This is a genomic window from Trichocoleus sp. ST-U1 (assembly GCF_039961835.1).
Lineage (GTDB): Bacteria > Cyanobacteriota > Cyanobacteriia > Cyanobacteriales > FACHB-T130 > FACHB-T130.
This window is the reverse complement of sequence record NZ_JAMPJZ010000013.1, coordinates 57,672-99,066: the sequence shown is the minus strand read 5'-3', so window position 1 is coordinate 99,066 and position 41,395 is coordinate 57,672. Positions and strand designations below refer to the sequence as shown.

Below are 41,395 nucleotides of genomic sequence, written 5' to 3'. Positions count from 1 at the left end.
AACAAGTCTTTGAGCCGCTCCCATTGGTCATCGCGCAGGGCATACCGTCGTGTCATTGCTCAGCCTTTTCTTCTCTCTCTTGCTCTAGCTTATCTAATTGATGACACGCCCTAGCAAATCGGCTGATTCGCAAAAGTTTCGGTTAAGCTTTTTTGCAGTTTAGGCGGTTTGATTGCCATGATGTTCGCAAATCATCCAAGCTGAGGCAGGGCTGCTAGGAGGCTGTTACCTCATTTTGGATTTTGGATGGTGGAGACGAGATTAATCGCGTTTCTACGAAGGGGACGTTGTCAGAAGTTTAAACCAGGCACCAAGGAGCGCAAAAAAGGATTACAGACCTAATAGTAGTCTCTAGAAGTGTGACTGGGATGAAGGAATTAGCGCTTCAAATCAAAACTTTGGCATCTATTTAGCCAAGAGGCTCTACGAGAATGGGTCGAACGGCTAATTTTTTGAATAATCTTAAGCGCATTCTGTCATCAGCCTTTATGCTGATCCTTTAGGCTGATAATAAAGTAGACTGAGGGCGATCGCTGGTTTTTAGTCCATCAATCTCACAAATACTGGCTGAGAAATTCTTGACGCTGCCAGTATTTGTGAAGCTGATATAAAAAAGAGATATGCTGCACAAGCCGCCTCTGCCCTTTTCACAAAAACCTCAACTTAATATCAAAGCGGGATGAATTCAGTTTGCAGACCTAGGCTGATATGGCCCCTGAAAGGCGCTCTTCTAGAGTAACGATGAAAAAAATTTTGCTCGTTGATGATGATAGAACCCTGCGAACTGTCTTGACACGCTACCTGCAAAACCAGGGGTATCTGGTTCAGGATGTAAGTTCTGGTATGGAGGCACTAAGCGCTTTTGAACAAGCTCCACCGGATTTGGTGGTCAGCGATGTGATGATGCCGGAGATGGACGGTTTGGAATTCTGCCGACGCCTGCGAGCAACTCCTATCGGGCAATTGGTACCGTTTATCTTTTTGTCAGGTAAAGGAGAGCTAGAAGACCGAATTCAAGGTCATACGATTGGGGCAGATGATTATCTGACTAAACCCTTCGATCCCAGGGAATTAGTCGCAAAAATTGAAGCTCAGCTAGAGCGATCGCGCCGCATCCATGCGGAAATGGTACGGTTGATGCAGCAGATGGCAACCAGTTCCACCGCAGCGACAGCAACTCTGGGAGCGTTGGGTTCTGCCACCTGCGAGCCACTTCCGTTAACACCCGCAGAGCAAAGAGTTTTTTGGGAGGTGATTCAGGGATTTACCAATAAACAAATTAGCGATCGCTTGTTTATCAGTCCGCGCACCGTTCAGACCCATCTTAGTAACATCCTCAGTAAGCTGGAACTAGAGAATCGCTCTCAACTAGTTCGATTTGCTTTTGAACACGGATACCGACCTCCCACCCATGAAGAGCCGTGAGAGATGAGGCAGTCATTGGTAGCAGTCATTGGTAATTGGTATCAATTTTTAAGTTGTAGAGACAAGGGTTGATCGCCTCTGAATTTTAAATTAAAAATTTTCTGATAACTCAAAACTCAAAACTTATCGCTCAAAACTCTCATTACCCATGATTTCAGGCGTTTATACACTAAATGAATTAAGTCAAGCGATCGCGGCAGATCCTAGCCGATGGCGACCGCTAGTATTTACTAACGGGTGCTTTGATTTACTCCATACAGGTCATGTTCGATATTTACAAGTAGCAAAGTCCTTGGGGCGATCGCTCGTCGTGGGGTTAAATAGTGATCAGTCCGTCCGTGCAATCAAGCCCCATCAGCAGGGATTGCCTCCCCGACCTATCGTGCCTGAGCAGCAGCGGGCTGAAGTTCTCGCCGCCCTTAAGCCCGTGGATGGAGTGGTAATCTTCGACTCATTGACAGCCACTGGCTTAATTGAAACACTCAAGCCCGATATCTATGTCAAAGGAGGCGACTACAGCTTGGAAACCCTGCCTGAAACACCTGCCGTTCAGGCATACGGAGGTCAGATTGAATTGGTCAAAGTGGAAATTCCCACCTCGACCACAGCGATGATTGACCGCATCCTGCACTCGAATGATTAGCGCATTTGTCAAAAGTCATTAGTCATTGGTCATTAGTCATTGGCTACGGACTAAAGACTAGAGACTAATGACTAATGACTAATAACTAACAGCAACCTGAAATGACTTGCTTCATGACAGACCAAACGACTGCCGACCTACCATACACCACCCAAGACCTCACCGACCTACGCTGCAAGTTTGAGTCGGGTTCTGAAAAAACGCAACTACAACTCCTCCCAGAACTTCTAAAAGCGGGTAATGCCGGTTTGGAGGTACTGATGGAATTTTTACGTAACAATCAGTCAACTCCTACCAATTTAGTTACAGCTAAAGCCTACCAGACCCTCTACAACGCCAATTTGCCAGCTGCAACTGAATTTCTTCAAACCCATTTCCCTTCCGGCATTATCCCCTTACACTCAGAACGCGGCATCGACTACAGTTCCCTGCAACACCTGCTCTTGCAACAAGACTTTCTTGCCGCTGACCGCCTAACCTTGCAAAAGCTGTGTGAATTGGCAGGTGCTCAGGCTGTACAGAGAAAATGGTTGTACTTTACAGAGGTAGAAAACTTCCCCATTCCTGATTTACAAACCATCAATAGCCTGTGGTTCCTACACTCGGAGGGCAAATTCGGTTTTTCCGTGCAACGGGAAATCTGGCTGAGTCTCGGCAAAGACTTCTTAAAGTTCTGGCCCAAAATTGGCTGGAAGAGCGGCAACAACTGGACTCGATATCCCAACGAGTTTACCTGGGATCTCAGTGCCCCTAGGGGTCATCTGCCTCTGTCAAATCAGCTGCGGGGTGTACGGGTGATTGCCGCCTTGTTATCTCATCCCGCCTGGTCAAGTTGAAAACTTCAAGGCTCAGGACTCAGGACTCAGCAAACAAGAGTGATGAGTGAATGAAGCAAGAAAGCCTCTTGCCAGCAGAAATGATTCTACTTTTCACTCTTGTTTTTCATCCTGGCTCCTCAATCGAATCACCGTCACTGAAGACTTGTCGGCTGGGTTGAGCCGAGTGCTAAACTCAACGCCTCCCTTGATTTTTGTTGCTTTCTCCTCCCTTGAAGGCTAAAGCCTTACGGCATGAACGCGCCTGCGCGACCTCAAACACCACGTCGCCAGGGCGGGAGAACCCCCGCTATTCTTGTCGTTCAACCTACGATAGAAGTCAATTTTGTTTAAACTCAGTGTCATTTACCCTTAGTCCTTTTTAACCGAAAAGCAAAACTCTCTGCTCAACGTGTTTGTTAGAGGCCTTCTTCGGGAACGCTAAGTGTAGCGGGATATTAAATTAAGTCATACAAGCAAAGCGTATGGGAGTAGGGATGGTAATGGCAGCCCCAGAAAGCAGACTTTTTTGTCGTTTGGATGGTTTGACACCGGCAGTACGAGAACAACAAAGGTTCGCTGCTTTGGGAGAATTGGGTCTACTTGAAGCAGAGATGGTTCCAGTGTTCGAGGAAGCTACTCAAACAGCAGCCCGATTTTTGGAAGCGCCGATTTGCATTTTAAGTTTAATGGCTCAAGACAAGCAGCGGATCAAAGCAGCTGTGGGTTTATCACGATTAGGGTTGATGAACGATCTCGCCACGTCCCGGCAGCTCCCACGCCATCAATCTTTGTGTACTTATGTGGTCGATAGTCATCAAGTTTTGATTGCTGGCGATACGCTAACAAATCGAGCGTTTGCTGAAACTGCTCTTGTGCAGCACTACGGCATCCGTGCCTATCTAGGGACACCGCTGCTATCATCTAGTGGAATCTGCCTGGGCACCCTGGCAGTGATGGACTTAGTGCCTCGTAACTTTACTAGCAAAGATATTGACTTTTTGGAACTTATGGCTCGCTGGAGTCTGAGTGAATTTGAGAGAAACCGTCTATTTTTAGAAACGCGACAATTGGGGTCTTTAGAGCGTACCAACTCCAGCTATTGGTTTGCCAAGCCGTCGCCTAACGGGCAACCAGAAACGGGTAAAGACCTGGGATACAATGCCGCCTCGAACAACAGCAGTATGGGCAGCAATGCGGGTGAAGTGTTGTCCCTGACCCGTTCAACCCCTAGCCCCTCTGCAACTAGCTCCGTTAAAGTCAAACTGCTATCCCAGCTGTCACAGGAACTGCGGACTCCGTTGACTTCAATTATGGGGATGGCAAGTGTTTTGGGACGCGAAGTTTATGGGCCATTAACGACCAAGCAGAAGGAATACCTGGAGATTATCCACAACAGCGGTCAGCACTTAGTGTCGCTAGTTGATGAAATTTTGTCTCTGGGAGGGTTGGATGAGGTTAGCCAAAAACTCGATTTCACCTCTGTGGACATCGAAATGCTGTGTCAACAGGCGATTAATAACCTGCAACAGATTGCGTCTGGGCGGCAGCAACAGATTCGTCTATCTGTAGAGCCTGGAAAGCGCATCTGGTTGCTTGACAAGGATAAAGTGCGGCAAATTCTTTACTACCTGATTTTTAATCTAATTAACTCAGGGAGTGCAGGAGGTGTGGTTCGCATTCATGTCTCTCGCAAAATCGAAAAGCTGAACATTGCGGTGTGGGTTTCTCATCCCTGGCTAGGAGATGGTCTACCGCAGATTGAGTTTTATGCCCAGTCCGATATGTCGCCAAATCATCACTTAGAACCAGCTCTCTCAGAAGCCAGTGTTGCTTACATTCAAGAGCCGTACTCCGTGCCGTCCCTCACATCAATGAATCAATTGTTGCTGAATGACTCTCGTGCCGCTGATTCTGCCGTCTCAGAAGGGCTGTCCCATTTATCAGTCGGCAATGGTTCTCGTGAAAGTTTGGGGTTGTTGCTGAGCTGTTTATTGGCAGAAATTCATGGTGGGCACATTTCTGTTCAAGGCTCTCCAGAAGCGGGATATCGCTATGTAGTCAGCTTGCCACAGGTGGATGCGGTGGAAACAATTGGTGATGATTGACGGACTAGAGACTATAAACTATGTACTTGGGTAATTGGTAATCGTCATAGGGAATGGCTAATTGTTCATTGACCAATGACTAATGTGATCAATACCAATCACCCATAATCACTTCCCCCTGACCTATCACATGAGTGTTTGGCAACAATTTACCTTGTCCAGTTTGCCGCTGTATCAGTGGCAAAGTGCAAGCTATTTGCATCGGTTGGTCGGTAGCTTGCGAAGCTGGCGGCAGAGTAGCGTCTGCGTGCAGTGGGCTGAGCCGTTGGGAGCCTTGTTTGTGGCTTTAGTGTTTGCGTTGGCTCCTTTCGTGACAACGGCCCTGGTTGGCGTGTTGTTAGCTGCCGGTGCTGGCTTTTGGATACTGCTGACTCTGTCAGATGAGGCGGGTTATGTACCGGGCGAAGCGCCTAAAGTTACTCCAATTCACTGGTTGGTGTTACTGTACTGGGGCATTGCCACTGTAGCAACGGCTCTGTCGCCAGTGAAGATAGCTGCTTTGAAGGGCTGGGGCAAGCTAACGCTGTATTTGCTATTTTTTGCGCTCATGGCGCGAGTGCTGCGATCGCCCCGCCTGCGTTCTATCCTGATCGCGGTCTATCTCCACATTGCGCTGATTGTTAGTGTCTACGGGCTGCGACAATGGTTTTTTGGGGCGGCGGCACTGGCAACTTGGACAGATCCAACGTCTCCTCTATCTAAAACGACGCGAGTTTATAGCTATTTAGGTAATCCCAATTTACTCGCTGCTTATCTTTTGCCTGCGATCGCTTTCTCTCTGGCTGCTATTTTTGCTTGGCGCGGGTGGAGTCGTAAAGCGCTAGCGCTGACGATGTTTTCCGTTAATACTGCGTGTTTGATTCTCACGTTCAGTCGCGGCGGCTGGATTGGCTTTATATTTTTGCTTTTAGTATTTTCGCTGATGCTGCTTTACTGGATCGGCGAACATCTGCCACCTTTCTGGCGGACTTGGTCGCTGCCGATTCTGTTAGGAAGTTTGGCGCTAGTGCTAGCGGTGGCGATCCTATTTGTGGAACCAGTGCGCGATCGCGTTTTTAGTATTTTTGCAAGTCGCAAGGATAGCAGTAACAATTTCCGGGTCAACGTTTGGGAAGCGGTGATTGAGATGATCCGCGATCGCCCGATTTTAGGGATAGGCCCTGGCAACGAGGCTTTTAACAAAGTTTATCCCCTTTATCAGCGCCCCCGCTATACTGCCTTAAGTGCTTATTCCGTTTTCCTGGAATTGGCTGTAGAAACTGGCTTAATTGGTTTTTGCTGCTTTATGTGGTTGCTGATTGTCACCTTTAACCAAGGATGGCTACAGCTAAATCGTTTGCGGCAACTGGGCAGGCGTGAGGGGTTTTGGCTGATAGCGGCGATTGCCACGATATTTGGTCTATTAGGACATGGTTTGGTAGATACAGTTTGGTATAGACCGGAAGTAAATACGCTTTGGTGGATGATGGTGGCGTTGATTGCTAGTTATTACACTTTCTCACCGAGTAGCGATCGCACTCCCCACACGCTAACGGAACACAGTTAATTCGATTTCCCTGTTTGATTATTCATTAGTTTTTAGACTTTTTTCGGCACCCACTCCGTCCAAAGGCGAGCGAAAAAACAAAAACTCGCAAACTCTTGTCCAAACAGCACTCCTAGAGTGGATGGAGTTGTACCCATGACTAAAGACTAAAGACTCTGACTTTTGATTTATTTGGAATCCAAACAAGTTTAGAAAATTTCAAAAGCAAAAAGGCAAAGAAAAGATTTCCTCTTCTTTCTTTTGCCTTTTGCCTTTTTTAGTGCCGTTAATTTCCCTATAAGCCACCCGTTTTTTTACTCTCTGTAGCCGGTACGACTTACTGGATCGGGGTCGCGGTAACGGGTTGGCTCTTCATGCTTACGACCCGCCAAGCCTGCTAAACCAAGCAGTCCCAGCAAGCCCAACCAGCCCCAATCAAAATTGCGATCGCTTTCAACGGTTCTAACGTCTTGGCGAGGATCGGTGTTTGTAGTTGTATTTGTATCAGTATTCGTTTGAGCAGAAGCAGGCACAGTCAAAGGCAGAACCGCCATACTTAAGGAGAGAACGCCAGCTCCAATAAATTTTGATAAATCAGATCGTTTCATAAATAAAGCTCCTTGTCCGCTCTTCACTCACAAACTTATAGATTTCCCTCCAAATCAGAATCAATCTACAGCTATAGATTAAAAACTTCTAGACTCTAACTATAGAGATAGAAAATGTCTTTTCTTTCCACCATTTCCTCCCTCTTTATAATTAGGTAATTTTCAGGGTATAAACCAAATTTAACTTTTTAAGACTGGGGATCAATAATAAGCTTGCGAATTCATGTGAGTTTGGCTTAAGCAGCAGGTAGTAAATGGTAGTCAATGGTGATAGAGGGCTGCTTGGTTTGGTGGCTCTTGCAATCAATCCGCACACCAGGTTGACCAGAAAGTTGCCCGACTGCGGTGAGGGAGCAGCCCATTTCTGCAAAAAGGCGCATGGAATTCTCTTCTAAACAGACTAAACCTGCAAGACAAGGGTTCTAAAGTCCCCGTACCGTCTGAACTCTGTTTGATAAAAGCTCTCACAACTTCTGCCCTCTTCATCTCAAGGAGATAGAAGTTGCCAGGATTTACTTTTCTCCAGAGATAATGGCACCCATCAGGGTGTCTCCCTGAGGTGATGAGAATGCTCGCTCCGAGAAATGTTCTTCAACTGGTCAACTTCAACTGGTCAATCAGTGTCTCAATCATCGACCGCTTCCGCAACACCGTAAACGAGAACGTTTACGGTGTTGCAGCCTATCAGCGAAGCAATTGTGGCTGCGGACAGGGTTTTCAAACCTTTAGAACCAGTTATCGACACCGTAGAACTTTTCTTTTTATCTGAGCATGGGACAAGCAGATGGATGGAGAATTCAGCAGTTTCGGCCTATCTGTTATGGCTGTTCTTTATCCCGAACTCACGGTTACGTAATCTGCGTAGGCTGTCAGCATTGTGCGTATTACCAGTTCCCGCTCGTGTTTTAACCTGACTCTGGAAATTTCCCCATTCTTGAGAATACTGAATTTTTATGGATAGCGCTGTCAAATAAAAAGCGCTATCCGCAAAATCCCTGAAAAGCTTTCAGAATATTTACCGATGTGCTTCAAAAAAAGAGTTTTGAGGCTGAGGAAAATACTGCTTTAAGTTCAAAACTAATTAGTAGCTTTGTAAGTGTATTTAAGGGTTTTACGTAAATATTCAATACTATGAAGAAGCCAAAAAGAATTAGAAAAGCTGTAGACAAAGAATTATGATTTCAGTTATTAATAAACAAGGAAAAGAAAACACACGTCTGCACCGGGCTTCTAAAGTAAAAATAAACTCAATTATTTTGGATGTATTTGCCGGTTGGATGGGGTGAAGTCGTTCATCGCCTTGGTAGAGGTACTCAAATGAAAATCAAACTAATTACTAGTCTGCTCGCCGCTGCTGCTGCCCTGACCGGCGTCATCTCTGCAACTGCACCGGCATCGGCTGAGATTAACTGGGGTTCTGTAAATACTGCACCCACAAAGAATGCATTGAGCCAATCTGATGATTTTTCAAACATCAGCACGCTTATCGATAGCTTAAACACGCAGATAAATAAGTCTCAAGAAAAATACGCATTTCCAGACTTGAGCCTTTTAGGCGGTAAATCATTTGATTTAAGCAAATTAACGTTGCAAAACGATACTGATGTTCGTGCTTACTTCGTCAATGAAGGGGCGGATTATAACAATCAGCTAGGTTATCAAGCACTTGACAGTAACGGCGACATTGTCAAAGATGGAATGGCTTTCTGGGAACTCAACAGCACAGAAAGTATTAGGGAAAACCAAACTAGCTTTACTAATCTAAAGCAAGGAGATTGGGTCAACTTAGGCAACTTCAGTAAAGGTACAACCCTGAATTTCCAGTTGAACGCCAATAGCTTATACGGCACCAGCAACTCCTACGGCATTTACAATTCTGCTTTTAATGCTCCTAACCCTGATGGGCTACAGCACGCCAGAGGATATCTCTTTAACTCCCGTTACCTGGTGATCGGTTTTGAAGATTTGTACGGAGATGGAAGCGAGACTGGCGTGACTCCAGCCTCTGACCGGGATTTCAACGACACAGTTTTCATCGTCGATATCGGCAACCAAAGTCTGCAAAGCGTACCTGAACCATCTGCAACGTTGGCACTGGTAGCTGCAAGTACGTTAGGGATGTTTGGCCTGCGTCGCCGCCGCAACAGCCAAATCAATGGCTAATCCCCTGGCCTATCGCTGATAATCTTTGCAAGTTCAATTAGTCAATAACCCCTGTTTCTAGCCTGCATCCTGCGGGCTTTTTTATTGGAAGCTTATGTAGCAGCTGCTTCGCTGTAAGCTTAGCCAGTGAAGCAGCGCATAGATTAGGATATTTCCCCTAGGGGTAGTTAAAATCATTCAGGCTGAGCCGTGGGATGAGATATCTAACAGCTTGTTCGCCTGAAGCGAGCAATCTGAGGCATTGTAAAGAATATCTGCTCTCTGGCGCTAGCTAAAATAAGGCTATGTCTCAATCTACCTCTGCCTCCAACCCCTCTCACTCCGCTGCTAGCTCATCTGATATGCGGCCTGTCTTCATCCTGGTGGATGGTCACTCGTTAGCCTTCCGCGCCTACTTTGCCTTTGCTAAAGGGCGGGATGGAGGCTTAAAAACAAAGACTGGGATTCCTACCAGTGTTTGTTTTGGCTTCCTCAAGTCGTTACTGGAAGTAATAGCATCCCAGCAACCTCAGGCGATGGCGATCGCATTCGACCTCGGCTTACCCACTTTCCGCCACGAAGCCGACGATACCTATAAAGCTGACCGCGCTGAGACGCCAGAAGACTTTATCATCGACCTGAAAAATCTTCACGACCTTTTAGATGCCTTCAATCTGCCAATTGTGACGGCACCGGGGTATGAGGCAGATGATGTCTTGGGAACGCTGTCACAAAAGGCGAGTGCGGCTGGGTATCGGGTAAAGATTGTTACGGGCGATAGAGATTTATTTCAACTGGTTGACACTGCAAAGGAAATTAGCGTTCTTTATCTCGGTCAAACCTTCTGGCAACGTGGCAGCAATACAGGACCAGTAGAATTTGGGCCAGAGGAAGTTAAAGAGAAACTAAAGGGCATTACACCAGAGCAGGTTGTCGATTACAAAGCTTTGTGTGGCGACGCCTCCGACAATATCCCCGGTGTCAAGGGAATTGGCGACAAAACAGCCGTGAAGTTGCTTACAGAATACGGCTCCCTGGATGGGATTTATGCTTCCTTGGATGAGATTAAAGGAGCCGTCAAGCAGAAGCTGGAAGCCGGGAAACAAGAGGCATACCGTTCCCAGCACTTGGCAAGGATAGTTCTTGATGTCCCCCTAGACGTTAGTTTAGAAGACTGCCCGCTGAAGGGATTTGATAACGCCGAGCTAGAACCGCTGCTAGAAAAGTTAGAGTTTAGGACTTATTTGAGCCGAATCAAGCAGTTGCAGCAGGCATTTGGCGGTGTGGCAGAGGAAGCTAAACCCGTTGAATCTAAAGAAGAACTTGAAGAAATCGGTTTTGATGATGGCGACTGGTTTTTCAGTGCCGCTGACACCGAAGCTGCTAGCAAGGCACACACAAATGGTGCTAATAAAATTAGCGCCCAAATTATTGATACTCCAGAAAAACTGACAGAACTGATAAAGCATCTGCAACGTTGCACTGACTCTGACAAACCCGTAGCTTGGGATACGGAAACGGATTCCCTGGAGCCACGAGACGCCCAACTTGTGGGGATTGGCTGCTGCTGGGGAATTGCTCCATCTGAAGTTGCTTATATTCCCACAGGTCACAAAACTGGTGAAAATCTGGATAAAACGTCTGTATTAGAAGCGTTGCGTCCGATTTTGGAAAGTGCCGAATATCCCAAGACGTTGCAAAATGCCAAGTTTGACCGGCTGGTGTTTCGCTGTCAGGGAATTAACTTGGCTGGGGTGGTGTTAGATACGATGCTTGCCAGTTACGTCCTGAATCCAGACAACAGCCACAATCTCGGTGACTTAGTCCTACGCCATCTAGAGCTAAGTATCAGTAATTATACGGATGTAGTACCGAAAGGCAAAACGATTGCCGATCTGGATATCCAGACTGCTGCCTACTACTGCGGGATGCAAGTCTATGCCACATTCCAGTTGGTGCCAAAGCTACGAGAAAAATTAGAGGAAGTCCCAGCTCTTCACCGGCTGTTACGGGAAGTAGAACAACCCTTAGAGCCAGTTTTAGCCCAGATGGAATATGTGGGCATCCGCATCGATCCAGCCTATCTCCTGACACTATCGCAAGAACTGGAAAAGGATTTAGCAGGAATTGAGCAAAAAGCTTATCAGGAAGCTGGAGAAAAATTTAGCTTGGGTTCACCGAAACAACTGAGCCAAATTTTATTTGACAAGCTCAAGTTAGATACTAAAAAGTCTCGGAAAATTCAGTCGGGTTATTCTACAGATGCCGCAACCCTAGAAAAACTGCAAGGCGATCATCCACTGGTCGATGCCGTTTTAGAGTACCGCACCCTTTCCAAGTTGAAGTCTACTTATGTGGACGCTTTACCCTTGCTGATAAGACCCGATACTCAGCGGGTGCATACAAATTTTAATCAGACAGGGACGACGACAGGGCGATTGTCTTCTTCTAATCCCAACTTACAAAATATTCCTATCCGCACAGCGTTTAGTCGGCGAATTCGCAAAGGATTTGTACCGGAACCTGGTTGGTTACTGGTTGCAGCTGACTATTCACAAATTGAGTTGCGGATTTTGGCTCACTTGAGCCAAGAGCCGGTGCTGATTGAGGCATACCAGCAAAATGAAGATATTCACAGTGTCACCGCTCGGCTGTTGTTGGAGAAGGATACGGTGACATCTGAGGAACGCCGATTGGGGAAAATTATCAATTTCGGCGTAATTTACGGAATGGGGGCGCAGCGATTTGCGCGGGAAGCTGGGGTGAAGGCGACAGAAGGCAGATTGTTTATCGATCGGTTTAACGAGCGCTACCGTAAGGTTTTTGAATATTTGGAGCGGGTGAAGCGGGAAGCGATCGCTCACGGTTATGTCGAGACTATTCTAGGACGCCGCCGTTACTTTAACTTTGAGGGCGGCAGTCTCCGCAAGCTCCAAGGTAGCAATCCCGATGAAATTAACCTTGACAAACTCCGTAATTTGGGACAAGCTGACGCCGGTTCGCTACGCGCCGCCGCTAATGCTCCCATCCAAGGTTCTAGCGCCGATATCATCAAGATTGCAATGGATAAACTGCACAAAGTTTTGCAGAATTATCAGGCGCGTTTGCTATTGCAAGTTCACGATGAATTAGTGCTTGAAGTTCCTCCCTCTGAATGGGAAGAATTACAGCTTAAAATTCGTTCCACAATGGAAAATGCGGTTTCTTTGAGTGTGCCATTAGTCGTTGATGTGCGTGCAGGGCAGAATTGGATGGAAACGAAGTAAAAAATCGTAACTTCAACAAACGCGGATGATTGACCATGACCGCTTATTTAAGGAACTCCTCACAACCTTTTTTGGGGAGTTCATAGAGTTATTTTTGCCAGAAGTAGCAACTTATCTAGAACGCGACTCCATAGAGTTTTTAGACAAAGAAGTCTTTACAGATGTTACTGCTGGCGAGCGTTATGAAGCTGATTTAATCGTCAAGGCTGAATTTCGAGCTCAGGAATCTTTTTTTCTAATTCATGTAGAAAACCAAGCTCAACATCCGCCTGCCAAAGTCAGGCGGATGTTCCGCTATTTCTCCCGCTTGTCTGAAAAATTCGATCTGCCTGTGTATCCTGTGGTGGTGTTTTCTTATAACAGTCCCAAAACTCCAGAACCGAACGTTTATCAGGTGGCTTTTCCCAATAAAGTCGTTTTGCAGTTCAACTATGATGTCATTCAGCTAAATCAGCTTAATTGGCGGGATTTTGTGCAGCAACCCAATCCAGTTGCTAGTGCCCTAATGGCGAAAATGAATATAGAGCCAAGCGATCGCCGCCGCGTAAAATTTGAATGTTTGCGTCTTTTGGCTACTTTGAGGCTAGATCCCGCCAAGATGCAATTAATTTCTGGATTTATTGACACTTACCTGCGCTTAAGTACAGAACAGGAAAGGCTTTTAAGAGCTGACATTGCTAGGATGGAGCCAACTGAGCAGGAGGTCATTATGCGAATTGTCACTAGCTGGATGGAAGAAGGTATTGAACAGGGAAAGCAACAAGAGGCACTGTCACTGGTTATGCGCCTATTGCCTCGGCGAATTGGCGCAGTTGCCCCTGAGTTACAACAGCGCATTCAGCAGCTATCTCAGACTCAGTTAGAGGATTTAGCAGAAGCGCTTTTGGATTTTTCATCGGCGGCAGATTTGGAGGATTGGTTACACCAGTTTGCAACTGAGTAAAGTGACTGGCAATAAATGCGTGTTAAACTAAGCGTCGATTAGAAGCGCGATCGCATCTCCCTTCACGACTCCCACTACGAAAAGCCCGTAACAAGCGTCCGAAACTATTGGACAATGGAAACGTCTGTCCAGATGGACTTTTCCTTTGTAGTAAATATTTATAATGACCGGCACTCGCAAACTCATCCAAAACTCTCTCATCTGGACTGGTGCAGTTATTCTTATCCTTGGCTTGGTGGGGTGTGAAGCCATTTTTGGTCCACCCACTTACTCGGTTAAACGAGTCAGCGATGGGGATACTCTCGCCGTGACGGATCGCAGTGGGAAAAATATTAACGTGCGCTTTGCTTGTGTGGATGCTCCGGAAGTTCCGCATTCCAGCAAGGAAAAGGCAAGCAAAAAAGCAGCAGATCAAAACCAATTTAAGTGGGGAATTAAAACCCAACAACGATTGCAAGAATTGGTACAACAAGGAGGCGATCGCGTTCGCTTAACTGTGACTGATACTGATAGGTATGGGCGTAAAGTTAGCGAGGTGCGCCTGCCTGATGGCACTTTTGTTCAGGAAGTGTTGGCAAAAGAGGGACTGGTACTGGTGTATCGTCAATATCTAAAAGATTGCCCTAGCGCTGCTATCGTTGAGCAAGCAGAAGCTGAGGCGAAAAAGACTCGGCGCGGCATTTGGCGTGACTTCAAATTTCTGCCGCCGTGGGAGTATCGCAGTGAGAGTAAGTAGCAAAGGCTGATAGTTAATTGCAATGGACAATAACCATCAAAAGTCTTCGTCAGCATACTCACTGGCATCTTCTGATTGAGACTGATTACTGGAAGGCGATCCCCAAACAATGGGCACGATTGCACTCCCAATCGCCCCCGCGCCAGCACTAAACGCTAGCACGACGCCTACTGGCATCCGGATCGACTGGAAAGTTAGAAATTTCACCGATACCGGCGTGATGTTTTGAATGGACAACAGAGCGATCGCTGCGACGGAACTAGCTAAAATCAGCGAGGTAAGCAGGTTGGTAAGGGCTTTCATATTGATAATGGCGACTGAGTAAGTTCCTGCTACCAAGTAGGAGCAAGAGCAATGCCCTTGCTCCTACCGATCATTTAGACTGTGACGGGTTCCAGTTTGTTAATGGTTTGTTCCATTTGCTGGGCAATTTGAGTCATTTTTTCTGGAGTATTCGTTTCCAGATAAACCCGCATTAGCGGTTCTGTTCCGGAAGGACGCAGGAGTATCCAACTGCCTTCTTCTAAGTAGAGTTTAATCCCGTCTTTGCGCCCTACTTCTTTCACTTTAATTCCTGCCACTTCTGCTGGGGGATTTTTAGTGAAATCATCGATGACAGCGGCTTTGTGGGCGTCATTTAAGTGCAAATCGAGACGTTTGTTGTACAGAGGGCCATCGGCTTCTGCGATTACTTCTTCTACTAGCTGGCTTAAAGGCTTACCTTCGTAAGCGATCGCTTCTGCCACCAGCATATCGGCTAAAATACCGTCTTTTTCGGGAATATGTCCGATAATGCTCAATCCGCCCGATTCTTCGCCGCCGATCAATACCTGCGTCTCGCGCATTTTCTCGCCGATGTATTTAAAGCCTACTGCTGTTTCGTAGATTTCCAAGCCGTACTTAGCAGCGAGGTTATCCAGCAGGTGGGTGGTGGCAACGGTGCGGACAATTGCACCAGTTTTGCCTTTGTTTTTGACTAAGTGACGCGCCAGCAGCAGCAGCACCGTGTTCGGTGTCAGCACGTTTCCTTGTTCGTCAACAATGCCGAAGCGATCGCTATCTCCATCCGTCGCCAAACCTAAATCTGCCCCGTCTTTTTTCACCGCTTCGACGAGTCCAATCAATTCCTCTCCCTTCGGTTCTGGCATTCCACCGCCAAAGAGAACATCGCGATAGGTGTGGAATGCCTCTGTATCGCAACCACACCGCTCCAAGACAGTATCCAGGTAGCCTCGAGAAGTGGAGTAGAGGGCGTCGTACTTCACCTTTAGCCCTGCGCTCTTAATTCGCTCTACATCCAGCAGGGTGTAAATAAACTGGAGATAATCTGGCTTGGGATCAAAGGTAGAAATCTTGTTGGCATTGTTGCCACTCGGCGGCTCATCCGTAGCGTCTTCAATATTTGCTACAATTGTATCCGTAATTTCCGGTGTAGCCGGACCAGCGTAATCGGGGATGTATTTGATGCCGCAATAGGGAGCTGGGTTATGACTGGCGGTGAACATCAGTGCCCCAGCAGAGTTGAGAAGCTTAGCGTTGTAGGCAATAACTGGCGTCGGGCAATCTCGATCGACAATTTTCACCGTCCACCCAGCGTCTGCCAAAACTTCGGCGGCAGTCCGGGCGAATTGGTCGGCTAAAAAACGGGTATCGTAAGCTACTAAGACGGGACGGTCTTTGGAATAGGCGTTTTCGAGATAACTCGCGATCGCCCGCGTTACTTTACACACATTGGCGAAGGTAAAGTCATCGGCGATAATCCCCCGCCATCCATCGGTACCAAATTTGATCTTGTTTGAACTGCTGGCTGCGCTCATCTTAACCACTTCCTCTTGATTCCACCTAAATACTACAAGACGCCTATCGCTTCAATCTCGCTACCGGATGACAAATGGTTTGTATAAACTGAACAATTTGTTCGCACCGGCAGAAAATCTAGCTGAATCTGAGGATACGATAGACCCAACCCTTAATTGCAAACAAGGGTAGCAATCAGGTGTTAATTGCCGTTGCAAATGGTAAATTAGCTGCAAAAGCAATATGAGCCATCCGCTATCGCCTCGCGCCTGCCATTAGGAAAATCATCTCAAAGGAGCCGTAAGCCATTGTGAGCCAGACAGACACGCCAAACCTACAAACGCTTCAATCTGACGCAACTCGCCTGCGCGAAGAGTTGCAGATGCGAGATCAACTGGTTCAGCAGTTGTCTCAAGAACTATTCCGGCTGGTTAAGGGCAATGCTAATTTTATGCCCAGACCGGAAGTTTCTGAGCGGCACATGGCTCAGATGAGAGCGCTGCGAGAACAACTGCAAGAGGTCGAGCAGCAGGTAACGTTCTACCAGGAACAGATTACAACCCGCGACACCGAGATTTATCAATTGCGGCAGTCTGTACAGGAATTGACCGACCGCAGCCGGATGCTAGAACAAGTGGTGCAGGAGTTGCCACAGATTTATCGCCAGAAATTTGCCGAACGCATGGCACCCGTGCGGGAGAAAGTGGCGATGCTACAACGGGAAAACCGTCAACTCCATGCCGAGTTGCAAAGTGTCAGCTACCGTCTAGCTGTCAGAACCCGTCGCACGACGACCGGACTCGATCTGCCCAGTTTCCCGCGTACGGGTGTTCGTAATAGCCCGATTCCAACCTTTGGTCATGCGTAAAGTTCTGATTGTGGTTGATGCTGCTGATGAACTTCCGGTATCGCCCACAATAGCCGAAATTGTTTCTGCCCTCAAGCAAAGCGCGCTCAATTCCCCAGTACCGACAACGATACAAATTGTAGAGACGCAATTTATTGCCTCAGTCTGGGCGGACTTGCAAAACCAAGCAGAAATTCTTTGGTGTCCTTTAACGCTGAATTTGCCAGAAAGCTTGGAATTTCCAGCCCAATCCCTTTATCAGGCTTGCCGCGATGTGACTGGTTTACGCCAGTTGGTGGAGCAATTAGGATCGACGACGGGTGTCGGTGATTTCTGGTTGCCAATCGTTCTTACGGCAAAGGGGCCGCTCTACGGCGAGGTAATTGGTAGGGTTGAGGATGATGAAAGTAGGCGCTTAGAACCGACTTTGAAAGGTTATCGTCAGCCGGTGCATCTATCGGATATCTGGCGTCAGCCACTGTACCAACTGGGGCATCGATTGCTGCAATTTTTATCAGCGCCACCAGCTGTTTATTTATTACAGTTCGGCTTTCAAGAGCAAGGGATTTTTTTTGACCGACTTTTGCCGTTTCCAGGGGAACCAGCGATCGCTAGCATTAACGTCCAAAAGCCAGATTTATTTACCTGTCACTGGCACTGCTTGACGGGTCAAGCAATTTACGATCTCCAAATCAACGCTTTTCACGACTAAGAAGTCGCGGCTAGGCACTTGTAGGGACTCCGATTTATCGGGTTTCCCTATCTGGGCTATCGATCCCTTGAACTGGGCATAAATTCCGTGAAGCTCGATCCAACAAAATACGGCTTAGCACTACATACCAGCAGTCCTGAACTAGGTCTAGCACTCAATAACTTTTCTGGAGATTCGCGCTGTCAAACTTGGGATTTAGGGCGCGATTTATCCACTCATTTACATCATCATCTGGCTGAGTTTATTCAGCCGCAGATGTGGGCTGATTTGAAATTTATCTGTGTAGCAGTAGGTCCAGGCAGCTTTACAGGGACTCGCATCGGTGTTGTTACAGCGCGGACACTGGCGCAACAGTTAGATATTCCCCTATTTTCCGTCTCTACACTGGCATCTGTGGCTTGGTCAGAAGTCGGTAAAAGTAAACAGCAAGGCAATGGAAACAGTGAAGAATCTTCACTCAGTAATGCGATCGCTGTCCAATTGCCAGCTCAACGGGGTCAATTATTTACCGCCATTTATCAGGTATTGCCATCCAGTTCCGGACTCGCTCAGATGTTACCAGATAGCGTGATGACACCGGCAGTATGGCAACAAACGCTGGACAGTTGGCATCCCTATCAGCTAATTGATATCGCTGCTGGGGCTGGGCTAGGGGCAACCGTTTCAAGCCTACTAGAACTAGCCTATCTAGATTGGCAACAGGGGAAGCGTCCCCACTGGTCAGAAGCACTACCCTTTTATGGTCAACACCCCGTTGAGGAGAAAACATCTGGGTAGAATAAGCGGATGCGATCGCTTAAAGATATCAAACAGCCGACCTCTACAATAATTTCGACACTATCTCAAAAATTGAGATGTATCACCCCTTGGCGCTACTGTCGCATAGAAGATACATCAAAAATTCTGCTTGACATGGGAATCCGTTGATTAGTGGCTTTACTGTCCGCTACAGGGGAGCTAGAATCAGTAGCTTTATTTCCAGCTTCAGAAACAACAACTTGCTCAACATTGGTAGAATTGACGACAGTATTACCAACGTCAGATTTAACACTTGTATTCCACTCTGCGGTCTGTTCAGAGGAGCTTGAGTCGATAGTATCAACAATGTTAGTTTCTAAAGGAATAACCGTTTGGGTTTGAGAATTAGCCGCAATTAAAATAGAGCTTTGAGTTAAAATAAAAACTAGCAAAGAAAAAATAAATTTAGCCACTTTGACTCAACCTCCTTTAAATAAATAATTAACTTTTGCAAAAGCAAAAATAATCTGTATCTATCTGCAATTACAGATACAAATTTTGAAATCAACCTATAAGTTTTTCTGCCGTAAATGTTTTCAAGGGTAGACAAATACAGCAAGATTTACAATTTCTATTGAGGTTGATTAAAGAGCGACAAAGAACAATTAGAGATTCTTGTAGTTGCCACTATAATTGCTTAACCGAACCTTATGTCAATTTATAGCTTCTACTCTTCTATCTACAAGCGAGATAACACTGAAAATAAAAAAATATTAAATTAAAAAAAAGTAGACTTAGTAAAATTACGGTAAATTTGGATAAAGTTTTTGTAGCTAAATAAAGGTTTGATGAGGTGTAAACTGGCATTCTGCATCAGAATATCATCCTGAGCGACATCCAAGAACTCCTGCGATGTTGCACTTTGCTGAATGTGACAAGTGTAGATAGGGAAATTTTCCTAGAAGGAGAAGCTAGTCCGTAATACACCTACAGCGATTGGGTCGCTAGCGGGTGTATGTCCCGGTTCAAAAATAAAGACTACCCCTGGCGTGATGCTAATGTTGTCCGTTGCCTGCCAACGATAGAACGCTTCTACATGAGTGGTCGTTCCAGGTTGTCCTCCTTCTCTGCCCAAACCCGTATTGAAAAAGTCAGGGATATTATTTCCTACGGGCAAATCGCTGCTAACAATTTTTGGTGGTTGTCCAATATAAATTCCTCCCAAATTTCCTTGCCCAAATAAATCGGGAAAATTGAGATACACCATATAGTTAGTTGCTTCTACATTTCCCGATCTTCCGGGAATGTGGGAATTGGTATAACCAGCCCATCCACCTAACGAAATGCGCGGCGTAATTCGCCAGTTAATCGTGGCACCAACGGCATTAGTTTGCAGAGATGCTGAATTACCAGTCAGTGGATTAATAGCACTCAACTGGTCGTCTCCAATCCCAGTCAGCAAAGAACCATTGGGAGAGTAGTCATTAACATAATACAAAGTGATATCAAGCGGATCGGTTGGGGTAAGCGCTAGTTGGACACCTGCGGTATTGTGCCCGTCAGGTCGTCCATCGCTATGAAAAAATCCTGGAATAGTCGTTGAGTAAACCGCCTGCAAACTGGCACGTTTAGCAAATTGCCAATCAAAACCGATACCGCCACGACCAAAGCCAATATTCAGAATTGGGTTTCTTTGGGCAAAAGCAGAAATTGGACCTGTAGCAGCGCTTTCCACACGATTTGGGCCTCGGAAAGCGTAAGCCATATTTACTCCTTCTGTCCCCACGAGAACAGCAAATTTGTCGGTGAGGAGGAAACGGTAGTTTAGATCGCTCAAAATCACATCGTTATCATTAAACAATTCATAGCTCAGTAGGACATCGTTAGTTAGTCGAGGTGCAGTGGTTCCTTGACTCGCTTGGAGACCTGCTAACAGGTAACTACGTTCGTCAAATTGGGTAGTTAGATACAGCTGATTAAAATTAATTACGTTAATATTTGTACCCCGATCATCAGTCTCTTTTTTCCCATCTCTAGGAAATAAATCGGCACGATTGTTGCTACGCCCTTGAACGCCAACAATTGTCAGTCCGCTCAATTTAGTGGTTGTAGAAAATTGGGTAGCTTCTATTTCCGCAGTCCGAGCTTCCAAGCTACCCACTGAACCCCGAAGACTGGCCAATTCGATTGCAAATTCTGATTGCAATCGCTGTAAGGTAGCCAAATCCTCTTGTCTGATTCCATCAGCAGTTGTTATCGGAACCAGGTTAGTAATTTGCTCCAAACAAGCATTTAACCCGGCAGCAAATTCATACCGCGTTAGGGCACGATTACCACGATAAGTACTGTCCGGATAGCCCGCGATACAGCCATAGCGTTCGATAAGCGATCGCAGTGCTTCATATGCCCAATCTGTGGGTTCCACGTCTGTCATCTGAGAAACATTGGTCACTTGCTCCATCGAAGCTTCAGCAGCGTCTGACTCTTCTGCATTTTCCTCCTCTAGTTCCTCCACCTGTTGCAAAGTCGTGTTGTTATCAGGCTGATTATCCAAATTTGGTAAATCTGAATCTGTCTTTAGAAACGTACTAATTTCTTTGCTACCTTGAGGAGTTTTATCTACATCCGCAGAATAAGCAGTTTGAGAGACAAAGCCACTGACTAAAATCCAGCTAAATAACCCGTATTTCAAACTTGAACAAATAATTTTTTTGAATATAATTTTCAATATCATTTGCTTCCAACTCCTATCAGATCACACGTTTCCGAGCTATATGAATAGCTCGGAAACAAACTCAACAAAAAATTTAGCAGAGTCGTTCACAAATATGACCGACTCTGCTAAATATGTCACACAAATTCGCAAAAAACTTTTAAAATTACCGCCGCAAACTCCGGGGATCGAGGGCATCCCGCAGCCCATCTCCTAGCAAGTTAAATGCTAATACGGTGAGGATAATCAATAGCGCTGGAGGCCAGATCAACCAAGGTTGTAACACCAAAATTGATGCATTTGTAGCTAGCGATAGCATATTCCCCCAAGATGGATCTGGCTGCTGAATTCCTAGCCCAATCAAACTCAGCACTGATTCCGCGACGATAAAACCAGGGATTGCCAAAGTTGCCGAGATAATCACGTAGGTAGCAGTTTGCGGCAACACATGACGAATGATAATGTACAGCGGTTTTGCACCCATTGCGCGTGCTGCTTGCACAAATTCCCGCTCTTTAATGGACAGCACCTGTCCCCGAATCACCCGTGCTAACCCAGCCCAGCCGACGAATGAGGTAATCAGGACAATTAATAAGAATCGCTGGGCACTCGTTAGTCCTGACGGTAGCACTGCGGCAAGGGCAACCAACAGATAAAGGCTGGGAATTGTCATCAGCACTTCCACAAAGCGCATTAAGATGCTGTCAGTTGTGCCTCCGAAAAAGCCAGAAATCCCTCCAACCAACAAACCTAGGGGGAAAGATATGGCAATTCCCACTAGACCAATGCTGAGGCTGATTCTGCCCCCGTGCAGTAGACGGCTGAACTGGTCGCGCCCCTGTTCATCGGTGCCTAACAAATTCAGTTTGCCTTCCCCAAGGGTGCCGAAGAGATGCCAATTAAAGGGAATACCGCTAAGAATTTCCACCTCATCAAATTTGGGTGGCAGCGGTAGGCGAAGCTGAAATAGTTGGTATTTCGGTCCCCGGACAAACAGGCGAACAGGTGAAGGTTTTTGGAAGTCTACAATCACTTTGCGATCGCCCGTCTCTAAATCTGTCGGCCCCTGAGTCGTCGGATAAACGTGCGGCCCAATAAATTGTCCCTCACGGTTGCGCCAGTAAATCTGAGTTGGTGGCAAAAGTGACGTATTTGGCTGTACATCACACAGTCCTTGAGACAGGTCATAAGAGTCACATGGACGATAAGGCGCAACAAAATCAGCTGCAATAACGCTAAGGTAAAAAATTAACAGGATTAAAGCGCCAAAACGAGCTAAGGGATTGTTTTTAAGCTTTTGCCACCAGTTCATAAAGTTAGTGCTTAGGAGTTATGAGTTAGGAGTTTTAAATTAAATCATAAGCTAGAATTTAGGATTTCCAAGCTTATTTGGATTGTTCGCTCCTAACTCCCCACTGGTCCCCTTTCTAAGCTCCAACTACTAGCTGTTCTTCCAGTTGCCTCCGCTCATCTTCGGCACTTTCGTGCTCAACAACAAACACATTCGAGTAGAGGTTGGCAATGATTTGCTTACCCTGCTGAGTGAGCGACAGGTAGCGCAGCGCATCTTGAATATACGGAAATACCCCATGCCAGTAAAATTTGGGATAGTTCCGCCGCAAGTCTCCAGGATGCCGATAACCTAAGGCTTGATTGACGCCAGTTTCTTCAAACTCATAGTACAAGGCACCAATTTTCTTCAGGTAGCGGGGATCGCTCAGCTGACCAATCAAGTCAGATGCCCGAACCAAGCCTGGATAATTAACCGTATCTTGATGATCCTCTGCTTTTGGGACTGGAAAACGAGTGAGTTCAATATTGCGCTTGATCAATTCCGCATCAATCAGCTTATGACCGCCAAAGCGCTCTTCAATAAAGAGTTTGGCTCGATCGACGTGATACGGTGTCAAGCTGGCATCTGAAGATCCACGAGGCACGGAAACCATTTCTGCATCCTGCCCCGTCGCATACAGTCTTTCGTAGTCTCTATCTAGGCGACACACGCCCTTCACGTAGCCAATGTCATGGCAAACCAAGGAGAGAATGAAGTGCAACCAGTCTTCACAGGACACCCCGCCCTCGCGGATATGTCTACCGCGCAAGATTTCTTGCCCGACCAGAGCGACTAAAATCGAGTGTTCAACATTGTGATAAAGGGCGTCGCTGTTGGCAATGTTTTCCAGAGCCATACCCCCCGCCCAGGCAATAATATCTTCGTAGTCGGGCTTGTAGCCGCCGTAAGTGCGTCGGTAGCCTTCACGAATTCTTTGAACAAAAGAGTCAATTAGAATTTCTGTAGCGTTAAACATCCTTAGTTCTCGCTGATACTGAGTGCAGTGAGGGGGCGTTGCTGATTTGGGAAATAATTGAGCATGAGGCGATCGCTCTCACGGTACCCAATCATTTTGCTGGTGGCGCTACGCCATAAATCGAGTTAATCCGAGGATATAACCTTGTCCTCTGTCGAACGAAATAGATACAACCCCTACCCTTCCAGGATGCAACAAAATTCGGCGACTGGGGTTGTTAATTGTCATGGTTGCTCTGTGTTTCGCATCACAATTCGTTCTTTGACCGCCAGATGGGGGTTTGATACTGCCTTGTGACCTGAGTTTGTTGAAAAATTGGAAAATGAGTCTCAACGCGATCGCCTAAAATTCTGTAGTCGAAGAAACCGGGACTATAGGGCTTTTAGGCTATTCCGGTCAATCAGCTTAGTTTCTTCTAACTTTTGCTAAATTAACATTTCCAAAACCAATAGCGCCAATTAATTTGGCGCTATCAAGCGTGTTGTTAAAGATTGTTGACATGAGCGAAGTCGCCAGTTTTAAATCTCACCACACTGGCAGCAGTTTCTTCGATAGATTTTTACCAATAGATTTAGAAGTTTTTTTTGCCACCAGTTAATATTGGGGAGCGGAAAAAGTTTAAGAGTTCTCGATTGACGGTTTGGGGAACTTCTTGCTGCATCCAGTGACCACAGTGACTAATAAATTTTAGGTTGAAAGGAGCAGCGATTAAGCGTTCCATGCCTTCGGTGAGTTTTCGAGTCAAAAAGGCGTCTTCTTCGCTCCACAAAATCAAGGTAGGCACAGTGACGGGATCGGGCGATCGTCCCCAGTGATGCAGCCAATTTTGAGGCGACAAAGACGATCGATAGTAGTTAATTGCCGCCGCCAAAACCCCAGGCTTTGCCAGTGCTGCCTGATACACTTGGGCATCCTCGGCAGAAAACGCGCCTTTGCGAACCGCCTGTCCCCGAAACACGTTATTTACAAAATCTTTTAAATTTTGCTGAATCAGCCACTCTGGCAAACCAGGAATCTGAAACGCCAGAACGTACCAGCTGCGGCGCAGGTGATCCAAGTTTCCCGTCAATTCCTGCCAAAACCTGTACGGATGCGGTGCATTCAAAATAGCCAGACGATTTAGAACGTCTGGAAATTTCTGCGCTAGATGCCATGCGATCAATCCGCCCCAATCGTGACCAACAATATGTGCCCGGACATACCCTAAATTCTCAATCAGACCCCGAATATCGGCGCTAAGAGTATCCAGGTCATAACCACTGAGAGGCTTATCCGAATCGTTGTAGCCCCGCAAATCGGGAACCACCACCTTAAAATGGCGAGCCAGTGCTGGGATTTGATGCCGCCAGGAATACCAAAACTCTGGAAACCCGTGCAACAGGATAACTAGCTCTCCTTCTCCTTGGGTGACACAATGTAAGCGAATGTTGTTGGTCTCAATAAAATGGTGTTGCCATGCACAATCAAGGGCGGTCATAGACATCTCTTCCGGCATCCATCGCCAGGGGTTAGCACGTAGGTTTCTCACTTTTCAGATTAGCAGTCCTAGGAGCTAATCTGTCTAAAGAGAGTGGCGAAACCTTGCTACGCTAACTCCTTTAGCCTCGCTGGGGCACGGCAGGACGATACTCAGAAGGTTTGATTTGGTATTTAACTAGATTGGCTAGGTCTTGTAGCTGACAAATCGCTTCAGCGCCCTCTAGCTTCATTAATTCACGGTCATCCCGCATTTCTGTCCAGGTAATCCCATAATCCGATACTAAAAAGCGAATTAGATGGTTGTCACCAAGACTAACCATAAATGATGCGCTATTCATTTGGCCTCCGCAGGTATAGCAAGAAGCCAGATAGCCCCGCTGCTCTAGCACAATCGCCAGAGCTTGGAGGTTCATCACTAGATCCTGTACAAATTGACGGTGTTGCTCTGCAAGTCGTAGAAACACGGTTGTCCTCCAACCACCACACCTTAGTTTAAACCTTTTATACTTTCTTAAGATTTTGCTCCCCAGGCATGACGGTAAATTAATTGAGGAGCATAGGAAAATTTAGAACTTGACGGCTCCCTGATTTGCACCAGGTTAACTTGACTATTCAGAAAAGCCAAGTATCAACAATAACAGTTTGAATGATACTCCTGCATCCTAAACAGCAGTGCTAAAGGTTACTTCTAACTAAAGACGGACTTAGCGGTAAAGTGTTGCCAGGGGCAGAATCATCGCTGCATTTAAGGGGATCGCTCGCTAAGGATAAGAATAATCAATTAAACCTAGTCCTATAGGCGAAGCTTACTTATAAAGTTAGAGACAAAGAATCTGATAGCTTTGGTTTACCTGTCGGCAAGACAAATCTATCAAATACTTTGTCTCTAAGCACTTCACCCAACCAGATTTTTAGGAAGGTCTAGTTGACAACCTGCCACCAACCAAAGGAAGGTCCGATGAAGCGGATAGTTATCCAAAAAAGGATCAGGAAACCGATACCGTACCAAGCCCCCTGACCGGAGATTTTCACAAACTGTTGTGCCTGAGTTTTGGTAATCGGCACCCAAGGAAGGATGTAGGTATCTTGACCATACTTCTCTTTGAGTGCTTCTTTCCGACGCTTGGATTCACCCATGATTTTTGGTGATGCCTTTAGACATTTGCTTATCATAACGCTGGCGTGGAAGTTGCCGCTGAATTATTCATTAAATTACAAGATTGAGGCAAAGCGACGATCGCTGAGGGGTGTGGGAGAAGCTAGCGATCGCTAGTAAACCAGTTGCTATCCAAATAGTTGATCCGAGCCAAAGGACTCAGTGCTTCCAGCACTTGAGAGCCGTAGCTGCGGTTATTTACGCGACCATCGAGGAGAGCAACGACGCCCCGACATTCTCGCACGGGGGCGATCGCTCGCTGCAATTCACTCAAAGCCACTGGTAATAGATACAAGCGAAACCAATCTTTACGCTGTTCCTTGTAATGAGCAACCCGGCCTGCTACCAGGGGATTTTCTAGAGAGGGGATCGGCAACGTCGCTATCACTAGCAACTGGGGCGCAGGCAACGCCTCCTGATAATGCCGCCAAAATTCCCATCCCGTAACCAGAATGCCATTGTTTGACAAACTGGTTTTTTCTACTTGCACGCGGGAGCCAAACTCAGCCGCCATCACAGACGCCACCTGGGCTTTTAAAGGCGTGTCCTCGACCAAGATCACCGCTAGTCTTTGAATGTCGGGATTTTCTCCCAGCGACCGATCCATTGTCTCAACTAGCATCTGGACTTCTTGAATCAGAACTCCCTGAAATTGAGGCGTATTTGGCATGGGCAGCCGATCGGGGAGATATAGCTGAATCAGTTCGTTCTGCCTATCTGGAGAAAACTTCAGACACGTTAGGTTGCCCAATCCTACCCGCTGACGATAGGCGATCGCTTCTGTCTCTAAATCCAGTGCCGCACCAATCAATACCACCGGCTCGTGGTGCCAGATTTTTTCTAAAGTAGTTGCCACCTCAACGGGGCCGCAATACAAAGAAAATTGGCCCTGACTCCGAGCAATTTCTGCCCACATGAGTTGGTCTTCTGCTTGCAACCGATGCCAAAAATTTCTCCAAGCCGGGGGTAAATTTGGCGAGGCGGGAAATTCTCCCCCTCTCCCACTCCCCTGCTCTCCAGACGGGATCGTTCTTGTTTCGACAAGATTCTGTCTGCCTTCAACTCCTATCGCATTCTCTAAGACCGCATAGAGACGCCTCAAGATGTCTTGCTCAGCAGGTGAAATCAGATAGCACTCGTAAGGATTGGCTGGATGCTGGAAGACAGCTTTTGTTAGCTGTACCCGCGCATCCCGGATTGCCTTTACCTTACGGGGAAAGGCCAGCATCAACTCTTCCCAATCGCTGGGTCGCAAGCTAGCAGTCAGTTGGTCGCGTGCCCACTCTTCCAAGTCATCGGCACCATCAAAAATAGTCGGAATGCCAAAGGGTATCCGATTTAGCCCTTTGAGGCGGTCAGCTAACCAAACCTCTGGAGAGATTAACAGCAGTCCCTGAAAGTCAGCGTCAGGCCATGCATCGCCTGTTAGGATGGCTTTTTCCCTCCCCATCCACTGTCGCATCTGAGGAATTTCCACCTCTAGCAAGCGTTGCTGAACTGATTCTGGAGCCACCAGGATGACAGATTTCGTCCATAGCAGTGCCGGTGCTAGGTAACTCAGGCGATACTTCCCCGTACCGTGCGAAGAAACTCCAGTCTGAATCAGGGCAGAACGCCCTAATCTTAAAGCCCGTGCCACTAGCCTCGCCATTGTCAGATGATGAGGCCAAGAACGATTCTCCTGCTCGCGAAGGAATGCACGTAGTGAGGAATGAACTTCTACCTCTATCACTTTAGATTTGAGACTTTAGAGTTAGGAAAGCAAAAAGTAAAAAAGATCGCTTTACATATTTTCTCTTTTTTTTCGCCTTTTGCCTGCTGACCCTTTGTTCAACTTTGCTGTAATTTTTCTAAATAATCAAATTCCTTGACAAATTCAATCAATGTACCTATTGGGGGGAGAATCAAGCTTTGCGCTTCCACCGAGTTGTTTTTCGGCAAACCGCTGGAATTAGATTGACTTTGATTCATAAACCGTTTCCCAAACACTGGGTGATGATAAACATTCAAGGTTTGATCCGTAGAATTATTTAGCACGGTCTGGGTTGGAGCCTGGAAGAAGTTTAATTTTCTTTTCAGTTCGGGCACCATTTTGCAAATATCGAGACTACCGACTTGATTGATTGTTTTATTAAGGGAGGCAGTTAATTGCTTGACCCGCTGAGCATCTTTATGCCCTAGTGATGATTGATTTTGAGATTGAAGTAGGTTCACTAGAGCGCTGATATTTTTCTGAGTTGCTACTGCATCGTTGAAGGGAAAAATAGCCACGTAAGCCAGGGGAAATAATTGATCGTTGCTATCAATTCTGAAAGTGAGAATTGTTTTTCGAGCGCTGACTTCCAAACTGGGAGGATGAGCGATCCCCGGATAATGCTTAGAGAGGTGATGATAAGTAGTGGCTAGTGCTAAATTTGCTTCTAAATCTAACGGTGCATCTACGATAATTCGGACGGTTGGCAGCGTTTCATTGAAGAACTTTTTTGATTCTTCAGTGGTAAGACGAAAAATTTCCGTGCGATCGCCATCCGGACTCAAGTCAACCCACTCGCAGGTCACTCCTTCGGTTTTCAGGCCGAAACGGGAGACTGCATACAGTTTTGCCCCGGTTAGAATCGCCCCGGTCAAGTCAGCTCCAATCCAATCGGCTTTAATCAATCGAGCTTGGGTAAGATCGGCGTGAACTAAGCTGGCATTGAGTAAATTAGCATTGCTAAGGTCTGCGCCGATTAAGTTAGCTCCGCTTAATTTTGCGCCGCTTAAGTCTGCCCAACGCAGATTTGCACCGCTTAAGTCTGCCCAACGCAGATTTGCGCCGCTTAAGTCCGCTCCGCTGAGATTTGCGCGACTGAGATTGGCTTGTCTTAGTTCTGTCTCTCGGAAATTGGCACCGCTCAAGTCGGTGCGGCTCAAGTCGGTGCCATTTAAGTTTGCCTGCTCCAAGTTGGCTCCCGTCAAAAAGGCACCCCGGAGGTTGGCTTCATTCAAACTGGCGCGACTGAGATTGGCTTCTCTAAGAGTGGCTTCACGCAAATCAGCACCGCTGAGGTTCGCTGATTTGAGATTGCATCCACTCAGATCGGCGCGAATTAGCTCGGCTCGAATCAAGACCGCTTGAATGAGCTGCGCCCCCCCCATATCCGCTCGAATCAGGTTAGCAACGTTGAAGTTTGCCTGGTTTAAGATGGCATTGCTAAGATTGGCTCCACTAAGCCTCGCGACATTAAGTTTGGCTTGAGTCAAGTTAGCGGCTTCGAGATTGGCACCGCTGAGATTCGCCACGCTTAAATTAGCGCCTGTCAAATTAGCGCCGCTGAGGTTGATGCCACTCAAGTTTGCCTCACTCAGGTCAATTGCCGCGAAGTTTCGCGCACCGGCTGCGTATCTTACTATCAGTTCATCGACATTCATTTCGAGCCACCTTGCCAGCATTCTCATTTTATGGTTAGGAGGAGGGCGCTACCAGCAAGCCTTGAGGTTCATTTGTCGTTTTGAGTGGCTGGGTGAGTTTGCAGCAGATGAACCCTGGCTTTGCTTGCGTTGAGTCGGGATTTTTCCCCGGCATCTATCTAAAGTTGTACAAAGTTGTACAAGCACTAATCTAGCGTGCCCCTCTGTAAATCTTAGAAGTAAGTTCAGTGAGGGCATCCTCAGAGTGATGAAGGATGAATGAAGAAATCTATTATGCTCCCTACCTCATCTGTTTGGAAGGGCTTTACTTTAAGAAAATAGTCGTCCAGCCATTTTGACAGAAGCCTAACGAGCGGCTGATTGGATCGTGGGGTAAGTTGGCACTGTATGCTAGAACATCATGCTAGAACATCGGTACAGTAGTCCCAGAGAGAACCCCTCTCCAGCCCTCCTTGTTTCGGGGAGACAGCTAAATTGCTCTTGTCTTCCTCATTTTGAGGAGATTTAGGAGCTTATACCATTTTAGATTTTGGATTTGAGATTTTGAACTGTAGAAGACTTGCGGCGATGGCGCAGCGCTGACTTGTCAGTTCGCGTCTGAGCCAGTAGCCATTTCCAGCAAGTTATTTGTGGCGGCCTTACGGTGAAATAGTATTAGACAGAACCATGAATATTGGGATTGTAGGGTTGGGGCTAATTGGCGGCTCGCTGGGTTTGGACTTACGAGCGGCTGGCTATCAGGTTTTGGGGATCGCGCGTCGAGAGCAAACGTGTGTTGATGCGATCGCGCGTGGGGTCGTAGATGATGCGAGTGTGGATCTGGCACTCTTGGCAGCTGCCGATGTAGTTTTTGTGTGTACGCCCATTAGCGCGATCGCCCCAACCGTACAGCAGCTGATTCCTCATTTGTCTGCCAACGCCATCATCACAGACGTGGGTTCGGTCAAAAAGCCGGTGGTGGAAGCGCTAGAACCGATTTGGACGAACTTCGTGGGGGGGCACCCGATGGCGGGGACGGCAGAAAGTGGTCTGGAAGCAGCTCAGACTCAGCTATTTGCTGGGAAAGCTTATGTATTGACGCCGGTGAAGACGACGCCCCCAGCAGCCGTGAATATTGTCGAGGAAATCGCGCGATCGCTCAAAGCTAAAATCTATCAGTGCCGTCCAGAAGATCACGATCGCGCGGTGGCTTGGATTTCTCACTTGCCGGTGATGGTGAGTGCTGGTTTAATTAATGCCTGCATCAACGAAACCGACCCAGCGGTTCTAGAATTAGCGCAACAATTGGCGAGTTCTGGCTTCCGGGATACCAGCCGCGTCGGCGGAGGCAATCCAGAGTTAGGCGTGATGATGGCGCGGTACAATCGCGGGGAATTACTGCGAAGCCTTCAACAATATCGAACCGGACTCGATCAAATTATTTCTCAAATTGAACAAGAAGACTGGAACGCATTGCAGGAAAAACTTTCTATCAACCAGCAGACCCGACCGAAATTTTTAAACCTCGAATAGGTTTCTTGCAAAAAGCGCGATCGCTCTACCGGACTATCGCCCATTAGGCAACGACAGCACAATCTGCCGCAAATGCGATCGCTTTCCTTCGCTACTAGCTACCTGTTAGTTTTTCCAACTTTGCTCCGCAAATTTTGCAAAACCGAGCATCTGTATCATGGGATGATAAACCGCAAGTAGGACAAAGGGTTTCTACCTGATTAGCTGTTTTAACCAATCGCTTGATCAAGTCGCCCAATTGCCAAGGAATCAGAGCAATTCCGGTCAAAATCATTAAGACTGTCATCAAGCGACCTCCTTGTGAAATTGGTGTTACATCGCCAAATCCAACTGTTGTCATTGTGACAATAGAGAAATATACAGCATCCAAAAAAGTAGCGAATACTTGAGGATTTACTGGATGCTCAACTTGATAAATCAAGCCGGAATAAACAAATATGATTGCTAATAAAGTAAATAATATTCGAGCTGAAATCTCTCCATCTTCATTGATGGTGCGACCAAATAATCTTTTACCTTCTATAAATCGAAGAAATCGCAAAATCCTAAACCATCGAAATACCCGGATAAAGCTGATATCTACCACTCCTAATAAAAATGGCAATATTGCTACTAAATCTATAATTGAATAAACACTTAATATATGTTGAACTTTATTGTCTGCACACCATAAACGAATCAAATATTCCCATGCAAAAAGTAGAAAAATTGCATAGTCTATAGTATTAAGATTAATTCGGACGTAATTTGGGAGTGGATAGGTTTCGATAACAAAAATTGCTGAAGACAGCAAAATCATTCCTGTAATTAGGAAGTTGAACGCTTTTCCTGTTGGTGTTTCAATGTCTTCTAAATAAAAAGCAATTTTTTGCCGCATCTAGATAAAATCACAAAACGAAAAGTGGCAGCTTGATATCAAACAGGAGAAAGTCGGGTAATCGATAATCGGTAAAAATCTTTAAAGATAGAGCGATAAATCACGTTTGAATTTTGAATTAATTATTTTGAATAACTCAAAGTTTTTGTTTCTTTTTTAACAAAGCAAACCTCAGTGATAGTTGCTCAACTCCCAAAAAACAGCAGCGAAAACCCACTTAAGTATAGGAGCAAAATTAAAAAACTCTCGAAGCTAATATTTCCAATTCCATGTGTTTCCCGCCGCAACAAGCCCAAAACTAGAATGACGGTCATCAGGATCGTCAACGCGAGCGCAAAAATCTGAGGCTGTGCCAAAGCATGATAAATCGAACCCTGCCGATAAGCAAAGTCAGAGAACGCCACCAGCATCACATCGAAGCTATTTCCCCCGATAACGCCACTCACCGCAAGCGTCAGCGCCCCTCGTCGCACCGCCGCGATGGTTGTTACCAGTTCCGGTAGGGCAGTTGACAAAGCGGTAAAAAGCCCTCCTACCATCGTTTCGGAAAGACCGCTGTGCATAGAGATCGAGATTCCAGCTTCCGCCACAAAATAACCGGCACCGGCAAGCAGCCCCGCCAGCAAAGCGAACCTTAACCACAACACAGTCAATTTAGTACCCTCGGAATTATCTGCCTCCGGTTCGTCAACTTGCGTTTCCGCAGTCCGCCGAGGCCACCACATTGGTGTAGTTTGAGCCTCTGCCGCCAAACGCAAGCCGAAGATATAGGCAGATGGGATTAGGAACGAGGCGGGATGAATCCCAAAAACACTGACATCTGGCCCAGACATTGCCATCAGAGGAATTGCCAATAAAGCAACCAAGAGTGTTGCCTGCATCAGATTTGGCACGGAGGCAGCTGCGTGTGTCAGGTTGGCTTTACCATACGCAAGATCGGCAATACTAAGAAATGCTGTTTGGGCGGCAATCCCTCCCAAAGCACTACTGATGGCAAGTTCGGCGTGACCTCCAGCAGCGGCGGTGACAGAGGTAACAATTCCTGCTAATGAGGTACTACCGCCCAGAAACAAGGCACCCATCAGTGCTTCCCCAAGACCCGTTTCATCCGCTAGGCAATCCGCTGTGCTTGCCATCTTGGTTCCCACAACGGCAATAACCACGGCAGCGATTAAAAAAACACTAATACTCAGGGTTAAGGATTCAAACACATCCACCCACTACGGTTCGGCTAAATTTTTCAATGCAAAATATCTGATTGCTTCAAGCAGAATTTGTCAGGGGAAAATATCTCCTTCGCCCTCTTTAAAAGGAGGGAAAAGGTCTCATAGCAACGTTTTCCGGAGAGTTACGGGTTCTCCAAATACGGCTAAGCAGACCGTATTTTATTTGGGGATATGTCCTCTAAAATTTTAATTTTTTGAGTAGATAACCGGAATTGTATTAATATATCCACCGCTTTTGTCTGCTATTTACGGTCAAAGTAAGCACCTTGAGAATGGCTCCCTAAAGATCATTATTCCTTACACATCTTGCCAGGTGCCTGTACTAGAAGTCAGATTCAGCAAAAGTTTCTCGTGGAGCGATCGCTCTTTTTGTATGCTCCTATACACGGGTTCTCGCATTTCTTACCGCCAACTACAACAATCAGCGAAGCGACAGCGCGGCACATCTAAAATAGCGAGTGTGATTTTACAACAGAAAAAGTCAGCATGAAACGCGATCGCATTGCACCCGAACCCGGTCAAGAGTCCGTATGGGATTACCCTCGTCCTCCGCGTCTTGAGGAATCATCCAAGCACATCCAAATCATCTTCAACGGCGTCACAATTGTCGATACCCAGCGGGCAAAGCGCGTACTGGAAACCAGTCACCCGCCTGTCTACTACATTCCTCCGCTAGATATCAAAATGGAATACCTGGTGCGAAGCATTCAGGGATCGTTTTGCGAGTGGAAGGGAGGTGCTGTCTACTACACAGTCGTTGTCAGTGACAAACAGGCACCGAATGCTGCTTGGGGTTATCCCGATCCCACACCAAGCTTCGCCAGCATCAAGGACTATCTCGCTTTCTATCCCCAGATGATGGATGTTTGTTCGGTCGATGGAGAACAAGTGCAGCCGCAACCTGGAGGTTTCTACGGCGGCTGGATCACCAGCGATATTGTTGGCCCGTTCAAGGGTGAGCCAGGAACCTGGGGCTGGTAGCATTTGCCAGGGGTGTACAGCATCTATACACCCCTACTGCGCCTAGAACTAATTTAAGAAAATCCGGTCAATCCTTGGCATTGCCGTCTCTTCCACCATCGTTCTGGCGTGCGTTCCGGGTCTTCATCCTCAAAATAGGTCGGGACGCTACTCTCCGTAAGCGGGAGGTTTTGATTATTAAGAGTGGAATCCTCTGCTGACCCGTTTTTGTCGAGGTTACAGAAGAGTGGCGAATCGACAGAGGCGGCGTCAGTCTCATCCGATCGGTTCTCTATTTTTGCAGAGGTGGCATCAGGTTTACTGCCAAAACTTCTCAGATCGTAAGTAGCCGAATTGTTAGGGAATGGCATTGTTTTATAACCGCTGAATAAACTAAATTTGAAACTTTTAAACAGAAAGATGTTCTACTTTGGAGTATAGCTTATTGAAAATAAGTTTCAATAAGTTTTGTGACTTAAAGCTAGAGAAAGCCACTGGTATATCCTCAGCCGTTCTAGCGAGCAGTGTTTGCGACAGAAAGAGAAATTACAAAGAATATCTTCTGTGAGCGATCGCGCAATTCAGTTATCGTGGGAAGCCCTTCTTGGTCTAGAATGCGCTTGTCGAGAAGGGTATTCTTAAATCATGGCAAATCAACAGTATCCGATTCCCGTTGTCGTCAACGGTGCGGCTGGAAAAATGGGTCGCGAAGTCGTCAAAGCCGTTGCTCAAGCAGACGATATGACTTTGCTGGGGGCAATCGATCGCTCTTTGGAATACCAGGGTCAAGACGTTGGAGAAGTGGCGGGTTGCGAACCCTTGGAAGTTCCCATTGTCAGTGACTTACAAGGGATGCTGGTGCTAGCGACCCAGGAAAAACAACAGGGCGTTATGGTTGATTTTACTCATCCTGACTCAGTTTATGAAAATGTGCGGACTGCGATCGCTTATGGCATCCGACCTGTCGTTGGCACAACTGGACTTAGCCCGCAGCAAATCCAAGAGCTTGCTGAATTTGCCGACAAAGCCAGCACGGGTGCCCTGATTATCCCCAACTTTTCCATTGGTATGGTGTTACTACAGCAGGCAGCTGTCCAGGCGTCCCAATACTTTGACCACGTTGAAATTATCGAGTTACACCACAACCAAAAAGCCGACGCTCCTAGCGGTACCGCCCTTCAAACTGCCCAGATGTTAGGCGAACTGGGTAAAACCTACAATCCACCGACGGTAAAAGAAACTGAAAAACTACCCGGTGCTAGAGGTAGCCAAGCCGATGAGGGGATTCGCATCCACAGCGTTCGCTTACCCGGTCTCATCGCTCACCAAGAAGTGATGTTTGGGGCACCGGGTCAAATTTATACCCTACGCCACGATACTTCAGATAGGTCTTGCTATATGCCTGGTGTTCTTCTCGCCATCCGCAAAGTTATCCAGCTCAAATCCCTAGTCTATGGGTTAGAAAAGATACTATAAGTGGCTAATCCCTAATCGAAGGAGCGAAGGATTGCTCTTAAACAATTAGCCATCCTTCAATTAGCAATTCGCTTTTGAACAATATGTTAGTCCCATTAACGCGCAAGAAATTTGAAGACTTGATTCCCCAGATTGCCACTGGCCCGCAGTATGCGTACTGCTGGGGCAAGTTCCCAGACTTTTTAAAGCGATTGCTAATTTCTGTAGTAGCTGTGGTGGTGGTTTTACTCGTCGGCAAGTTTTTGCTGGGCGAGGATCTGAGCGCGATCACCTTTTTTCTGGGAATCATTGCGGGTCTTTACTGGTTGTGGGCACCCGTCTATTGGGCGAGTCTCCGGAATGCTTCTTATCGCCGCTACGCCTACAGTGGATTCTGGCGGGGTGAAGTCGTAGATATCTTTGTTTCTGAAGAGTTGATTGGCGAAGAGCAAACCGTCAACAATCGCGGGCAACTAGTGATTGTTGAAAATCGAGAGCGTCGGTTGAACATCGAAGTTGGGGATGAAACCGGATTTACAACCCAGATGCAAGTACCGCTGCGCCGCATCCATAAAGCAGTTAAACCCGGTCAAGTTGCTGAGATGGTCGTGCTGTCCAATCAGAAAGACCTGGGTCGGATTGCCAAGGTGACAGACATTTATATTCCCAGTCAAAATCTCTGGGTGAGCGACTATCCTTATTTGCGGCGGGACTTTTTTGAGGATGTCAGCCGTCAGTTAGGAGACACTGACGATGTTTCCTATCCTGAAGACCGTACTCCTAAGCGTAGGCGATCGCGTCGCCCTTGAATCGAGAACCGGCTAATGGCTAATGCCCGCCTCCCTGCCCTTAGCCGACACCATTCGTATCCTGCCCATAAGCTTGCCATGCTAAGTCAACTAAACCATTGACAATCGCCGCTGCTACCACCGCACTACCTTTACGTCCATCAATTCGGATGTGAGAAACTAGCGAATCATTCAGCCGTTCCTTGGCAACATCCACATCCACAAATCCCGAAGGCGTGCCAATCACCAATGCTGGTCGAATTTCTTCTGCCTCAATTAGCTCGACCAGGGAAATGAGAGCCGTCTGAGCCTGACCTACCACAAAAATTCCTTCTGGATAGCGTCTAGCGAGGGTTTCAATTCCCCAGGCAGCGCGGCTTTTGTCTTTTTGGGGCCGCGTTAGGGCTTCCATACTGCAATACACCGGATTAGCAAAAGTACTTTGGATCGTGGGGCTAATGCCGACTTGCACCATTGGCACATCTACCACGATGGTACTACGGGCTGCCAAAGCAGCTGCGCCAGCTTGGAGTGCCCGCTCAGAAAAGCGAATTAAAGACCGATATTCAAAGTCAGCGGTTGCGTAAATGACTCGACGCACAATCTCAAATTCCGCTGGTGAGAAGATGTGGTCGCCAATTTCTCGGTCAATGATTGCCAAACTTTGGGCATCCGTTACGTGCCATTCCATAGCGATTCGCTTTCAGCTTTTAGCTATCAGCTTACCAGCTAGCAGTCCGAAATGATTTTTGAAAACCAAAAGAGTGTTATTAAACGACAAAGAAATAAAGGAAGAGAAAGAAGATAAAAAGATGTTATGAAATCTTCTTGCTGTATGCAGGTATGTTTAGCAATTCGTTAAAAAAATCTGACAAATCAAATAGGATTGCGATATCAGCTTTTTCTGGGCAAGAGGTGTGAGGGGATGCCTCTTGCCTCTTGCCCTCATTCTCTGGCAAAGCCTGGAAATATTCTAGCCGCTGACGGATTTTTTCAAGTTTCCGGAGCCGAAGACTGAACGATCATTGGTGATAGGTAAGCGACTAAAGCACCGATGAAAAAACCGGCGAAGTTGCGAAACAGGGGCAACCACTCCGAGGTGCGAGTGACAACGGGGCCGAGACCAAAAGCAATGAATAGAATTCCCCACAAGGGAGAGAATATTAAAGCCCACTGCCATGCAAAAATTTGTCCCTCTTTGCGGGGTACAGCGGCAAAGCCGCAGATAATTCCGCCCACAATGGAGGTAATTAGAGTGAGAATCCACTGTTCTCTGGGCAGTCCGGGTACAACCCGGCAACCGCCCTGACGCAGACAGGTTTGAATGGTTTCTAATGATTGAATGATGGCTTGGTCTTCGCCATTTTCGCGCACGAAGTAGAGATTGCCGAAGCGCGTTTGCAACTCAATCCAGAAGGTACGGGGCATGAGTTTATAAGCGTCATCGCCTACATTAAAATTGAGAATATTACCGCCGCGTTGGTCGGCAACCAGCAACACGCTTTTATTATCCAAGCTCCAATAATCTTTTAAGGCAAGACCAGGGGTGCGGTCGTATTGAGTTAATACCCGCAGCTTCCAACCTGTTTCTGCTTCAAAACTCTCTATGTTTTTGACCAATCCCTCTTCCTGAATATTTGTCAAGGCTTTGGCTAAGTCAATGATTGGGGTAGGAGTCTCCGGCAGTAAGTCGGGATTGTTATAGGCGTGAGCAACGGGAGCGATCGCCCAAATGGACAAAGCCAGGAAAAATGCGACTAAAGATGCCACAATTCGTTGTTTAGGAAGAGGCTTCATTGGCAGTTCGGTTTCTTTAAAAGCGAATGGGTTAGGTAAACTAATATTTCTTTACACTTGTTTACCATATTTTAATACAAGGAGTCTCTAGGGGTATCTATTCAGGAGGGGAGAGGGAAAAGGACTAAGGATAAGGACTGAGGGCTGAGGGAAAAGGGGAGAGGGAAGAGAAAAAAGGGGTGATTCCATGCCAGCTTTGATGTTGCATGGAATCACCCCTGACTCTTGTGCTGCTCTGGTGCGATGTCTACTGCGATGTCTACTGCACTAACTAAGTTTTCCGAAACCGGGTGGGGTCAAGCCGCATCAAACCCATAATCAGCGCTACTCCTACAACAGCGCCTCCTAAGTGAGCAAAATGGTCTACCCCGTCTTGAATCCCAGTTTGTTGAAATTCAAAGAACACTCGCTCAATCACAAACTGACCCAAAATCAGAACTTCCAAGACTTTGCGCCAATTCCAGCTCAACTTAATCAACACGCTGACCGCGAATAAGCCAAAGACGGCTCCCGAAGCCCCTAAAGAATAGATTGGCCCATGCTGGAAAAGCCAACTCATCAGACTAGCGCCCAGTCCGCAGATGATGTAGGAAGCGACCACCCCGAAGATCCCTTCCTCTTCCTCAACTAGGCGACCAAAGATATAAAGAAAAAATAGATTTCCCGACAAGTGCGCCCAGCTGGCATGACAAAACATCGCCGTGAAGAACTGATAAAAGGCTGGGCGGGCATGATTGAGATATAAACCTTGAAGATTGAGGCTGAGAATATGGTCAGCAATAAAGATAACTAGGTTGATCAAAATCAGGGCAAAAACACCGTTGTATTGGGTGTTTCGTCTGCGGTTTGATGAACGATCCTCTAGTAGCAAGTCAGTTGCAGAATCGGTCGGTTCTGAGTTTCCCTGATTCTTTCTCATAGCTGGTATTCTCAACGGCATCTGTATTAATAATCTTCTGAGTCTGACGACTCCCACCCCTGATAATTTTTATGAGAAGTGGAGGCATTTTCAGTGTCTTGATAAGAATCACCGTATCCACGAGGCTCAAAACCATTTCTTTGCCCTGGTGGCAAACGATCGATTGACCTACGCCCTCCCGTAGGACGCTTGAAAGTTTTCCAAGCAGCTTTCACACCGGCAAAGACGCTGCGGGTGCCAACTTGCACGTTTTGAGCCTGCTTCTTAGCACCGCTAATGCTTTGATCGACTTGTTTAACAACTTGACTGGCGCTCTTGACGCCTTCATTGACATCATCGGTCAAGTCACTAATTTCCAAACCCGTCAGGCGAATTGATTCTAGTGTGGGGGGCATTTCTCGGTTTAGCGTATCTGCTAACTTTTCTACGCTGCGAGCTGCCCGCGCTAATTCTTGTACCGCTGGCAGCAGCGATACTAAGACGGCAGCTAAGCTAACCGCCACCAGTAAAACCGACAATCCTAACCAAAATAAGGGTTCAGTCACTCTTGCGATCGCCTATCGTCTGTGGTTACAAGGGGGCGTGCATCAGCCTGGACTTCTTCCTCCGTGATTTGTTTGAGTGCTTCTTGTTCGCGTGCAGAGGCTTCAATTCCAGCAGTGATCGCCTGTTTTAATCTCAAAAGCGTTTCATCCCAGTTTCGCAGTGCTGATTCTGAGAGGCGGTCAGCTTGCAGTTGCACGCTGGTCGATAGGTCTTCGGCTAATTCTGGTAAGGCATCGGCAGATTTTTTTAACAGCCGCCGCGTGTCTCGACCTGTACGAGGGGCAACCAATAATCCGGTAATGGTTCCAAGAGCGCTGCCTAGCAGCAGACCACCAATAAATGATCCAGCACGGTTGTTTGACATTTTCTAGTCTCTATGTCTTAATTCCAATTTTAGGCAGTTTTCCTTAATCCGTCGTCGGTACAGGCAGCAATACGAGTACCTTTGGAAAAAGAAAATCGCCCTTATCTTAACAGCAGTGGTTTAGGTAGTTTCAACTTCTGCGCCAGAAGCGCTGCGTTATTCCTATGGACTTTGGCTTATTCCGCAGCCAGAGTTTTTGTCCCAAACCGAACAATGCCAAAATTTTTTGCACCCGTTGTAGTTGAGGATCGAGTTGCTGATATCGCTCTGTGAGCAAATTAGCCCCAAGCTGACCTTTAGAAAGAATCTTGGGGGCACCCCTTAGCACGTTATAAGTATTCCGCTCGGCCGCGAGTAAAATCTTTGTAATTTTTGCCAGACGCGATCGCAGTTTTCGGATTTTCCAGGCAACATACAACAGCATCAGCGAGAGCAGCACATTGAAACCCACAACAATTGTCACCATCTCTCATCCTGAAAGCACCTAGCCTCTTTAGTTTGACTCATCTACCGCTTTTTGAGCGTTCATTTCCTGCTTCATCAACCCCTCAGCTACCTTGCTAGTAGGGAGTGCTTAGGGTTGGATAATTTTCTGAGTTGAGGAGACTTGAAAGATCGTGAATTTATTAACCTCCCATTCCCGATCTAGGGGCGTATTTGCGCCATGCCCTTATGGAATCTGATAATACATACAAAAAGGATGGGCAAAATACCCATCCTCAGAAACCTTGTCTTACTGACTGATTGAGAAAGCTATTAACACACTACTCGCTCTGGGTCGGGAGAGCCGCAGTGGTTACAGGTAGGTTAATCGTTTGCCCATTCCGAAGCACCTCCATCTGTAAACTACTGCCCACCTGGCTCCTTTCTACTTGCTGTTGTACTGTGTCTGTGTCTGTGACCAATTGACCGTTGATTTTTTGGATAACATCTCCCGTGCGTAACCCTGCATTGGCAGCAGGGGAGTTTCTCATGACTCTGACGACAAGGATGCCGCGATCCGCATTGATATTCACGCGACTGTTGGAATCTTCATTGATTTGCTGTTTGACTTCAGGCGTGAGTTTCACCATCTGGATGCCCAGATAAGGATGTTGCACGTTGCCAGTCGTCGCCAGCTGATTGCCAATGCGTTGAGCGGTATTGATAGGAATCGCAAAGCCTAATCCTTGGGCACCCCGGATAATCGCTGTATTCATCCCAACCACTTCACCTTTGGCGTTCAGCAGTGGCCCGCCTGAGTTACCCGGATTAATCGCCGCATCTGTTTGGATAAAGTTTACCCGCTTATCGGGAACGCCAACTTGAGAGCTAGAGCGTCCGGTGGCACTAATAATCCCTGTTGTGACGGTATTATCTAGACCCAAGGGGTTACCGATAGCGATCGCCCATTCCCCAGGTCTCAGCCGATCTGAATCACCCAAACGCACCGTCGGCAGATTATCCGCCTGAATTTTAACGATGGCGACATCTGTTACCGGATCTGTACCCATCACCTTACCTGTAAAGGTGCGCCCATCCTTGAGAATGACGTTTACAGTGTCGGCACCAGCGACTACATGGGCATTGGTGAGAATT

The 41,395-nt window shown here is 46.9% G+C and carries 39 protein-coding genes (1 of these 39 running past the window's edge); 16 read left to right on the top strand and 23 right to left on the bottom strand.

All coding sequences use genetic code 11. The annotated features are described in order from the left end of the window. The first annotated feature begins 741 nt into the window (after window positions 1-741). From NDA06_RS07770 to NDA06_RS07750, 5 genes are all read left to right on the top strand, one after another. Window positions 742-1,425 carry a response regulator transcription factor gene (locus NDA06_RS07770; protein WP_190525902.1) on the top strand — a complete coding sequence of 228 codons (684 nt, stop codon included), beginning with the start codon at window positions 742-744 and terminating at the stop codon, window positions 1,423-1,425. Window positions 1,426-1,573: 148 nt separating this feature from the next. After that, complete coding sequence (locus NDA06_RS07765; protein ID WP_190425440.1) at window positions 1,574-2,068, top strand: adenylyltransferase/cytidyltransferase family protein; 495 nt, start codon at window positions 1,574-1,576, stop codon at window positions 2,066-2,068. A 113-nt stretch (window positions 2,069-2,181) separates the two neighbouring features. Next, the gene (locus NDA06_RS07760; RefSeq protein WP_190525907.1) at window positions 2,182-2,904 is read left to right on the top strand and encodes a GUN4 domain-containing protein; all 723 of its coding nucleotides are present in this window, start codon (window positions 2,182-2,184) and stop codon (window positions 2,902-2,904) included. A gap of 482 nt (window positions 2,905-3,386) precedes the next feature. Beyond that, window positions 3,387-4,991, top strand: coding sequence for a GAF domain-containing sensor histidine kinase (locus tag NDA06_RS07755; RefSeq protein ID WP_190525912.1), 1,605 nt, complete (start codon window positions 3,387-3,389; stop codon window positions 4,989-4,991). A 130-nt stretch (window positions 4,992-5,121) separates the two neighbouring features. After that, complete coding sequence (locus tag NDA06_RS07750) at window positions 5,122-6,537, top strand: IctB family putative bicarbonate transporter (protein ID WP_190525914.1); 1,416 nt, start codon at window positions 5,122-5,124, stop codon at window positions 6,535-6,537. A gap of 293 nt (window positions 6,538-6,830) precedes the next feature. Here NDA06_RS07750 and NDA06_RS07745 read toward each other — a convergent pair whose 3' ends face one another. Continuing rightward, a complete protein-coding gene (locus tag NDA06_RS07745; protein WP_190413041.1) occupies window positions 6,831-7,124 on the bottom strand; it encodes a WGxxGxxG family protein in 294 nt (97 codons plus the stop codon). Window positions 7,125-7,360: 236 nt separating this feature from the next. Further along, window positions 7,361-7,504, bottom strand: coding sequence for a hypothetical protein (locus NDA06_RS07740; protein ID WP_190413040.1), 144 nt, complete (start codon window positions 7,502-7,504; stop codon window positions 7,361-7,363). 937 nt (window positions 7,505-8,441) lie between these two features. Here NDA06_RS07740 and NDA06_RS07735 point away from each other — a divergent pair. From NDA06_RS07735 to NDA06_RS07720, 4 genes are all read left to right on the top strand, one after another. Beyond that, window positions 8,442-9,287 carry a DUF4114 domain-containing protein gene (locus NDA06_RS07735; RefSeq protein WP_190413039.1) on the top strand — a complete coding sequence of 282 codons (846 nt, stop codon included), beginning with the start codon at window positions 8,442-8,444 and terminating at the stop codon, window positions 9,285-9,287. A 284-nt stretch (window positions 9,288-9,571) separates the two neighbouring features. Further along, on the top strand, window positions 9,572-12,532 hold the full coding sequence (gene polA / locus NDA06_RS07730) for a DNA polymerase I (protein WP_190985221.1): 2,961 nt from the start codon (window positions 9,572-9,574) through the stop codon (window positions 12,530-12,532). A gap of 25 nt (window positions 12,533-12,557) precedes the next feature. Then, complete coding sequence (locus NDA06_RS07725) at window positions 12,558-13,475, top strand: DUF4351 domain-containing protein (RefSeq protein WP_190985220.1); 918 nt, start codon at window positions 12,558-12,560, stop codon at window positions 13,473-13,475. A 163-nt stretch (window positions 13,476-13,638) separates the two neighbouring features. Next, window positions 13,639-14,211, top strand: a complete 573-nt coding sequence (locus NDA06_RS07720; RefSeq protein ID WP_190985219.1) for a thermonuclease family protein — start codon at window positions 13,639-13,641, stop codon at window positions 14,209-14,211. 36 nt (window positions 14,212-14,247) lie between these two features. On the opposite strand, the gene NDA06_RS07715 is transcribed toward NDA06_RS07720, so the two are convergent. Both NDA06_RS07715 and NDA06_RS07710 read right to left on the bottom strand, forming a co-directional pair. Then, entirely contained in the window at window positions 14,248-14,514 is a 267-nt protein-coding gene (locus NDA06_RS07715; protein ID WP_190413036.1) for a LapA family protein, read from the bottom strand. A 74-nt stretch (window positions 14,515-14,588) separates the two neighbouring features. Next, the gene (locus NDA06_RS07710) at window positions 14,589-16,028 is read right to left on the bottom strand and encodes a phosphoglucomutase/phosphomannomutase family protein (RefSeq protein WP_190536642.1); all 1,440 of its coding nucleotides are present in this window, start codon (window positions 16,026-16,028) and stop codon (window positions 14,589-14,591) included. Between the two features lie 290 nt (window positions 16,029-16,318). Between NDA06_RS07710 and NDA06_RS07705 the strand changes: the two genes are divergently transcribed. The 3 genes from NDA06_RS07705 to tsaB all read left to right on the top strand — a co-directional run bounded on the left by NDA06_RS07705 (window position 16,319) and on the right by tsaB (window position 18,344). Beyond that, window positions 16,319-16,876: an Npun_F5560 family protein gene (locus NDA06_RS07705; RefSeq protein WP_190413034.1), complete on the top strand. Its 558-nt coding sequence runs from the start codon at window positions 16,319-16,321 to the stop codon at window positions 16,874-16,876. Then, entirely contained in the window at window positions 16,869-17,567 is a 699-nt protein-coding gene (locus NDA06_RS07700; protein ID WP_190413033.1) for a hypothetical protein, read from the top strand. Before NDA06_RS07705 ends, NDA06_RS07700 begins: the two co-directional genes overlap by 8 nt. Window positions 17,568-17,645: 78 nt before the next feature. Next, window positions 17,646-18,344: a tRNA (adenosine(37)-N6)-threonylcarbamoyltransferase complex dimerization subunit type 1 TsaB gene (gene tsaB, locus NDA06_RS07695; protein ID WP_190530114.1), complete on the top strand. Its 699-nt coding sequence runs from the start codon at window positions 17,646-17,648 to the stop codon at window positions 18,342-18,344. Window positions 18,345-18,439: 95 nt separating this feature from the next. Here tsaB and NDA06_RS07690 read toward each other — a convergent pair whose 3' ends face one another. The 9 genes from NDA06_RS07690 to NDA06_RS07650 form a co-directional block, all read right to left on the bottom strand. Further along, window positions 18,440-18,778, bottom strand: coding sequence for a hypothetical protein (locus NDA06_RS07690; protein ID WP_190985218.1), 339 nt, complete (start codon window positions 18,776-18,778; stop codon window positions 18,440-18,442). Between the two features lie 485 nt (window positions 18,779-19,263). Next, the gene (locus tag NDA06_RS07685) at window positions 19,264-21,039 is read right to left on the bottom strand and encodes an iron uptake porin (protein WP_190985217.1); all 1,776 of its coding nucleotides are present in this window, start codon (window positions 21,037-21,039) and stop codon (window positions 19,264-19,266) included. Window positions 21,040-21,184: 145 nt separating this feature from the next. Beyond that, entirely contained in the window at window positions 21,185-22,330 is a 1,146-nt protein-coding gene (locus NDA06_RS07680; RefSeq protein WP_190429182.1) for an ABC transporter permease, read from the bottom strand. Between the two features lie 115 nt (window positions 22,331-22,445). Beyond that, complete coding sequence (locus tag NDA06_RS07675) at window positions 22,446-23,327, bottom strand: Npun_R2479 family HD domain-containing metalloprotein (RefSeq protein WP_190413028.1); 882 nt, start codon at window positions 23,325-23,327, stop codon at window positions 22,446-22,448. Window positions 23,328-23,898: 571 nt separating this feature from the next. Further along, the gene (locus NDA06_RS07670) at window positions 23,899-24,804 is read right to left on the bottom strand and encodes an alpha/beta hydrolase (protein WP_206753538.1); all 906 of its coding nucleotides are present in this window, start codon (window positions 24,802-24,804) and stop codon (window positions 23,899-23,901) included. Between the two features lie 121 nt (window positions 24,805-24,925). Beyond that, the gene (locus tag NDA06_RS07665) at window positions 24,926-25,270 is read right to left on the bottom strand and encodes a DUF1815 family protein (RefSeq protein ID WP_190413027.1); all 345 of its coding nucleotides are present in this window, start codon (window positions 25,268-25,270) and stop codon (window positions 24,926-24,928) included. Window positions 25,271-25,727: 457 nt separating this feature from the next. Beyond that, window positions 25,728-25,943, bottom strand: a complete 216-nt coding sequence (locus tag NDA06_RS07660; protein WP_190413707.1) for a DUF2839 domain-containing protein — start codon at window positions 25,941-25,943, stop codon at window positions 25,728-25,730. A gap of 122 nt (window positions 25,944-26,065) precedes the next feature. Continuing rightward, the gene (locus NDA06_RS07655) at window positions 26,066-27,694 is read right to left on the bottom strand and encodes a helicase C-terminal domain-containing protein (protein ID WP_190985216.1); all 1,629 of its coding nucleotides are present in this window, start codon (window positions 27,692-27,694) and stop codon (window positions 26,066-26,068) included. Between the two features lie 98 nt (window positions 27,695-27,792). Continuing rightward, window positions 27,793-29,373, bottom strand: a complete 1,581-nt coding sequence (locus NDA06_RS07650) for a pentapeptide repeat-containing protein (RefSeq protein ID WP_190429586.1) — start codon at window positions 29,371-29,373, stop codon at window positions 27,793-27,795. Between the two features lie 666 nt (window positions 29,374-30,039). Between NDA06_RS07650 and NDA06_RS07645 the strand changes: the two genes are divergently transcribed. Further along, the gene (locus tag NDA06_RS07645; RefSeq protein ID WP_190985215.1) at window positions 30,040-30,885 is read left to right on the top strand and encodes a prephenate/arogenate dehydrogenase; all 846 of its coding nucleotides are present in this window, start codon (window positions 30,040-30,042) and stop codon (window positions 30,883-30,885) included. Window positions 30,886-30,979: 94 nt separating this feature from the next. On the opposite strand, the gene NDA06_RS07640 is transcribed toward NDA06_RS07645, so the two are convergent. Further along, a complete protein-coding gene (locus NDA06_RS07640) occupies window positions 30,980-31,762 on the bottom strand; it encodes an ion transporter (protein WP_190985214.1) in 783 nt (260 codons plus the stop codon). A gap of 185 nt (window positions 31,763-31,947) precedes the next feature. Next, the gene (locus tag NDA06_RS07635) at window positions 31,948-32,973 is read right to left on the bottom strand and encodes a sodium:calcium antiporter (RefSeq protein ID WP_190985213.1); all 1,026 of its coding nucleotides are present in this window, start codon (window positions 32,971-32,973) and stop codon (window positions 31,948-31,950) included. A 501-nt stretch (window positions 32,974-33,474) separates the two neighbouring features. Between NDA06_RS07635 and NDA06_RS07630 the strand changes: the two genes are divergently transcribed. Then, complete coding sequence (locus NDA06_RS07630; RefSeq protein WP_190985212.1) at window positions 33,475-33,969, top strand: DUF427 domain-containing protein; 495 nt, start codon at window positions 33,475-33,477, stop codon at window positions 33,967-33,969. 53 nt (window positions 33,970-34,022) lie between these two features. On the opposite strand, the gene NDA06_RS07625 is transcribed toward NDA06_RS07630, so the two are convergent. Then, window positions 34,023-34,319, bottom strand: a complete 297-nt coding sequence (locus tag NDA06_RS07625; RefSeq protein WP_190985211.1) for a hypothetical protein — start codon at window positions 34,317-34,319, stop codon at window positions 34,023-34,025. Between the two features lie 274 nt (window positions 34,320-34,593). On the opposite strand from NDA06_RS07625, the gene dapB reads away from it, so the two are divergent. Both dapB and NDA06_RS07615 read left to right on the top strand, forming a co-directional pair. Continuing rightward, window positions 34,594-35,424, top strand: coding sequence for a 4-hydroxy-tetrahydrodipicolinate reductase (gene dapB / locus NDA06_RS07620; RefSeq protein WP_190413020.1), 831 nt, complete (start codon window positions 34,594-34,596; stop codon window positions 35,422-35,424). An 83-nt stretch (window positions 35,425-35,507) separates the two neighbouring features. Next, on the top strand, window positions 35,508-36,212 hold the full coding sequence (locus NDA06_RS07615; protein ID WP_190985210.1) for a phosphate ABC transporter permease: 705 nt from the start codon (window positions 35,508-35,510) through the stop codon (window positions 36,210-36,212). Between the two features lie 40 nt (window positions 36,213-36,252). Here the strand turns inward: NDA06_RS07615 and NDA06_RS07610 are convergent, their stop codons facing one another. The 7 genes from NDA06_RS07610 to NDA06_RS07580 form a co-directional block, all read right to left on the bottom strand. Beyond that, window positions 36,253-36,882 carry a precorrin-8X methylmutase gene (locus tag NDA06_RS07610; protein ID WP_190413018.1) on the bottom strand — a complete coding sequence of 210 codons (630 nt, stop codon included), beginning with the start codon at window positions 36,880-36,882 and terminating at the stop codon, window positions 36,253-36,255. Between the two features lie 302 nt (window positions 36,883-37,184). Next, window positions 37,185-37,988, bottom strand: a complete 804-nt coding sequence (locus NDA06_RS07605; RefSeq protein ID WP_190413017.1) for a TPM domain-containing protein — start codon at window positions 37,986-37,988, stop codon at window positions 37,185-37,187. A gap of 271 nt (window positions 37,989-38,259) precedes the next feature. Continuing rightward, entirely contained in the window at window positions 38,260-38,907 is a 648-nt protein-coding gene (locus tag NDA06_RS07600) for a rhomboid family intramembrane serine protease (protein WP_190413016.1), read from the bottom strand. Window positions 38,908-38,933: 26 nt separating this feature from the next. Continuing rightward, on the bottom strand, window positions 38,934-39,452 hold the full coding sequence (locus NDA06_RS07595) for a DUF948 domain-containing protein (protein WP_190688183.1): 519 nt from the start codon (window positions 39,450-39,452) through the stop codon (window positions 38,934-38,936). Then, a complete protein-coding gene (locus NDA06_RS07590; RefSeq protein ID WP_190688185.1) occupies window positions 39,449-39,817 on the bottom strand; it encodes a YtxH domain-containing protein in 369 nt (122 codons plus the stop codon). The genes NDA06_RS07595 and NDA06_RS07590 overlap by 4 nt, the downstream gene beginning before the upstream one ends. Window positions 39,818-39,947: 130 nt before the next feature. Continuing rightward, on the bottom strand, window positions 39,948-40,283 hold the full coding sequence (locus NDA06_RS07585) for a hypothetical protein (RefSeq protein WP_190985209.1): 336 nt from the start codon (window positions 40,281-40,283) through the stop codon (window positions 39,948-39,950). A 298-nt stretch (window positions 40,284-40,581) separates the two neighbouring features. Next, window positions 40,582-41,395 carry the 3' portion of an HhoA/HhoB/HtrA family serine endopeptidase gene (locus NDA06_RS07580; RefSeq protein ID WP_190413012.1) on the bottom strand. The gene runs 455 nt beyond the window's last position, so only the last 814 of its 1,269 coding nucleotides appear in the window; its start codon lies beyond the right edge, outside the window — the gene reads right to left on this strand; its stop codon occupies window positions 40,582-40,584.

Bases quoted from the DNA above. Each gene is read 5' to 3' on its own strand.
- NDA06_RS07770 (WP_190525902.1), top strand. From the start codon at position 742: ATGAAAAAAATTTTGCTCGTTGATGATGATAGAACCCTGCGAACTGTC.
- NDA06_RS07765 (WP_190425440.1), top strand. From the start codon at position 1,574: ATGATTTCAGGCGTTTATACACTAAATGAATTAAGTCAAGCGATCGCG.
- NDA06_RS07760 (WP_190525907.1), top strand. From the start codon at position 2,182: ATGACAGACCAAACGACTGCCGACCTACCATACACCACCCAAGACCTC.
- NDA06_RS07755 (WP_190525912.1), top strand. From the start codon at position 3,387: ATGGCAGCCCCAGAAAGCAGACTTTTTTGTCGTTTGGATGGTTTGACA.
- NDA06_RS07750 (WP_190525914.1), top strand. From the start codon at position 5,122: ATGAGTGTTTGGCAACAATTTACCTTGTCCAGTTTGCCGCTGTATCAG.
- NDA06_RS07745 (WP_190413041.1), bottom strand. From the start codon at position 7,124: ATGAAACGATCTGATTTATCAAAATTTATTGGAGCTGGCGTTCTCTCC.
- NDA06_RS07740 (WP_190413040.1), bottom strand. From the start codon at position 7,504: ATGCGCCTTTTTGCAGAAATGGGCTGCTCCCTCACCGCAGTCGGGCAA.
- NDA06_RS07735 (WP_190413039.1), top strand. From the start codon at position 8,442: ATGAAAATCAAACTAATTACTAGTCTGCTCGCCGCTGCTGCTGCCCTG.
- polA (WP_190985221.1), top strand. From the start codon at position 9,572: ATGTCTCAATCTACCTCTGCCTCCAACCCCTCTCACTCCGCTGCTAGC.
- NDA06_RS07725 (WP_190985220.1), top strand. From the start codon at position 12,558: ATGATTGACCATGACCGCTTATTTAAGGAACTCCTCACAACCTTTTTT.
- NDA06_RS07720 (WP_190985219.1), top strand. From the start codon at position 13,639: ATGACCGGCACTCGCAAACTCATCCAAAACTCTCTCATCTGGACTGGT.
- NDA06_RS07715 (WP_190413036.1), bottom strand. From the start codon at position 14,514: ATGAAAGCCCTTACCAACCTGCTTACCTCGCTGATTTTAGCTAGTTCC.
- NDA06_RS07710 (WP_190536642.1), bottom strand. From the start codon at position 16,028: ATGAGCGCAGCCAGCAGTTCAAACAAGATCAAATTTGGTACCGATGGA.
- NDA06_RS07700 (WP_190413033.1), top strand. From the start codon at position 16,869: ATGCGTAAAGTTCTGATTGTGGTTGATGCTGCTGATGAACTTCCGGTA.
- NDA06_RS07685 (WP_190985217.1), bottom strand. From the start codon at position 21,039: ATGATATTGAAAATTATATTCAAAAAAATTATTTGTTCAAGTTTGAAA.
- NDA06_RS07680 (WP_190429182.1), bottom strand. From the start codon at position 22,330: ATGAACTGGTGGCAAAAGCTTAAAAACAATCCCTTAGCTCGTTTTGGC.
- NDA06_RS07675 (WP_190413028.1), bottom strand. From the start codon at position 23,327: ATGTTTAACGCTACAGAAATTCTAATTGACTCTTTTGTTCAAAGAATT.
- NDA06_RS07670 (WP_206753538.1), bottom strand. From the start codon at position 24,804: ATGACCGCCCTTGATTGTGCATGGCAACACCATTTTATTGAGACCAAC.
- NDA06_RS07660 (WP_190413707.1), bottom strand. From the start codon at position 25,943: ATGGGTGAATCCAAGCGTCGGAAAGAAGCACTCAAAGAGAAGTATGGT.
- NDA06_RS07650 (WP_190429586.1), bottom strand. From the start codon at position 29,373: ATGAATGTCGATGAACTGATAGTAAGATACGCAGCCGGTGCGCGAAAC.
- NDA06_RS07645 (WP_190985215.1), top strand. From the start codon at position 30,040: ATGAATATTGGGATTGTAGGGTTGGGGCTAATTGGCGGCTCGCTGGGT.
- NDA06_RS07640 (WP_190985214.1), bottom strand. From the start codon at position 31,762: ATGCGGCAAAAAATTGCTTTTTATTTAGAAGACATTGAAACACCAACA.
- NDA06_RS07630 (WP_190985212.1), top strand. From the start codon at position 33,475: ATGAAACGCGATCGCATTGCACCCGAACCCGGTCAAGAGTCCGTATGG.
- NDA06_RS07625 (WP_190985211.1), bottom strand. From the start codon at position 34,319: ATGCCATTCCCTAACAATTCGGCTACTTACGATCTGAGAAGTTTTGGC.
- dapB (WP_190413020.1), top strand. From the start codon at position 34,594: ATGGCAAATCAACAGTATCCGATTCCCGTTGTCGTCAACGGTGCGGCT.
- NDA06_RS07615 (WP_190985210.1), top strand. From the start codon at position 35,508: ATGTTAGTCCCATTAACGCGCAAGAAATTTGAAGACTTGATTCCCCAG.
- NDA06_RS07610 (WP_190413018.1), bottom strand. From the start codon at position 36,882: ATGGAATGGCACGTAACGGATGCCCAAAGTTTGGCAATCATTGACCGA.
- NDA06_RS07605 (WP_190413017.1), bottom strand. From the start codon at position 37,988: ATGAAGCCTCTTCCTAAACAACGAATTGTGGCATCTTTAGTCGCATTT.
- NDA06_RS07600 (WP_190413016.1), bottom strand. From the start codon at position 38,907: ATGAGAAAGAATCAGGGAAACTCAGAACCGACCGATTCTGCAACTGAC.
- NDA06_RS07590 (WP_190688185.1), bottom strand. From the start codon at position 39,817: ATGTCAAACAACCGTGCTGGATCATTTATTGGTGGTCTGCTGCTAGGC.
- NDA06_RS07585 (WP_190985209.1), bottom strand. From the start codon at position 40,283: ATGGTGACAATTGTTGTGGGTTTCAATGTGCTGCTCTCGCTGATGCTG.